Source organism: Helcobacillus massiliensis, from assembly GCF_033106145.1.
Classification (GTDB): Bacteria; Actinomycetota; Actinomycetes; order Actinomycetales; family Dermabacteraceae; genus Helcobacillus; species Helcobacillus massiliensis.
On the sequence record NZ_CP136959.1, the window covers coordinates 1,089,129 to 1,145,519 of the forward strand.

General features: G+C 68.7%; 52 protein-coding genes and 1 tRNA gene (2 of these 53 running past the window's edge). 19 read left to right on the plus strand and 34 right to left on the minus strand.

Going from position 1 to position 56,391, the window contains the following annotated elements; translation table 11 throughout:
* The 13 genes from pnuC to R3I40_RS05095 form a co-directional block, all read right to left on the minus strand.
* Window positions 1-558, minus strand: the 5' portion of a protein-coding gene (pnuC, locus tag R3I40_RS05035; RefSeq protein WP_285261608.1) for a nicotinamide riboside transporter PnuC. The gene continues 111 nt to the left of window position 1, outside the view; 558 of the gene's 669 nt are visible here — the first part of the coding sequence; the start codon lies at window positions 556-558; its stop codon lies beyond the left edge, outside the window.
* A 10-nt stretch (window positions 559-568) separates the two neighbouring features.
* Window positions 569-1,267 (minus strand): ribulose-phosphate 3-epimerase, encoded by a 699-nt coding sequence (gene rpe, locus R3I40_RS05040; RefSeq protein WP_239375847.1) that lies wholly within the window; start codon window positions 1,265-1,267, stop codon window positions 569-571.
* Window positions 1,268-1,271: 4 nt separating this feature from the next.
* The gene (locus R3I40_RS05045; RefSeq protein ID WP_317700123.1) at window positions 1,272-2,852 is read right to left on the minus strand and encodes an RsmB/NOP family class I SAM-dependent RNA methyltransferase; all 1,581 of its coding nucleotides are present in this window, start codon (window positions 2,850-2,852) and stop codon (window positions 1,272-1,274) included.
* Window positions 2,849-3,805, minus strand: a complete 957-nt coding sequence (gene fmt, locus R3I40_RS05050) for a methionyl-tRNA formyltransferase (RefSeq protein WP_259922938.1) — start codon at window positions 3,803-3,805, stop codon at window positions 2,849-2,851. Before fmt ends, R3I40_RS05045 begins: the two co-directional genes overlap by 4 nt.
* A 70-nt stretch (window positions 3,806-3,875) precedes the next feature.
* Complete coding sequence (locus R3I40_RS05055) at window positions 3,876-5,813, minus strand: primosomal protein N' family DNA-binding protein (protein WP_239375841.1); 1,938 nt, start codon at window positions 5,811-5,813, stop codon at window positions 3,876-3,878.
* Window positions 5,814-5,938: 125 nt separating this feature from the next.
* The gene (locus R3I40_RS05060) at window positions 5,939-6,328 is read right to left on the minus strand and encodes an FKBP-type peptidyl-prolyl cis-trans isomerase (RefSeq protein ID WP_183374490.1); all 390 of its coding nucleotides are present in this window, start codon (window positions 6,326-6,328) and stop codon (window positions 5,939-5,941) included.
* A 32-nt stretch (window positions 6,329-6,360) separates the two neighbouring features.
* On the minus strand, window positions 6,361-7,314 hold the full coding sequence (locus R3I40_RS05065) for an FKBP-type peptidyl-prolyl cis-trans isomerase (RefSeq protein WP_183374492.1): 954 nt from the start codon (window positions 7,312-7,314) through the stop codon (window positions 6,361-6,363).
* A complete protein-coding gene (gene pafA / locus R3I40_RS05070) occupies window positions 7,311-8,705 on the minus strand; it encodes a Pup--protein ligase (RefSeq protein ID WP_285261610.1) in 1,395 nt (464 codons plus the stop codon). The genes R3I40_RS05065 and pafA overlap by 4 nt, the downstream gene beginning before the upstream one ends.
* On the minus strand, window positions 8,702-8,896 hold the full coding sequence (locus R3I40_RS05075; RefSeq protein WP_183374496.1) for a ubiquitin-like protein Pup: 195 nt from the start codon (window positions 8,894-8,896) through the stop codon (window positions 8,702-8,704). Before R3I40_RS05075 ends, pafA begins: the two co-directional genes overlap by 4 nt.
* Window positions 8,893-10,632, minus strand: coding sequence for a depupylase/deamidase Dop (gene dop, locus R3I40_RS05080; protein WP_317700124.1), 1,740 nt, complete (start codon window positions 10,630-10,632; stop codon window positions 8,893-8,895). The genes R3I40_RS05075 and dop overlap by 4 nt, the downstream gene beginning before the upstream one ends.
* A complete protein-coding gene (gene arc / locus R3I40_RS05085) occupies window positions 10,625-12,172 on the minus strand; it encodes a proteasome ATPase (RefSeq protein ID WP_183374500.1) in 1,548 nt (515 codons plus the stop codon). The genes dop and arc overlap by 8 nt, the downstream gene beginning before the upstream one ends.
* The gene (locus R3I40_RS05090) at window positions 12,169-13,191 is read right to left on the minus strand and encodes a tRNA (adenine-N1)-methyltransferase (protein ID WP_285261612.1); all 1,023 of its coding nucleotides are present in this window, start codon (window positions 13,189-13,191) and stop codon (window positions 12,169-12,171) included. The genes arc and R3I40_RS05090 overlap by 4 nt, the downstream gene beginning before the upstream one ends.
* Before the next feature lie 10 nt (window positions 13,192-13,201).
* The gene (locus R3I40_RS05095) at window positions 13,202-14,329 is read right to left on the minus strand and encodes a site-2 protease family protein (protein ID WP_285261613.1); all 1,128 of its coding nucleotides are present in this window, start codon (window positions 14,327-14,329) and stop codon (window positions 13,202-13,204) included.
* A gap of 83 nt (window positions 14,330-14,412) precedes the next feature.
* Between R3I40_RS05095 and R3I40_RS05100 the strand changes: the two genes are divergently transcribed.
* Entirely contained in the window at window positions 14,413-15,339 is a 927-nt protein-coding gene (locus R3I40_RS05100) for a PAC2 family protein (RefSeq protein ID WP_239375829.1), read from the plus strand.
* On the opposite strand, the gene mshC is transcribed toward R3I40_RS05100, so the two are convergent.
* From mshC to R3I40_RS05115, 3 genes are all read right to left on the minus strand, one after another.
* The gene (gene mshC / locus R3I40_RS05105; protein ID WP_239375827.1) at window positions 15,336-16,580 is read right to left on the minus strand and encodes a cysteine--1-D-myo-inosityl 2-amino-2-deoxy-alpha-D-glucopyranoside ligase; all 1,245 of its coding nucleotides are present in this window, start codon (window positions 16,578-16,580) and stop codon (window positions 15,336-15,338) included. The genes R3I40_RS05100 and mshC overlap by 4 nt on opposite strands.
* 67 nt (window positions 16,581-16,647) lie before the next feature.
* Entirely contained in the window at window positions 16,648-17,526 is an 879-nt protein-coding gene (locus tag R3I40_RS05110; RefSeq protein WP_183374508.1) for an undecaprenyl-diphosphate phosphatase, read from the minus strand.
* Window positions 17,527-17,633: 107 nt separating this feature from the next.
* On the minus strand, window positions 17,634-18,017 hold the full coding sequence (locus R3I40_RS05115) for a DNA primase (protein ID WP_239375823.1): 384 nt from the start codon (window positions 18,015-18,017) through the stop codon (window positions 17,634-17,636).
* A gap of 86 nt (window positions 18,018-18,103) precedes the next feature.
* On the opposite strand from R3I40_RS05115, the gene R3I40_RS05120 reads away from it, so the two are divergent.
* Together R3I40_RS05120 and R3I40_RS05125 are read left to right on the plus strand one after the other, a co-directional pair.
* Window positions 18,104-18,445, plus strand: a complete 342-nt coding sequence (locus tag R3I40_RS05120; protein ID WP_239375821.1) for a DUF5703 family protein — start codon at window positions 18,104-18,106, stop codon at window positions 18,443-18,445.
* A gap of 26 nt (window positions 18,446-18,471) precedes the next feature.
* On the plus strand, window positions 18,472-18,963 hold the full coding sequence (locus tag R3I40_RS05125; protein WP_183374512.1) for a prepilin peptidase: 492 nt from the start codon (window positions 18,472-18,474) through the stop codon (window positions 18,961-18,963).
* A gap of 58 nt (window positions 18,964-19,021) precedes the next feature.
* Here R3I40_RS05125 and R3I40_RS05130 read toward each other — a convergent pair whose 3' ends face one another.
* Window positions 19,022-19,486 carry a tRNA (cytidine(34)-2'-O)-methyltransferase gene (locus R3I40_RS05130; RefSeq protein WP_183374514.1) on the minus strand — a complete coding sequence of 155 codons (465 nt, stop codon included), beginning with the start codon at window positions 19,484-19,486 and terminating at the stop codon, window positions 19,022-19,024.
* Between the two features lie 191 nt (window positions 19,487-19,677).
* On the opposite strand from R3I40_RS05130, the gene R3I40_RS05135 reads away from it, so the two are divergent.
* Window positions 19,678-19,763, plus strand: a tRNA-Leu gene (locus R3I40_RS05135).
* 199 nt (window positions 19,764-19,962) lie between these two features.
* On the opposite strand, the gene R3I40_RS05140 is transcribed toward R3I40_RS05135, so the two are convergent.
* Both R3I40_RS05140 and R3I40_RS05145 read right to left on the minus strand, forming a co-directional pair.
* Window positions 19,963-21,141, minus strand: coding sequence for a sensor histidine kinase (locus R3I40_RS05140; protein ID WP_285261614.1), 1,179 nt, complete (start codon window positions 21,139-21,141; stop codon window positions 19,963-19,965).
* Window positions 21,134-21,805, minus strand: coding sequence for a response regulator transcription factor (locus R3I40_RS05145; protein WP_183374518.1), 672 nt, complete (start codon window positions 21,803-21,805; stop codon window positions 21,134-21,136). The genes R3I40_RS05140 and R3I40_RS05145 overlap by 8 nt, the downstream gene beginning before the upstream one ends.
* A gap of 297 nt (window positions 21,806-22,102) precedes the next feature.
* Between R3I40_RS05145 and R3I40_RS05150 the strand changes: the two genes are divergently transcribed.
* From R3I40_RS05150 to R3I40_RS05165, 4 genes are read left to right on the plus strand one after another with little or no spacing between them, the layout of a single operon-like run.
* On the plus strand, window positions 22,103-22,546 hold the full coding sequence (locus tag R3I40_RS05150; RefSeq protein ID WP_239375813.1) for a hypothetical protein: 444 nt from the start codon (window positions 22,103-22,105) through the stop codon (window positions 22,544-22,546).
* A 3-nt stretch (window positions 22,547-22,549) separates the two neighbouring features.
* Window positions 22,550-23,605 (plus strand): peptidoglycan-binding protein, encoded by a 1,056-nt coding sequence (locus R3I40_RS05155; protein ID WP_239375811.1) that lies wholly within the window; start codon window positions 22,550-22,552, stop codon window positions 23,603-23,605.
* Window positions 23,602-24,288 carry an ABC transporter ATP-binding protein gene (locus R3I40_RS05160; RefSeq protein WP_183374524.1) on the plus strand — a complete coding sequence of 229 codons (687 nt, stop codon included), beginning with the start codon at window positions 23,602-23,604 and terminating at the stop codon, window positions 24,286-24,288. The genes R3I40_RS05155 and R3I40_RS05160 overlap by 4 nt, the downstream gene beginning before the upstream one ends.
* A 15-nt stretch (window positions 24,289-24,303) precedes the next feature.
* Entirely contained in the window at window positions 24,304-25,503 is a 1,200-nt protein-coding gene (locus R3I40_RS05165) for an ABC transporter permease (protein ID WP_239375810.1), read from the plus strand.
* 325 nt (window positions 25,504-25,828) lie between these two features.
* Here the strand turns inward: R3I40_RS05165 and R3I40_RS05170 are convergent, their stop codons facing one another.
* A complete protein-coding gene (locus tag R3I40_RS05170) occupies window positions 25,829-26,467 on the minus strand; it encodes a SatD family protein (protein WP_183374528.1) in 639 nt (212 codons plus the stop codon).
* Between the two features lie 38 nt (window positions 26,468-26,505).
* On the opposite strand from R3I40_RS05170, the gene R3I40_RS05175 reads away from it, so the two are divergent.
* Window positions 26,506-26,910 (plus strand): hypothetical protein, encoded by a 405-nt coding sequence (locus tag R3I40_RS05175; protein WP_239375809.1) that lies wholly within the window; start codon window positions 26,506-26,508, stop codon window positions 26,908-26,910.
* Here the strand turns inward: R3I40_RS05175 and R3I40_RS05180 are convergent.
* The 9 genes from R3I40_RS05180 to R3I40_RS05220 form a co-directional block, all read right to left on the minus strand.
* Window positions 26,876-27,733 (minus strand): shikimate dehydrogenase family protein, encoded by an 858-nt coding sequence (locus R3I40_RS05180; protein WP_239375808.1) that lies wholly within the window; start codon window positions 27,731-27,733, stop codon window positions 26,876-26,878. The genes R3I40_RS05175 and R3I40_RS05180 overlap by 35 nt on opposite strands.
* The gene (mltG, locus tag R3I40_RS05185; protein WP_285261615.1) at window positions 27,715-28,881 is read right to left on the minus strand and encodes an endolytic transglycosylase MltG; all 1,167 of its coding nucleotides are present in this window, start codon (window positions 28,879-28,881) and stop codon (window positions 27,715-27,717) included. Before mltG ends, R3I40_RS05180 begins: the two co-directional genes overlap by 19 nt.
* Before the next feature lie 22 nt (window positions 28,882-28,903).
* Window positions 28,904-29,368, minus strand: a complete 465-nt coding sequence (ruvX, locus tag R3I40_RS05190) for a Holliday junction resolvase RuvX (RefSeq protein ID WP_183374536.1) — start codon at window positions 29,366-29,368, stop codon at window positions 28,904-28,906.
* 1 nt (window position 29,369) lies between these two features.
* Entirely contained in the window at window positions 29,370-32,066 is a 2,697-nt protein-coding gene (gene alaS / locus R3I40_RS05195) for an alanine--tRNA ligase (protein WP_239375807.1), read from the minus strand.
* A 157-nt stretch (window positions 32,067-32,223) separates the two neighbouring features.
* On the minus strand, window positions 32,224-32,847 hold the full coding sequence (gene rpsD, locus R3I40_RS05200) for a 30S ribosomal protein S4 (RefSeq protein WP_183374545.1): 624 nt from the start codon (window positions 32,845-32,847) through the stop codon (window positions 32,224-32,226).
* A gap of 126 nt (window positions 32,848-32,973) precedes the next feature.
* Complete coding sequence (locus R3I40_RS05205) at window positions 32,974-34,356, minus strand: replication-associated recombination protein A (RefSeq protein WP_183374547.1); 1,383 nt, start codon at window positions 34,354-34,356, stop codon at window positions 32,974-32,976.
* Window positions 34,349-35,443, minus strand: coding sequence for a quinone-dependent dihydroorotate dehydrogenase (locus R3I40_RS05210; protein WP_183374549.1), 1,095 nt, complete (start codon window positions 35,441-35,443; stop codon window positions 34,349-34,351). The genes R3I40_RS05205 and R3I40_RS05210 overlap by 8 nt, the downstream gene beginning before the upstream one ends.
* 9 nt (window positions 35,444-35,452) lie before the next feature.
* The gene (locus R3I40_RS05215) at window positions 35,453-35,908 is read right to left on the minus strand and encodes a hypothetical protein (protein WP_183374551.1); all 456 of its coding nucleotides are present in this window, start codon (window positions 35,906-35,908) and stop codon (window positions 35,453-35,455) included.
* On the minus strand, window positions 35,905-36,267 hold the full coding sequence (locus R3I40_RS05220; RefSeq protein WP_183374553.1) for a hypothetical protein: 363 nt from the start codon (window positions 36,265-36,267) through the stop codon (window positions 35,905-35,907). Before R3I40_RS05220 ends, R3I40_RS05215 begins: the two co-directional genes overlap by 4 nt.
* A 101-nt stretch (window positions 36,268-36,368) precedes the next feature.
* Between R3I40_RS05220 and R3I40_RS05225 the strand changes: the two genes are divergently transcribed.
* The 3 genes from R3I40_RS05225 to sucB all read left to right on the plus strand — a co-directional run bounded on the left by R3I40_RS05225 (window position 36,369) and on the right by sucB (window position 41,378).
* Window positions 36,369-37,835, plus strand: a complete 1,467-nt coding sequence (locus tag R3I40_RS05225) for a leucyl aminopeptidase (RefSeq protein ID WP_285261616.1) — start codon at window positions 36,369-36,371, stop codon at window positions 37,833-37,835.
* A 328-nt stretch (window positions 37,836-38,163) separates the two neighbouring features.
* A complete protein-coding gene (lpdA, locus tag R3I40_RS05230; protein ID WP_285261617.1) occupies window positions 38,164-39,570 on the plus strand; it encodes a dihydrolipoyl dehydrogenase in 1,407 nt (468 codons plus the stop codon).
* Window positions 39,571-39,599: 29 nt separating this feature from the next.
* Window positions 39,600-41,378, plus strand: a complete 1,779-nt coding sequence (sucB, locus tag R3I40_RS05235) for a 2-oxoglutarate dehydrogenase, E2 component, dihydrolipoamide succinyltransferase (protein ID WP_285261618.1) — start codon at window positions 39,600-39,602, stop codon at window positions 41,376-41,378.
* An 86-nt stretch (window positions 41,379-41,464) separates the two neighbouring features.
* On the opposite strand, the gene R3I40_RS05240 is transcribed toward sucB, so the two are convergent.
* Entirely contained in the window at window positions 41,465-42,772 is a 1,308-nt protein-coding gene (locus R3I40_RS05240) for a hypothetical protein (RefSeq protein ID WP_285261619.1), read from the minus strand.
* 102 nt (window positions 42,773-42,874) lie between these two features.
* Here R3I40_RS05240 and lipB point away from each other — a divergent pair, with 102 nt between their 5' ends.
* The 3 genes from lipB to R3I40_RS05255 all read left to right on the plus strand — a co-directional run bounded on the left by lipB (window position 42,875) and on the right by R3I40_RS05255 (window position 45,503).
* Complete coding sequence (gene lipB / locus R3I40_RS05245) at window positions 42,875-43,564, plus strand: lipoyl(octanoyl) transferase LipB (protein ID WP_285261620.1); 690 nt, start codon at window positions 42,875-42,877, stop codon at window positions 43,562-43,564.
* An 80-nt stretch (window positions 43,565-43,644) separates the two neighbouring features.
* A complete protein-coding gene (lipA, locus tag R3I40_RS05250) occupies window positions 43,645-44,727 on the plus strand; it encodes a lipoyl synthase (RefSeq protein WP_285261621.1) in 1,083 nt (360 codons plus the stop codon).
* Between the two features lie 32 nt (window positions 44,728-44,759).
* Window positions 44,760-45,503, plus strand: coding sequence for a DUF4191 domain-containing protein (locus R3I40_RS05255; RefSeq protein ID WP_285261622.1), 744 nt, complete (start codon window positions 44,760-44,762; stop codon window positions 45,501-45,503).
* A 139-nt stretch (window positions 45,504-45,642) separates the two neighbouring features.
* Here the strand turns inward: R3I40_RS05255 and R3I40_RS05260 are convergent, their stop codons facing one another.
* Complete coding sequence (locus R3I40_RS05260) at window positions 45,643-46,083, minus strand: RDD family protein (protein ID WP_183374569.1); 441 nt, start codon at window positions 46,081-46,083, stop codon at window positions 45,643-45,645.
* 124 nt (window positions 46,084-46,207) lie between these two features.
* Between R3I40_RS05260 and glnA the strand changes: the two genes are divergently transcribed.
* The 4 genes from glnA to R3I40_RS05280 all read left to right on the plus strand — a co-directional run bounded on the left by glnA (window position 46,208) and on the right by R3I40_RS05280 (window position 51,111).
* The gene (glnA, locus tag R3I40_RS05265; RefSeq protein ID WP_317700125.1) at window positions 46,208-47,632 is read left to right on the plus strand and encodes a type I glutamate--ammonia ligase; all 1,425 of its coding nucleotides are present in this window, start codon (window positions 46,208-46,210) and stop codon (window positions 47,630-47,632) included.
* 62 nt (window positions 47,633-47,694) lie between these two features.
* A complete protein-coding gene (locus tag R3I40_RS05270) occupies window positions 47,695-49,137 on the plus strand; it encodes an amidase (RefSeq protein ID WP_285261623.1) in 1,443 nt (480 codons plus the stop codon).
* Complete coding sequence (locus tag R3I40_RS05275; protein WP_317700126.1) at window positions 49,134-50,420, plus strand: sensor histidine kinase; 1,287 nt, start codon at window positions 49,134-49,136, stop codon at window positions 50,418-50,420. The genes R3I40_RS05270 and R3I40_RS05275 overlap by 4 nt, the downstream gene beginning before the upstream one ends.
* A 67-nt stretch (window positions 50,421-50,487) precedes the next feature.
* Window positions 50,488-51,111, plus strand: coding sequence for a LuxR C-terminal-related transcriptional regulator (locus tag R3I40_RS05280; RefSeq protein WP_183374577.1), 624 nt, complete (start codon window positions 50,488-50,490; stop codon window positions 51,109-51,111).
* A 78-nt stretch (window positions 51,112-51,189) separates the two neighbouring features.
* Here the strand turns inward: R3I40_RS05280 and R3I40_RS05285 are convergent, their stop codons facing one another.
* The 3 genes in view from R3I40_RS05285 to R3I40_RS05295 are tightly spaced (at most 12 nt apart) and all read right to left on the minus strand, a layout consistent with a single transcriptional unit that may run on beyond the window.
* Entirely contained in the window at window positions 51,190-52,086 is an 897-nt protein-coding gene (locus tag R3I40_RS05285; RefSeq protein WP_183374579.1) for a hypothetical protein, read from the minus strand.
* A 12-nt stretch (window positions 52,087-52,098) separates the two neighbouring features.
* Window positions 52,099-55,107 (minus strand): bifunctional [glutamine synthetase] adenylyltransferase/[glutamine synthetase]-adenylyl-L-tyrosine phosphorylase, encoded by a 3,009-nt coding sequence (locus R3I40_RS05290; RefSeq protein WP_317700128.1) that lies wholly within the window; start codon window positions 55,105-55,107, stop codon window positions 52,099-52,101.
* A 6-nt stretch (window positions 55,108-55,113) separates the two neighbouring features.
* On the minus strand, window positions 55,114-56,391 hold the 3' portion of the coding sequence (locus R3I40_RS05295; RefSeq protein ID WP_183374583.1) for a glutamine synthetase family protein. It continues 60 nt past the right edge of the window; only the last 1,278 of its 1,338 coding nucleotides appear in the window; its start codon lies beyond the right edge, outside the window; the stop codon is at window positions 55,114-55,116.

Below are 56,391 nucleotides of genomic sequence, written 5' to 3' on the forward strand. Positions count from 1 at the left end.
GTAGCCGGCGGACCACAGCAGGGGCACGCCGACTACGTCGACCGCCACCCAGATCAGCCAGAACTCGACCCATCCCTTCGCCATCCCGTAGGTGGCGAGCAGGGAGCCCATGAAGATGTAGGCGTCCGCCCACACGGGCTCGTAGGAGCCGAGCGCACGGAAGACGGGGGTGAGCACGGCGACGCCGGCGGCCCAGGTGAGGACCAGGGCGAGGCGGGTGCGCCAGGAGGCCCAATCGGGGGCGACCGCTTCACCGTGCGCGATCTTGGTGGCGCGCCACTGGCTCCACCCGTAGATCGCGGCGATGAGGAACATCGCCTGCCGGCACGCCTGCCCGAGCAGATTGACGGGGTTCGGGGAGCCGAACACGGCGCCGAGGAACACGGTCAGCAGCAGCAAGTTGCCGGCGATGCCGACGGGCCACGCCCACACCCGTCGGCGCATGCCGGCGAACGCGGACAGCAGCCCGAAGGCGTTGCCGATGACTTCGCGGAACAGGATGAACTGTCCGCCGGGGAAGGTGATCTGGGCGTCGAAGAGCCAGCGCAGAAGATCCATGCGCCGGCCGTCAGCAGCCGGCGCCGCGGTGCGCGGCGGTGTGGTCGCGGGCCAGGGAGCGCAGCGTGGCGATCTCATCGGCGGCGTCGGCCGCGCTGTAGATCGCGGAGCCGGCGACGAACACGTTGGCGCCGGCGTCAGCGGCCTGTTCGATGGTGGACCTCGAGACCCCGCCGTCCACCTGGATCGAGACGTTGAGGTGGCTCTCGCTGATCGCCTGCCGGGCCCGACGGATCTTCGGCAGCATCGAGTCGATGAACGACTGGCCGCCGAAGCCGGGCTCCACCGTCATGATCAGCAGCATGTCGAACTCGCCGATGAAGTCGAGGATCGATTCGACCGGGGTGGCGGGGCGCAGCGCCACGCCGACCGCAGCGTTCTTGCGGCGCAGTTCGCGGGCGAGGCGGATCGGCGCGGATGCCGCCTCCAGGTGGAACGTCACCGACTGGGCGCCCGCTTCGGCGAACTCGGGGGCGGTGCGGTCCGCGTCCTCGATCATCAGGTGGGCGTCCACGGGGATGGGGCTGCGGCGCACGATCTGCTCCACCATGGACGGGCCGAACGTCAGGTTCGGCACGAAGTGGTTGTCCATGACGTCGACATGGGCGGCGTCGGCGGTGGCGATGCGGTCGAGCTCCTCCCCGATCGCCATGAAGTCACTGTTGAGGATGGACGGGTGGATCAACGAGGTGTCGGTGCTGTACTGCATGGCGTCAGGCCTTCTTCTTGATCAGGGCGAGGAACATGGCATCGGTGCCGTGGATGTGGGGCCACAGCTGCACGAACGGGCCGTCGCCGAGGTGCGCATCGCCTGCGTCGGCGCGCAGGCCCGCCTGGACGGCGTCGCGGGCATCGACGACTTCCGCGTCGTCGCGGCGGCGCAGCACGTCCTTGACGATGAGGACCGTTTCGGCGGCGTGCGGTGAGCAGGTGACGTAGGCGATGACTCCGCCGGGGGCGGCGGCGTCCAGGGCGCTGGCCAGCAGGCTGCGCTGCAGGCGGCCCAGCTGGGCGAGGTCACCGGGCTGTCGGCGCCACCGGGATTCGGGGCGGCGCCGCAGAGCGCCGAGGCCGGAGCAGGGGACGTCGGCGAGGATGCGGGAGAACTCGCCGGGGCGGTCCGTGCCGATGGTGGTGCCGTCGGCGGTGATGCAGTCCACCTCGGCGCCCGCGTCCACCAGGGTGGCCACGGACTTCTCCACCAGGCCGGTGCGGTGCTCCTGCACTTCCACGGCGAGGACCTCGGCGCCCTGCTCCACGGAGAGGCCGGCGAGCAGGGCGGTCTTGCCGCCGGGCCCGGCGCACAAGTCGAGCCAGCGGCCGGTGTCGCCCTCCACGAGGGAGTCAGCACCGAGGGCGAGGGCGAGCGCCACCATCTGCGAGCCTTCGTCCTGGACGGCGGCGCGCCCCTCGTTGACGGCGGGAATGCGGCCCGGGTCGCCGCCGGGCCACCCCATGCCGAAGACGGACCAGCGGCCCTTCTCGGCCCCCGCGTCGGCGAGTTCGTCCTCGTCGGTGAGGCCCGGTCGCATCACGAGGTCGATCTGCGGGGCGGTGTTGTGGGCGGTGAGCAGGTCGTCGATCTCGGCGGCGCTGCGGCCGTGGATGCGCAGTGCGTCGGTGAGGGCGCGCACGATCCACTCGGGGTGGGAGTGGACGACGGCGAGGTGCGCCGCTTCGTTCTCCTCCCGGGTGGGTGCGACCTCCTGGATCCACTCCTGCGCGCTCTTCTCACTGATGCGGCGCAGCACGGCGTTGACGAAGCCGGCGGCGCCGGCACCGGTGACATCCCGGGCGAGGCCGACGGTCTCCGACGCGGCGGCGTGCGGCGCCACGTTCATGTCGAGCATCTGGTACGCGCCGAGGCGCAGCACGTTCAGCACCGCGGTCTCGATCTGGTCCAGTGGGCGGTCCACGCACGCGGCGATGACGGCATCGAGCCGGCCCTGGGCGCGCAGCGCGCCGTAGAACAGTTCGGTGGTGAAGGCGGCATCCCGGGCATCTACCCGGTGGCGCCGCAGAATGCTCGGCAGGACCAGGTTCGCGTACGCATCATCGAGGGCCACGGCCTGCATCGCTTCGAACGCGGCGCGGCGCGACGGCGTGGACTCCCGACGCCGCTCCCCCGGCCGCTGCCGGGAGAAGCCCCGACGGGGCCCGCTACGGCCGCGGCTGCCGCTGCGTTCGCGGCCCTTGGCGTTGCGGTGCCGCTGGCGACCGCCGCGCGTCTCGCGGCGGTCGCCGTGCTGGTCGCGGCGACTGCCGCCGCCGCGGTCCTGACGGTCTCGGTTCATGCCTGCTCTCCGCTCGCTTCGGGGGTGGTGGTCAGTCGGGATGCGTCATCGAGGCGGGCGCCCCGCGCCCAGTCGGCGGCGTTCATCGCCTGCTTCCCGGGCGGACCGATCCGCGTCAGGTGGATCGGCCCGGTGCCGGTGCCGACGAACACGGCGCGCTTCGTCGCGCCGATCCCGCCCGGCTCCAAGCGCATCCCGTCGGGGGCGATGTCGGTGCCCACGCCGAGCAGTTTGTGCCGCTGCCCGCCGAGGTAGGCGAAAGCGCCCGGTTTCGGGGCGACGGCGCGGATCCGCGCCGACACTGCGGCGGCGTCGGCGGTGAAGTCGATGGTCTGGTCCTCGGCGGTGAGCTTCGCCGCGTGGCTGACGCCGTCGGCCGCCTGGGGCGTGAGCGTGAGGTGACCCGCGGCGATCTCGTCCATGACGCGGACAAGTGCGGCACCGCCGTCGACGGCGAGGCGGTCCAGCAGGTCGCCGGCGGTCTCATCGGGCGCGATGGAGCACTCGGCGGTGAGGGCCACATCGCCGGTGTCGAGACCCTCATCGAGGAGGAAGATGCTCAGACCCGTCGTGGTGAGGCCGTCCTGGACGGCGCGCTGCACGGGGGCGGCGCCGCGGTAGGCGGGCAGGAGGGAGAAGTGCAGGTTGAACCAGCCGTGGCGGGGAATCTCCAGCACCTCGCGACGCAGCAGCTGCCCGTAGGCGACGACCACTGCGGCATCGATCTCAAGGGCGCGGAGGTCATCAGCGGCGTCCGCGATCCGCTCCGGCTTCAGCACGGGGATCCCGGCCTCCTTGGCGGCCTGCGCAACCGCCGACGGGCGCAGTCGTCGGCCCCGGCCCGTCGGTGCGTCGGGCTGGGTGAGGACCGCGACCACCTCGTGCGGTGAGTCGATCAGGGCCTGCAGGGAGGGAACGGCGACATCCGGGGTTCCGGCGAAGAGAACACGCATGGTGCCTCGATTCTATGCGGTGGACGGGGACGAGCGGGCAGTGCGGATGTGGGCGCAGCGGTGGCGGGTGTCAGAAGATGTGCGGCGGGTCCACCTGGACCCGCAGCTGACCGGGCAGCTTCTTCGCACTGCGGACCATCAGCGCCGCCCGGACCGCTTCCACGAGCTGCTGGGCGCCGGGCGCGGCGATCCGCAGCACCGCGCGCGTCACGGGCTTCTCCCCGTCCCACACATCGTCCAGGGGGCCGAGGACACCCGCCATCCCCGGCAGCTCCAGCACGTCGAGGAATCCGGCGACAGCGGCCTTGTCACCGCGCGCCTCCACCACCTTCGACAGCGGCGGGAACAGCAGTTCGGCGCGCTGCTCGAGCACGGTGTCGATGAACGCGCGGCCTCGCGGCACCACGAGCGACCGGATCGCTGGGGCATGAGCGGTGCCGACCACGAGGACCTGGCCGCCGTCGGAGAAGGGCCTGGTGGCGGCGATCGCATGGGACCAGCGGCGCACCGCCTCCACATCAGCGTCGAACGCGGCGCGGGCGAGGGTGCCGTCGGCGTCCAGGACTGCGCAGGCGGCGTACCCACCCGCTGGGAGCGGCTCCGCGCCCGGGGTGGCGACCACCACGCAGGGCCCGTCCACGTCCTCGTCCGGCACGATGCCGCCGGCGCCGCCGGAGACGTGGAACTCGACATCGCCGAAGGCGCGCTTGAGGTCATCGGCGGTGCGGGCACTGCCGGAGACCACCGGCCGCACCTGCGTGCGGTCGCATTCGGCGCAGCGGAACGCCCCGTGGGTGAGTCCGCAGACGGGGCACACGAGCGCCAGTCCCCTCCCCCGCACCACAAGGGCGGCGTGGCAGGCGGTACAGGTGGCGCGAGTCCCGCAGAACGTGCACACCAGCGCCGGAACGTACCCGGAGCGCGGCACCTGCACGAGCACCGGGCCGCGGGTCAGCCCCTCCCGGATGAGGCGGTAGGCGCGCTGCGGCAGGCGGGAATACCCGGAGGCTCCTTCCCGCTCCCGCAGGTGCTCATCCATCAGTTCGATCCGCGGGTGCGTGAGGGCGTGCGGCGCAGGCGCCGGCTCGAGCTCCACCAGGACGCCGTCCCGGGCCCACTGGGTGAGCTGCACGGACCGCGACGGGGTCAGGAACAGCACGGGGACCCGCTCGATGTGGGAGCGGGCGAGCACCACTGTCCGGGCGTGGGGGTACGGTGCGCGCGGCTCCTCGAACAGGTCGTCGGCTTCGTCCCACATGAGGATCAGGCCGAGGTTCGCGACGGGAGCGAACGCGGCACTGCGGGTGCCGACGACGACGCGGTGCTCACCGCTGAGGATGCGCAGGAACGTCCGGTAGCGCTTCTCCGGTCCTTCGCTGCTGGTGAGCTGCGCACACGAGATCCCGTCGGCCTGCAGGGCGGCGCTGACGCGAGCCGCGTCGCGGGCGTCGGGGGCGAGGATGAGGGCGCCCTGGTCGTCGTCGAGGGAACGGACGGCTTCGACGGCGGCGTCCAGCCAGCTCTCGGCGGGGTCGAGGGTGATGGCGGCGCGGGGCGATCCGCCCTCACGGGCGTGGGAATAGAACGCAGCGAGTCCGCGGTAGCGGGCGGTGAGGAAGCCGACGGGTTCAGCGGCGTCGTCCGCGTCCGCTGATTCGGCGCGGCGCGCGAGGAATTCTTCGCGGTCGGCATGGGCGCGCTTCTCCGCGCGGGCGTGTCGCGCCGGGACGGCCAGGCGCAGCACATCGGTCAGGCTGCCGGCGGTGCGTTCGGCGACCATCGCGCACACCCGGAAGGTGTCCTCACTGATGACGCGGTCGGTGGAGACGAGCTTCCTGATCGGAGCGAGCGGCCGGTCCGTGTCGGGAGCGGCGACGCGCTCTCGGACGAGTGCTTCGCTGTCGCGGCCGGCGAAGGCGACACGGACGCGCTGCCCGGGTGCGAGCTCGTCCATGTCGGCGGGGATCGCGTACTCGAAGGCGCGGTCCAGATGCGGCAGGGCCCCCATCACGTGGACGCGGGCGACCGGGTCGGTGTCGACGAGGTCGAAGCCGGCGGTGGTGCGCAGGCGCGCAGGAGCGGCCTCTCCCTCCGGCTGGGGGAAGAGGCCGCCCTGGGTGCTGCTGGGGTCGGTCAGTTGGACCGCACCCCGACGAGGTCGCAGACGAAGATGAGGGTCTCGCCGCCCTTGATGACGCCGGGGATGCCGCGCGGGCCGTAGGCGAGGTCCGCGGGGATCTCCAGGCGGCGCCGGCCGCCGACCTTCATGCCCTGGACGCCCTGGTCCCAGCCGGGGATGACCTGGCCGACGCCGAGCGGGAACGTCAGCGGTTCACCGCGGTCCCAGGAGGCATCGAACTGCTTGCCGTCGCTGAGGCCGACGCCGACGTAGTGGACGTCCACGACATCGCCCTTCTTCGCGACGTCGCCGTCGCCCTCCCACTCGTCGATGATCACGAGCTCGGTGGGCTCTTCGGTGCCGTCCACGGACACCTGCGGCTTGGTGGGGTTCTGCTGGTTCATGAGGGATTCCTTTCGGGTCGGGTGAACGAGTCTCATGCCTTGGCGACGTACAGGACGTCCGCCGCGAAGATGAGGGTCTTGCCGCCGAGTTCGTGCTGGGCGGGGTCATCGCCGTAGCCGTCCTTCGGCGGGATCACGAGCAGGTACTGGCTGCCGGCGGCGGCGCCCTCCAGGCCGTTGTCCCAGCCGGGGATGACGCGGCCGGCGCCGAGGGGGAACACGAACGGCTCGCCCCGGTCCCAGGAGGAGTCGAACTTCTCGCCGGTCTCCCAGTCCCATCCGGTGTAGTGCATGACGAGGGTGTCCCCCTTGGCGGCCTTCTCCCCCGTGCCGACGATCGTCGGTTCGGCGACGAGCTCGGTCGGGGCCTTCCCGGAGGGCTTGCCCTTCAGTTCGGGGGCGCCGTTGTCTCCGAGGGTGAACTCGGGCATACCGGAGGGGACGGGCTTCTGTGTGCCCTCGGCGCGCTTCAGGGCGATGCCCTCGAGGTCGCCGACCTGCAGGATCGGCTGCTGGCCCTGCCCGGACTGGTCGGCGGTGAAGCCGGCCTGGGCGAAGCGGGTGCCGACGGCCATGCCGGAGAAGAACTCCGCGGCGCTCTTGCCGATGGTCTTCTCAACGACGGGCAGTGCGGTCGCGCTCTTCTCCTTGAACTCCGAGAACAGTGTGTCGCCGGAGGCCGGGTCGATGAACACCGACCGGGTGATGATCGTGTCGCCCTGCTTGACGGCTGCACCGTCGCCCTTGACGACCACCGTGTTCTCCTGCTCCTTGTACTCGAGCGGGGCGTCGAAGGTGACCTTCGGCTCCTTGCCGACGTTGTCGCTGATCGTGAGCTTGTCGAGGACAGCTCCGCCCTTCTCGGCGGGGGCGGAGGGGTTGGCCGACGGCTTCTGGGTCGTCGACTTGTCGCCACCGCAGGCGGCGAGGGTTCCTCCCGCCGCGGCGGCGGTGAGGGCGGTGACGAGGGTGCGTCGGCTGATCACGGGTTTCCTCCTGGGGAAGCGGGGTCCGCGGCCTCTGAGCGGCTGCGGATGTCGTCGATGAGGGCGTCGATCTCGGCGCTCTCGGTCTGGAAGGGGTCGAGCATGGAGATGGGGCGCTGACCGGGCGCGTTGAGGCGCACACTGGTCCAGTCCACGGCGACGTCGGTGCCGGCGTCGCGGGCGGCGTGCAGCACTCGGCCGCGCAGGTGCGCACGGGTCGTGGTGGGTGCCTGTGTCCGCGCCTGCTCGATGCGCTCATCGGACAGGATCTGCGGGGCGAGGCCGCGGCGCTGCAGCGCCCAGAACACGCCCTTCGTGCGGTCGATGTCGTGGTAGGCGAATTCGAGGCGCTGGATCTGCGGATCGTCGAGGGCGAGGCCGCGCCGCTCAGCAACAGCGTGGAACAGGTCGTGCTTGATCGCCCAGTCCAGTTCGCGGGACACCAGGGAGAAGTCCTGCGTCTCCACGGCGCGCAGCGCGCGGTCCCAGAGATCGAGCATGCGCTCGTCGAGGTCGTCGAACGCAGAGGTGACGGCCTCGAGGAAGCGCCGCTGGATCTGCAGAGCGGTGATGGTGCCGCCGTCGGCCAGTTCGAGGGGCGCGGTGCCGGTGAGGTCGCGGGCGACCACGCGGATCGCTGCGATCGGGTCCTTCAGGGCGATGGTGCCGACGGGGCGGCCCGCCTCGATGAGGCGCAGAACAGCATTCGTCATCTCGATGCGCATCCACGTGGACAGTTCGCTCATGGTGGAGTCGCCGACGATGACGTGCAGGCGCCGGAACTTCGTGGGGTCGCCGTGCGGTTCGTCGCGCGTGTTGATGATGGGGCGGGCGCGGGTGGTGGCGCTGGAGACGGTCTCCCACATGTGGTCGCTGCGCAGAGAGAAACCGAAGCGGGCGCCGTCCTCGTCGTGGATGACGCCGCCGGCGCCGGTGACGATCTGGCGGGTGATGAGGAAGGGCACGAGCATCTGCGGCAGGCGGGTGAACTCGCCGCGCCGTTCGATCATGAAGTTCTCGTGGCTGCCGAAGGAGTTGCCTTCGGAGTCGGAGTTGTTCTTCAGCAGGTGGATGCGGGCATCCACGCCCTTCTCCTGGTAGGCGGCGTTCGCCTGCGCCACGAGCTGTTCGAATTCGCGTTCGCCGGCGCGGTCCTGGGCGACCAGATCCCAGGTGTCGTCGCATTCGGCGGTGGCGTACTCGGGGTGGGAGCCGACGTCCAGATAGAGCCGCGCCCCGTTGGTCAGGAACACGTTGGATGAGCGGCCCCAGGCCACGACGGGCCGGAACAGGTCGCGAGCGGCCTGCTCCACTTCGTGGGCGCGGCGGCCGTCACTGGTGACGACGGTGAGGCCGAACTCCGTTTCGATACCGGCGACGCGTCGCTTCACTGGCCGCCCTTCTGCACGAAGGACTTCACGAAGCTCTCCGCGTTCTCCTCGAGAACGAGGTCGATCTCGTCGAGGAGGTCGTCGCTGGTCGAGATGGACTGCTGCACCTGGCCGCCGCCGGTGGTGTCGGGGCCGAGGTCGTCGGCATCGTCCTCATTGCGGCCGGGGCCGTGGATCTGTGACTGGCTCATTGCTCCTCCTTCGCACCCGCGGGGCGGGTGGGCGGTTCGTTGTGGCTGGTTGGGGTCTCGGCGGTGGCCGGCTGGGTCTCGATGGCGCGGGCGGCGGCGATGATCGCCTCCACGGGGGCCGACGGGTCCACCCCATTGTCGGCGCACCATGCCTGAGAGCCGAAGCGGGGGTCGCTGAACCGCAGGCGCAGCGCGGCCCCGTCGTCCTTGATCGTGACGGCGTCCCACCCGGCGGAGTCGAGCTCCGAGCGGTGGTGGGTGACGAGAGCACCGCGCAAGTACGCGCGGGTGGAGGTGGGGGCCTCCACCATGGCTCGGCGCACTTCATCGTCGCTGACGAGGGTGCGGGCGCGACCGGCGCCCCGCAGCTTCAGGTACAGCGACTTCGCGGGTCGCAGGTCCGTGAACTGGATGTCGAGGGCGGTGAGCCGCGGATCGTCCCACTCGAGGCCGTGGCGTGCCCGGAACGACTCCAGCAGGGTGTGCTTGCCGAGCCATTCGATGCGGTCCGCTGCGGCGGCACGGTCATCCGATTCGAGGATGTCGAGCAGCTCGCGCCACTGGCCGATGACGTCGGCGGTCTCCGCATCGCCCACGTCTGCGTGGGCGGCGACGGCGTCGAGGTAGGCGCGCTGGATGCCGAGAGCGGTGATGGCGGAGCCGTCGGCGCACTCGAGGTCCTCACGAAGCGTGAGGTTGTGGGAGACGCGGTGCAGCGCAGCGACCGGGTCGGCGAGGCGGATGTCCGGCAGGATCGCCTCACCGGTCGCCTGCTCCGCTTCGGCGGCGGCCAGGACGAGGGAGGTCATGCCGGTCTTGAGGTAGTTCGGGGTCTCGAACAGGTTCGCGTCCCCGATGATGACGTGGAGGCGGCGGAATCGGGAGGCGTCCGAGTGCGGCTCGTCGCGGGAGTTGACGATGGGCCGGTTCAGGGTGGTCTCCAGCGCCACCTCGGATTCGAAGAAGTCGGCGCGGCTGGACAGCTGGAAGCCCGGCTCCTGTCCGCGGGTGCCGAGGCCGACCCGCCCGGAGCCGACGAGGACCTGCCGGGTGGTGAAGAACGGCAGGAGGACCTCGACGAGGCGGTCGAACGGCACGGCGCGGTCCACGAGGTAGTTCTCGTGAGTCCCGTAGGACTGGCCCTTGCCGTCGGTGTTGTTCTTGTACAGCGCGATCGAGGGGACCGTGTCGGCGCCGTCGATGCGGGCCAAGGCGGCACGGGCGATCTCTTCGCCGGCGCGGTCCCACACGAGGCATTCGCGGGCGGTCATGGTCTCCGGCGCGGAGTACTCCGGGTGGGCGTGGTCCACATAGAGGCGGGCGCCGTTCCTGAGGACGGCGTTGCCGATGGCGCGGCGCTGCGCGAAGTGCAGGACGGCGGAGTCATCGAGGTCGCGCGGAATCGATTCGTGGGCGGCCAGCGGCAGGTCCATGTCGACGCTGGGGACGTGCGCGTCCTGCCCCTGGTCGGTGAGCTGGGTGGGGTGGGCGGCGGCGCGGGTGAGTTCGAACCCGCGGGCGTCCCGCAGCGGGGTCTCATCGCCGTAGTCCCAGCGCACCCGTTCCCGATCGGAGTCCTCGAGCAGGGCGTACGCGCCGACGGTGAAGTGCGACAGCTGGATCGAGGCGTTCGCGCCGGCGCGGGCGCGCTGGGCTTCCTCAGCGTAGGTGACGCCGAACTCGATCTCCTGCCCCATCACGCGGCGGGTGCGCAGGCGGATGGGTGCCTCAGGCATGGGCGGCCTCCGATGCTCGGCGCGGATGCATCTGGACGATGCGCTGACCTCGCCGGCCGGCGACGCGCGCCCAGTCGTCCGGGTCGGCATTGGAGGGCAGGTCCTCGTTCTCGCGAAGCTCCGCGAAGACCGCATCCTCCAGGTGGTCCATGGTGATGCCGCGCTCGGCGCTGGCGAGGAAGTCCTTGACGGCCGCCTTCTTCGCGCGGTCCACGATGTTGCGCAGCATGGCGCCGGACATGAAGTCTCCGAAGAACAGCGTCTCCTCGGAGCCGTCGGCGTATTCGACGTCGACGAACGCGAGGTCCTCCGTGCGGCGGTAGATCAGGGCGGCGGTCTGCTCCACGAGGCGGGTGCGGTCCTCCTGCACGGGGACGTCCTCGTTGAGGTAGAGAGCGAGGATCTCGCGGGCGGCGGCTTCGTCGGGCCGCTGGATGCGGATCTTGACGTCGAGGCGACCGGGCCGCACGATCGCGGGGTCGATCATGTCCTCGCGGTTGGAGGCGCCGATGACGATGACGTTCTCCAGGGACTCCACGCCGTCGATCTCGCTGAGCAGCTGCGGCACGATCGTGGACTCCACATCGGAGGAGACGCCGGTGCCGCGGGTGCGGAACAGGGAGTCCATCTCATCGAAGAACACCACCACCGGGTGGCCGTCGCTGGCCTTCTCACGGGCGCGTTCGAACACGAGGCGGATGGACCGCTCGGTCTCGCCGACGTACTTGTTGAGGATCTCCGGGCCCTTGACGTTGATGAACCAGGTGCGGCCGAGGGCGGAGTCGGCGTCCTCCCCGCGCATCTGCGCAGCCTTCAGCGCCAGTTCGTGCGCCACGGCCTTCGCGATCATGGTCTTGCCGCAGCCGGGAGGGCCGTACAGCAGCACACCCTTGGGCGGCCGCAGGCCGTACTCGCGGTACAGGTCCTGGTGGAGGAACGGCAGCTCCACGGCGTCGCGGATCGCTTCGATCTGGCCCTGGAGTCCTCCGATGTCGCCGTAGGAGGTGTCCGGGACGTGCTCGAGGACGAGGTCGGTGATCTCCTTGCGCTCCAGGCGCTCCAGAACGATCCCGGCCTTGAGGTCGACCATCAGGTGGTCGCCCGGGCTCAGAGCGGTGCCGGCGAGGGCGGAGGAGGCGTGCATAACGCGCTGCTCATCGGCGTGGACCTGCACGAGGATGCGGCCGTCGGGCAGCTGTTCAACAGCGCTGGCCACGTTGCCGAGGTCGCTGGTGGGCATGGCCTCCACGGCGACGAGCGCTTCGTTCATCCGCAGCTCCTGGCCGCGGGTCAGAGTCGCCGGATCCACCTCCGGGGAGGTTGCGATTCGCAGTTTGCGACCGTTGTGGAGGACGTCCACGGTGGTGCCGTCGGCGACCTGGAGGAACGTGGCATACGGGTTCGGCGGGTCCGCCATGCGCTCGAGGTCGGAGCGCAGGTCGAGGATCTGCTCGCGCGCCTTCGTGAGGGAGGCGACGAGCCGCTCGTTCTGCTTCGCGAGGCCGTTGAGCTCGGTGCTGAGCTCCTGGTACGTCTTCATCGTGTCCTTCCCTGGCGGATGTCCCGCAGGGCACGGCGGGACTTCTTCTCGGCAATGCCGCGCTCCCCGAGGTCATGCGCGGACCATTCGGAGTCGGAACCGCCGAAGCCGTCGTTGTCGGGGTGGTTGAGTTCGGCTTCGTCCCGGGAGCCGGGGGCCGGGCGCTGCTTGCGCCGCAGGGCGAGGCTTCCGCGGGCGGTGCGGCGGGCGGTCAGCAGGAAGCCGGTGTGGGAGTTCATGCGGTGCACGGGTCTCACGGCGAGGCCGTCCAGGTGCCAGGGACGCATCATCGTCTCCCACGCGTCCGGTTCGGTGAACTCGCCGTGGTCGCGCAGCGCCTCCACGGTGCGGGACATCTGGGTGACGGTCGCGATGTACGCGAGGAACACGCCGCCGTCCTCGAGAACGTCCGCGGCCTGATCCACGCACTCCCACGGGGCGAGCATGTCCAGCACCACGCGGTCGGCCCGCTCCCCCTGCTCGGCGAGGGCGGCGGCGCCGTCCTGGAAGTCGCCGACGCTCAGGTCCCACCACGCCGGTTCCTCACCGAAGAACGCCCGGACGTTCTCCCGTGCCACCTCGGCGAAGTCGGAGCGGCGCTCGATGGAGCGCAGAGAACCCGTCGGCCCGATGGCGCGCAGCAGCGCGATGCTCAGCCCCGCCGAGCCGACGCCGGCTTCGATGACACGCGCGCCGGGGAAGACGTCCCCGTACATGAGGATCTGTGCACTGTCCTTCGGGTAGATGATGGCGGCGCCGCGGGGCATCGCCATCATGTAGTCGTTGTACAGCGGTCGGAAGGCCTGCAGCTGCTGGCCGGCGCTGTTGGTGATGACGGTGCCGTCGGGCCTGCCGATCAGGTCATCATGGCGGATGAATCCGCGGTGGGAGTGGAACAGCGTGTCCGCTTTGAGGGTGATGGTGTTCATCCGTCCCTTGGAGTCGGACACCTGCACCTTGTCGCCCTCGACGAACGGACCGGTTCGGTCCAGACGCGGGGTCATCGCTTCTTCCTGCATGCTCACCAGTCTAGTGATCCAGGCCCAGCGCAGTGTTCACGCTCGTGGCGCGGATGGCGCCGATGATGCGCCCGTCACTGCGCTGCACCAGGAACACGGCCGCATCGGCCGCCACCATCGCCTCCAGCAGATCCGGACCGCTGAGGTCCGCCCTGATGGCCGGCGCCGTCCCCAGCGACAGGGCGACTACGGACGCGGGGACGCTGCCGCGCTGCTGCGGCGGAACCGAGGCGACGGCGTCGGGGTCGAGCAGGACCACGGTCCCGTCGGCCCCGACGAGGAGGCCCTTCCTCTGCGGGCCGGCGGCGGCGAGTGCGGTCTCGAGGCTCGCGGCGGGCTCCCAGGGGCCGACGGGCTCCATCAGCGCCTCGGTGCTGAGGCCCTGGCTGCGGCGGAGGAGGCGCGATTCGCGCAGCGCCTCACCGGCGCCGCGGAACAGGAACGAGGCGATCAGCAGCGCCCAGATCATGACCAGCAGATCCGGCATCTGTCCGGCGACCAGGCCCCGCAGCAGCGGGATCACCACGATCGCGACGGCGACCACGCGGCCCACCCACGCGGTGACGGTGGTCGCCGTCCACGCGGGTGTCCCGAGCGCGGTGAGCAGTGACTCCACGGCGCGGCCGCCGTCCATCGGAAGGCCGGGCAGGAGGTTGAACAGGGCGAGTGCCCAGTTGAGGATCGAGGCGTAGGCGATGAGGGCGAGCGCCGCGACTGCAAAAGGACTGACCACAACCTGGCCGCTGTGCAGGCCCTCTCGGAGAAGCGAAGCCGCGCCGGAGAAGAGGAGGGCGAGCACGATGTTGGCGGCCGGGCCGGAGAGGGAGATCAGCATGGAGGCGACCGGCCGGATCGTCCCCCAACGGTAGGTGGTGTGCCCGCCCCAGAGCGTCAGGGCGATCTCCTGGACGTCCCCGCCGAAGGCGCGGGCGGTCAGGGCGTGGGCGAGCTCGTGGATGAGCACGCACAGCACCATCACGAGGGCGAGGAGCACCGCAGTGGCGATGGCGAGGGAGCTGTCCTGGACGCTGCGGGCGAGCGCCGGGTAGACGATCGCCGCCATCACGATGACGGTGAGGATCGTGGCGGGCGCCACGCGCAGGCGGAACCCGGCGATGCGGGGACCGGTGGGCGTCATCGATTGCTCTCCTCAGTGCAGGCCTTGATCACGGCCTGCCTATACTGGCACGTCGAACTGGCGCTGACGTGAGAGGGAGAACCATGGGTGAGATGAACCGCTCCGCAGCCGCAGGAGAACCCGCAGACTCAGGTCAGGACCTGCGCCGCCGCAGTGCGGCACTGGCCGCGTTCACCGGCTGGAACGACGCCGGCGGCGCCGCCTCCGAAGCGCTCTGCCACATCGAAGAGGAGTGGGGCGCCCGTATGGTCGCATCCCTCCCGGCCGACGACTACGTCGACTTCCAGATGAATCGCCCCACCCTCTCCCCCGTTCTCGACATCAGTGATGACGCGGCGCCGGTGGCGCCGGCCGGTATGTCGACCATGGACTCCCGCAGTGAGATCGTCTGGCCGGACACCCTCATCAATCATCTCGGCCATGACGAGGACCGGCCCCTGTTCACCGTGCAGGGCCCCGAACCGTCCCTGAAGTGGCGCGCCTTCTGCACTGAGCTGCTCGATGAGCTGCAGCAGCAGGGCGTTGAGGTGCTGGTGGTGCTGGGGGCGCTGCTGGCGGATGCACCCCACACGCGGCCACTGCCGATCTCCGCGACCTGGCGCGCCTGCGATCTGCAGCCCCTGACCGCCACGGAGACCTCCGCCTATGAGGGCCCGATCGGCATCCCGACCGTGCTCGTCGACATGGCCGTGCAGCGCGGCATCCCCACTCTGTCCCTGTGGGTGCAGGTGCCGAACTACGTCGGTCAGGCGCCGGCGCCGAAGGCCGTACTGGGCCTGGTGAAGGCGGTGGAGCGGGAGCTGCAGCTGCGGATCCCCCTCGGCGACCTCGAGGACGATGCGAAGGCGTGGGAGCTGGGACTCAACGAGCTGGCACAGAGCGAAGAGGACATCGGCGAGTACGTCCAGCAGCTGGAGCAGGCGCGGGACGCCGCGGACCTGCCGGAAGCATCCGGCGAGGCGATCGCTGACGAGTTCGAGCAGTTCCTCCGCCGGCGCGGCGACGACTAGAGGCGGACCCCGAGCAGGGCGTCGACGGCGTCGGCGATCCTGATGCTCCCGGCACCAGGGGTGGCGGCTGCGGATCCGCCCATGCCGTCGGCCCACCGGTCGAGGACCTCGAGGGCCCGCGGCGTATCGAGGTCATCGCGCAGTGCGCGGCGCAGGTCCTCGACGACGGCGGCATCCGTCGGCCGCTGCTGGGAGGCCTCCCGGTAGGCGCGCAGACGTTGCTCGGCCTCGCGGAGCTGGTCGTCGCTCCATTCCCAATCCGTGCGGTAGTGGTGGGCGAGCAGAGCGAGCCGGATCGCGGCGGGGGCTACGCCGTCAGCGGTGAGTCGACTGATGAAGACGAGATTCCCGAGGGACTTCGACATCTTCTCGCCCTGGTAGGCGACCATGCCGACATGCGCCCACAGGGTCGCGAACGTGTCCAGACCCAGACCGAGGGCGTGGACGTGCCCCATTTCGTGGTGGGGGAAGACGAGGTCGTTGCCGCCGATCTCCAGGTCGATCGGCATGCCGAGGCCCCGTTCCGCGATGCACAGGCACTCCACGTGCCAACCGGGCCGACCGGGGCCGAGGGCGCGGCCATCGAAGCTGGGCTCGCCCGGCCGGTGCGCCTGCCACACCAGCGGATCCAGGGGGTCCTTCTTCCCCTCCCGCTGCGGGTCGCCGCCGCGTTCGGCGAAGATCGCCAGCGCCTCTTCGCGGTCCATCTGCTCCACGAGCCCGGTGCCGCCTGTCAGGGCGTACTCCTGGTACCAGTCGCTGGAGCCGTCCTCATTGGCGACGGGGTAGAGCATGCCGCGCTCCAGCAGCTGGTTGGCGGCATCGGCGATCGCATCGACCGCTTCGGAGACGGACTCGAAGTGGTGCGGAGGGATGATCCGCAGCGCTTCCATGTCACCGACGAACTTCGCGACCTCCCGGTCCGCCAGCTCCCGCCAGTCGATGTCGTCGCGCTGGGCGCGTTCGAACAGGGGGTCATCGACATCGGTGACGTTCTCCGCGAAGCGCACATCCAGGCCGGCGTCCAGGAGGATCCGGCGCATCAGGTCCGCACTGTGGTACGTCATGGCGTGGCCCATGTGGGTGGAGTCGTACGGGGTGATGCCGCAGACGTACAGGGTCGCAACGCCTTCCACGCGCGGAGCGAACTGCTCCCTGCGGCCCGTGAGCGTGCTGTGGAAGGTGGGCAGGACGCCGCTGGGTTCGATGGTCGGCACAGTGGGCGCGGGCCAGGTCTTCACAGGGGGTCCTTTCGGGAAACGGGAACGGGCATCGGCCGGACGGCCGGTCCGGAGCAGAGGCGGTGGGTCAGGACGCTGCCGGCGGCAGCGGGGAGACCACACCGAAGATCAGCAGGAGGAGCAGGGCCGCGCCGGCGAACAGGCGGTACCAGACGAACACGGAGTAGGACCGGTTCTCGATCATCTTCATGAACCAGACGATGACGGCGAAGCCGACGCCGAACGCGACGAGGGTCGCGATGATCATGGCGAGCAGGCTCGGCTCACCGGCGGCGGCTGCGGCGGCGCGCCCGTCGGCGGTCAGCAGCGGCGGGATCTCCTTCGCCGCCTTGTACAGACCGGAGGCGAACACAGCCGGCAGCGCCAGCAGGAACGAGTAGCGGGCGGCGGAGCGGCGCGTGTAGCCGAGCAGCAGGCCCATGGTGATGGTGCCGCCGGAGCGGGACACACCGGGGATGAGGGCGAGAGCCTGGGCGAAGCCGTAGAGGATGCCGTCGCGCAGGGTGAGGTTCTCCAGTTCCTTCTTCTGCGGGGCGCGGGCGTCGGCGAACGCGAGGATCACGGCGAACACGATGAGCATCGTGGCGGTGATGTAGAGATTGCGCAGGCTGTGGTCGATCTGCGTTTCGAACAGCAGGCCGAGCACACCGATGGGGATGGAACCGAGGATGACGAACCAGCCCATGCGCACGTCCGGGTCGGACTGCGGGACCTTCTTCACCAGCGCTTTGAACCACTGGGAGAGGATGCGCGTGATGTCCTTCCAGAAGTAGATGAGGACCGCGAGTTCGGTGCCGAGCTGGATGATGGCGGTGAAAGCCGCGCCGGGTTCGCGGCCCGGCATCAGCAGCTCGCCTGTGACGCGCAGGTGAGCGGAGGAGGAGACGGGAAGGAACTCCGTCAGGCCCTGGACGATGCCCAGGATGATCGCGGTCAGGATGGTCATGCGGCCTCGCTCATCGGGGTGCTGGTTGTGCTCGCACAACGGTACGCGGCGCCAGCTGATTCAGCTGACGCCGCGCCGAAGGGTGATGCAGAAGTCACCGTTCGCGGTCAGTGACGCGAGTCGTCCTCGTCGTCATCGTCCGCGTCATCTGCGTCATCATCGAACTCGTCGTCATCGAGGTCGTCGAAGTCCTCGAAGTCCTCATCGAGGTCGTCATCCTCGTCATCCTCGTAGTCATCATCGTCGTCGTCTTCGAAGTCGTCGTCGAAGTCATCGAAGTCGTCCTCGTCATCGAACACGACGAGCGGGGTGGCGGTGCCGACGGCGTCGAACAGAGCACCGTCATAGATGTCGAACGCCTCGGCGAGGCGATCGTTGGCGCGGTCGAGCGCCGGATCATCCTGGCCGCTGGAGTCGACGGCGGCCGTGTAGTGGCGCTCGAGGGCATCGATCAGGGCGGTGAGTGCGGCGCGAGGATCTGTGGTGCTCATGCCTCGAATCTACCCCGTTCGCCCCGGATGCGACACCCCGTTATCCTGGTCGCCACCATTGGCCCCGTCCCCCTTCAGGAGCGGTGATGACCCGCATTGTGAACCGCCAGACCGAGTCGATGCTGCCGCCCACGTGGAGCCGCCGCAGAATCCCGGGAATCGAGGGCGCTTCGGTGAGCACGATCCCGTCGGCCGGGGGTCGCCGGCGCGGCGAGATGGAGTTCCAGGTGGTGACGATTCCTCGCGGCTCCACTCTGGGCGAGGTGCGGCAGGCGCTGCAGGATGAGGCGGAGTACGGACGCTGGGAGCTGGCGCGCACGCAGCTGCTGATCGGCGGCGGTAAGCGCGTGTTCCTGCGCCGACGGATCATCCGCGTGCCCTCTGCACAGGACCAGTTGTCCCCGTTCGGCCCGAACAGCGCCCTGTGACGCTCGCGGTGTGATGCAGTAGGGGCATGCCCCTGCTGCTGACCGTCGCTCTGCTCGCCGCGCACCTGCCGTTCGCTGCTGCACTGACGGTGTTCGATGTGCGCGAGCACCGCCTGCCCAATCGCCTGGTGCTGTGGCAGAGCACCTGCGTGGCAGCGGTGTCCTTGGTGGCTGCGGCGCTTTTGCCTGCAGTTCGGGCGGCTCTGCCGGCGTCGATCCTGGTTGCATTCGTGCTCGGTGGGGGCGCTGTGTGCCTGGCGCTGCTGGTGCCGTCGGCGCTCGGAATGGGAGACGCGAAGGTCGTGTTCGCGACCGCGCTGGTCACCTGCCTGCTCGGCGGTGCAGTGATCGTGAGCGCGCTGCTGTGGTTCTGTGCGGCGTCGGCGGTCGGCGCCGTGGTGGCGCTGGTGCGCTCGCGCGGGGACTTCTCATCCCGGTTCGCGTTCGGCCCGGTGATCCTCAGCGTTCCCTACGGCGGTCTGCTCGTCGCGGCGCTGCTCGCCGGCACGCTGCCCTGATCCCGGTGCTCCCCCGGCCGCTCTCGGGGGCCGACGGGGCCCGCACCCCCAGAACAGGTCAGACGCCGCCGGAGAATCCGCGCTGACGCCATGCCTCGTACACCGCAATGGAGGCGGAGTTCGCGAGGTTGAGGGACCGGCGCGCGGGAAGCATCGGAATGCGGACCTGCTGGGTGATCCGCGGGTGGTTCAGGACGCTGTCGGGAAGGCCGGTGTCTTCACGTCCGAAGAGCAGAACGTCTTCCTCGCGGTACTCGATGTCGGCGAAGGATCCGTCGGCCTTGCCGGTGAACGCGAAGACGCGGCTGTCGGGGACGGCGGCGAGGGCGGCGTCGATGTCGGGGTGCACGGTGGTGTCGGCGAGGTCGTGGTAGTCGAGGCCAGCGCGGCGCAGGTTGGCGTCTTCGAAGTTGAAGCCGAGCGGCTCCACGAGGTGGAGGTGGCAGCCGGTGACGGCGGCGAGGCGGATGGCATTGCCGGTGTTGCCGGGGATCAGCGGCTCAACGAACATGATGTGGGGCATGGGGACCAATCTATCGGCACGCACGCGCCCCGGAGCTCACCAGCTGCCGGCAGCGCACAGTCCTCGATCCGGGATGCAGCGCACCCCTGCGTGATTCCGTTCACTCGGGGGCGGCTTGGGGGCCTCTCGGTTCGCGCGGCGGGTTTGAGCCGTGCTAGATTCTTATTCGTTGCCGATAAGGCAGTCACCTAGTCCGGGTGGCGGAATTGGTAGACGCGCTAGCTTGAGGTGCTAGTGCCCGCTTAAGGGCGTGGGGGTTCAAGTCCCCCCTCGGACACCGACGGAGCACCCCTCCTGACCTGCGAAAACGCATGGTTCGGAGGGGTGCTCCTTTTGCTGTCCCCGAAGGCTGCGGCTGGTCCGACATCCACACCACCGTGGTCAACGTCGGGGTGTCCTTCGACACCGCTTGCCTGGAACCTGCGGTGCGCGTTCTTGAGCACGCTGTACTCACCGATTCGGTTCGAGTCCTGTCTCTACGCCGGAGCATCCGGACTCGGCAGCGTCACGGTGATGCACAGGCCACCGCCCTCGTTCGCAGCAATGTCGAGCGTGCCGTTCGAACGGTCGACAATTGCCGACACGATCGACAACCCGAGTCCGCTGTTGGTGCCGCCGGTGCGACCCTTGGTGGTCTTGAACGGTTCGGTGAGTTGGCTCAACTGCGCCCCATCAATCAGTTCACCGGTATTGCGCACGGTGAGTCCGGCCATCGAGTCATCACCGGCCACCATCCGGGTACTCACCGTCAGGCTGCCGCCATCGGTATTGTGTTGAATCGCGTTTTGGATGAGGTTCTGTGCCAGCTGGTGAAACAGCCGCTCATCCCCAAACGCAGTGGCCGGGCCGAACTCGCTCGTGACCGCAAGGTCACGTTCGGCCAGCAGCGGCTGCGACTCACGCAGCACCGTCGACACGATCTCGGTCATGTCGCAGCTGGTCGGCTTCACCTTTCCCCCCTCGAGTTCGGCAAGATCAAGCAGCGACTCGGCGGTGCGGATGCTGCGCTCATTCACCTGCAGCAGCTTGCGCAGCACATCCCGATCAACCTCTCCTGGCTTCGAGAGCGCCACATCGAGGATGGTTCGGGTGGTGGCAAGCGGCGTGCGAAGCTCGTGCGAAGCGTTAGCGGCAAACCGTCGCCGTGCCGCGGTCGAGTGCTCAATGCTCTCAAGCATTTGGTCGAACGTCTGTGCCAACTCGGTAATCTCGTCGTGAGGGCCGGTGAGTCCAATGCGGTGGTCGAGCCGACCATCCGCAGCCAGCTTCGCAGCCTGGTTGACCGCCGCGAGTGGCTTCAGCATCCGCCCCGCCAGCAACCAGGCAGCAACCGAACTCAGCACCACCAGCACGGCCAACGCAATCGCCGAAACCTGCAGCAGCAGAGTGATGAAATCGGCCTGGCTCTGCACCGCAATCTTGATGTTGTCCGGCGGAACTGCGGGGTCATCGACGGCAATCACCAGCGGCTCTTGGCTCGGCTGAGCATCAACCGACTCAAACCCGTAATCAGGCACAAAACCAATGAACAGCGTCACCAGGGTGAGCAGCAGCCCACCGCACAGGAACATCAGCAGCGCGTACGAAAACGCGAGCCGAGTGCGCGCCGTGAAACGATGCTTCCGGCGAAGAAGCGTGGGCAGGTGCTTAACCATTGAGCGTCCGGTCGATCGTGTAACCAACACCGTGTTCGGTACGAATCACCCACGGCTCACCAAGCTTGCGCCGCAGCGAACTGATCGTCACCTTCACCGACTGTGTGAACGGATTAGCGTTCTCGTCCCAGGCCTCCTCGAGCAGCGTCTCGGCGCTCACCACCCGCCCGGGCTCGCGCATCAATGACTCAAGCACCGCAAACTCCTTGCGGCTGAGCCGGATATACCGGCCGTCACGGGTGACTTCGTGGCGGAACGGGTCGAGCGTGACCCCGGCCGCTTCATATCGGGTGGGTCGCGTCGTGAACTGACGCCGACCCAGCGCCCGCACGCGAGCCACCAGCTCCGCAAACTCAAACGGTTTCGCCAAATAGTCATCGGCACCCAGCTGGAAACCATCCACCTTCTCTTGGATGCGCCGCGCCGCGGTCACCATCAGAATCGTTGGACGATCCTCGCGCAGGTTGAGTTGCCGACACACCTCGTCGCCACTCACGCCGGGGATATCGCGATCAAGCAGCACGACCTCGTAGTCGTTCATCTCAATGGCTGCCAGCGCATCCCGACCATCAGCCACCGTGTCGGCGGGAATCGAGTGGAGCGCGAGCCCGTCCTGAATCGCTTCGGCGAGATACGGCTCGTCTTCAACGATGAGTACGCGCATGACTCCTCCTGAGAACCGCGGCGCCGCCCAGAAAGCGGCGAAAAGCAACGATGCGGCCGCTCGGACTATGACCAGTGGTCGCCAACCTCAGTCTGGCACGCGACAGGTAAGAGAAACGTAAGCATTTTCTTTTACGCTGCCGCAACCCGCACCCGCGTGAACTGGGACATGTCCTGATCGGCGCCGCCGCAAAGGTGACGCCGGATACATCTCTAAGAAAGTGAATTGTAACCCTCCATGTTCCGTACACGCACCTCACGTACTGCCACAGCAGCACTCCTCGTTGGAGCTGGCGCAATGCTGGCGCTGACCGGATGCTCGGCGAACGATCAGCCCGAACTGCAGCAGAACCACGCTGCCAGCGCCGAACAGTGGCAGCACGACTTCGAGCGCTGCCTCAAAGAAGAGAGCGTCGAGAACGCCGGCATCCCCGTCAACCCCGACGGCTCGCCCATCGAGGGTGACGAAGGTGAAGCTGACCTCGAAGCCGCACTGCAGACCTGTTCCGACAAGGTGGGCCCGGCTCCCGAGGCTGCTAACCCGCTAACCGACGAACAGCTCAACGAACAGCTGCTCACCTACGCGAAGTGCATGCGTGAAGCCGGCTACGACGTGCCCGACCCCAAGCCGAACGGTGAGGGCATCACCGTGCAGCAGAACGGTGGCCCAGAAGCCGACCCTGCAGACGTGCAGCGCTGCACCGAAGAAGCTGGCCTCGAGATCCAGGGAGAGCAGCAGTAGTTGATGCGCAAGAAGCGAATCGCAGTCATTTCGGCCGCAGGGGTGCTCGCCATCGCTGCTGGCGCCACCGGATTCTCGCTCATGGACGGTACGAGCGCCGAAGAGACCACCAAGGCGGTGTCATCATCGGTTGAAACCGCGACCGTGACCAAGACCGACCTGGTTGAGCGCGTCGAAGCGAAGGGCACACTCAACCACGGCAAGCCGGCAACCTATGGCACGCAGCTCACCGGAACGCTCACCTCGGTGGCCGCTCCCGGAACCACACTCACCATCGGCACCGAGATGATGCGCGTCAACGAACGTCCCGTGTTCGCGATGCGGGGTGAAGTGCCGGCCTGGCGCAATTTTGAGGAGGGGATGTCGAACGGTCAAGATGTGATGCAGCTCGAACAGAACCTCAAGGCGCTCGGCTATTTCGAAGACGAGCCCGACAAGCACTTCGGCCGGGGAACCGCATCCGCGATCGCCCGGTGGAAGAAGGACCACGGCTTTGAATGGAGCACCACGCTCGAACTCGGACGCGTCGTATTCATTCCGAGCGATGTGCAGGTGAGCTCGCAGAAGGCAAGGGCAGGGGATGCGGCGAGCACCTCGGTGCTTGACGTCACCGGCACTTCGAAGGTCGTCACCGCCGAGGTGCCGCCGAGTATGCGCAGCCTGTTGCCGGTGGGTGCGAAGGCAGACATCGAACTGCCCGACGGGAAGACCACCGAGGGCGTTGTTGAAGCAGTCGACCCGTCCGTAGAGAAGGAGGACGAATCGGGACAGAAATCGGTCAAGGTGCCGGTGCGTCTGTCGCTCACCGATCCTGCCGCCGCTGAGGCGTATGCCGACGTGACCGTGAGCGTGGTCACCACTCGCACCACCGCCAAGGGTGTGCTGGCGGTGCCAGTGCGTGCCCTGCTCGCCGAGCCCGGCGGCAAGTACGCCGTGGAAGTCATCAAGAACGGCGAAGCCACCCGCGTGCCTGTTGAAATCGGTGCATTCGCCGATGACCTGGTGGAGATCAAGGGCGGCGACGTGCACGAGGGCGACGAAGTGGCGGTGGGCGAATGACCCCCGACCTGCCACTGCTGACACTCAACAGCGTGTCGCGACAATACGGTTCGCCACCAACAACTGCTCTCGATGACGTCAGCTTCACCGTGAATTCGGGCGAAATGGTGGCCATTACCGGACCGAGTGGCTCGGGAAAGTCGACGCTGCTCAACCTCGTAGGCACGCTCGACCGGGCAAGTGACGGCGAGATCACCATCGCCGGCCACCGCGTCTCGGCAGCGAGCGACGCGAAGCTCTCGGCGCTGCGAGCACACCTCATCGGGTTCGTGTTCCAGCAGTACCACCTTGAGGATGCGCAGACCGCTGCCGACAACGTCGCCACGGGACTGCTCTACACCGGTATGCCGCTCAGGGAGCGGCGGGCACGCGCCCGCGAAGCGCTCGATCGCGTGGGCCTGGGAGATCGAGCCCATCACACGCCACGCCAGCTCTCGGGCGGGCAGCGGCAGCGCGTGGCGATCGCGCGAGCCGTTGTCGGCGACCCGCCGCTGCTGCTCGCCGACGAACCCACCGGTGCGCTCGACACTCGCTCGGGGGCGCAGGTGGTCGACATCCTGAAGGATCTCAACCGCACCGGCACCACGGTGCTGGTGATCACGCACGACCGTGAACTCGCAGCGGGATTCCCGCGACAGATCAGCATCCGTGACGGTGTGCTCGAATCTGACACCCAGCAATAGCGGAGGAGGGAAAGCATGACACTCGATCCAGAAGAATCACGCTCGCACCTTCGCCAAGAAGACCTGCTGCGTTTGGGCTGGCAGGGCCTGCGTGCGCACCCCGTGCGGGCCACGCTCTCGGCACTGGGAATTGCCATTGGCATCGCCGCGATGATTGCCGTGATCGGCATCTCGCTGTCGAGCCAGGCAAAGATTCAGGAGCGGCTCGCATCGCTCGGCACCAACCTGCTCACGGTGTCGGCCGGTAAATCATTCAGCGGCGACTCGGCCGAGCTGCCGGTCGACTCCGCCGAACGACTGCAACGCATCGAAGGAGTCGAACAGGTGGGCTGGGTGGGTGACCTGCCTGAGGTGGCGGCCTACCGCAGCAGCTATATCGATCCAGGTTCGACCAACGGCCTCAACGTGGCCGCAACCGACACCGGGCTGCTGTCGGCAACTTCCAGTGAGCTGCACAGCGGCACCTGGTTCAACGACGCCAACAAGCAGTACCCCACAACCGTGCTGGGGACAACCGCGGCCAAACGACTGGGCGTCGTCTCGCCCGGCTCAATGGTGAATATTGGTGGCCAGAATCACACGGTGCTGGGCATCCTTAAGCCGTCAGCGCTCGCACCCGAACTCGACACTTCGGTGCTGGTAGGCGCGCCGCACGCCGCCGAGCGACTTGGTTTCACCGGTTCGCCCACCACGCTCTATGAGCGTTCGACTGACGCCTCAGTGGAGTCGGTGCGCGAACTCATCCCGGCCACAATCAACCCGAAATCGCCCAATGAGGTGAGCGTGAGCCGGCCGTCCGACTCGCTGGCCGCACAACACGCCATCGACACCGCCTTGACGGGCATGCTCGTCGGTGTGGGCTCGATCGCACTGCTCGTGGGTGGTATCGGCGTGGCGAACACCATGGTCATCACGGTGCTCGAGCGTCAGCGTGAAATCGGTCTGCGCCGTGCCCTGGGAGCCACGCGTGCGCATGTGCGCAAGCAGTTCTTGATGGAAGCCGTGATGCTCGCCACATACGGTGGTGCAGCCGGGCTCGTGCTGGGTGTGGGCTGTACCGTCGCCGTTTCACTGATCAACGGTTGGACGCCCACGGTGCCTCCGCTGATTGCCGCACTCGGTGTTGCGGTCACCATCCTGGTTGGCGCCATCGCAGGCATGCTGCCCGCCATGAAGGCGGCCAAGGTGTCGCCCACCGAGGCACTCGCGGCCTAGCGACAGGTGCTTCGCGCTCCAGCAGGCTCGCGGTGGTGAGCATCGCCGCGATCACAATCGCGAATGACTGGAACGCCATATCGCTGCCGGTTGCAGGCAGACCTCCCTGCGCGACGGCATCCTCACCATAGGCGTGAGTGCTCACATCGCCCCTTTCGGGGGGATGCTTTCCGGGCTCACGAGCGGCCTGATCGTTGCCTGAGGAAGGAGTTCAAGCCCCCCTCGGACACCGAAGGAAACCCCTTCTGATCAGCAGAGATGCGGATCGGGAGGGGTTTTCGCATGCGCCCTGGCAGCATGCCCAGCACCATGGCGGCTCATGCGTTCAGGGAAGGACCCACGTGCCCTGCAGCGCCTTGGCAAGAGCACGCAGACGGTTCGTCACGATGCGCTGACTGATCGCGGATGCGGACACTCCGTCCGCTTCAGCGAGAGCCGCTACGTCCTTCCCCTCCAGGAGGCCGAGGAGCGTCCTCTGCGCGCCCCCGCGCAGATCGCTGATGGAGATGTCCAGCCACTGCAGCAGCGACTCCAGCTCTGCGGCTTCTTCTCGGCCCGCGCGCGCTTCCCGGACACCGGTGCGCACGCCGTCGAATCCAGCGGCGTCCGACAGCGTCCGCACCGCTTCGATCGCCTCGCGGGCACCCCACCAGGCACTGCCGTCCTGGATGCCGGTCTCCTCATCGATGATGCGGACCTCTCCCCCACCAAGACCGAAGCGGACATCGGCTGATCCGAGCATGTGGAGGCGCAGCAGGTGCGCGGCGCGCAGTGCGGCGCCGAGCGTCGAATAGACTCCCTGGAACTCGTCCCCCACCGTGGGACGCAGCGGATCCAGCGCGTCGACCGCCTCGTTGACGGCGTGAGCCGCTGTGGTAGCTTGCTTCTGGCTCTCAGCTCGGGCTCCGTCGCGGGAGCGGACGATGTCCACGAGCACCGCCACACATGAAGCTTGAGCCTTCATTTTTGCCATAGTACGAGATTACCTTCATGGACGGTGAGATGTCAGCCCTCATCCACGCGCTGCTGATCGCCGCGTTCGGCGCGGCCACCCTCCTCGGCAACCTCATCGTCCGCCGGCTGCTCTCCCGCATCACCACCAGCACTCCCCCGTCGGCCCCACGGGATCTCCTGAGCCGCGAACGGGACCTGCCCGGCGGCCGCTGGATCGGCACCCTGGAGCGCCTCGGCATCTACGCCTGCATCGTCGCCGGCTTCCCCGTGGGCATCGGATTCGTCCTCGCCATCAAGGGCCTCGGCCGCTACCCCGAACTGCGAGCCCAGGACGAACCCGCGATCGGCGAACTGTTCATCATCGGCACCCTCGCCAGTGCCCTCTGGGCATGTGCGTGCGCCGGCGCCGCACTCGGGCTCAGCGCACTGCTGCGAACACTGCTGCTTCCATAGCCTCCGCCGGCGCCTGCTCCACCCCGAGCATCAGCTCCACCTGCCGCATCGCCTGCCTCGCCAGCATCGCCCGGCCGTCCATGGTGACGTCCGCCGGGACCAGACCGTCGAGGACCGTCGGCAGCGGGTGGTAGAGGACGTCGAGGAACGCCCCGGCGCGCTGAGGGGCCGACGGGGCAGCCTCCAGCACCGACGCCAATGCCCGCGCTCCCGGCTCCGCCAGCGCGCTGATCACTGCGTCCGCGCCGAGGAGACGCGGCGCATCCGCAAGCGTCCCGGTGCGCACGGTCAATCCGCGCGCGTCAGCGAACTCCACGAGCGGCACCAGCTTCTGCGCACTCCGCGCCAGCAGCGTGACGTCCTCCGCGCCGAGCTCGTGCATCGCCGCGAGGGCAGAAAGGGCGGTCGCGCCGGAGCCGAGGATCGCCGCGCTGGCCGGATCCCCAACACCGGCGTCGCGGAACGACTGGGCGATGCCGTGCACATCGGTGTTGAATGCGGCCCACCGCCGCTCAGCACCCGGCGACGTGGGCAACGAGATCAGCGTGTTGGCGATGCCCAGATCCTGGGAGGCGCGATCATGGGCGAGTGCTGCAAGGAACGCCGACCGCTTGTGCGGCATGGTCACCGAAATGCCGGTGAACGCCTGCAGGCCGGTGCTCAGCGCATGCTCGAACCCGTCGGCGGGCACCCTCACCTTCTCGTACCGCGCATCCTGCACACCGAGAGCCGCATAGGCGGCGGTGTGCAGAGCCGGGGAGAGCGAGTGATCGATCGGATCACCGATCACGCAGAAGCGCCGCGTCACTTGTTCTTGGCCCACTCCCGCCATTCCTTCACGTACTTCTCGTGCTCGGCATTGGTGGTGGCGAACTTCGTCTCACCCGTATCGGTGTTGACGGTCACCCAGTACAGCCAGTCGCCCTTCGGAGGATTCAGCACAGCGTCGATGGACCTGTCGCCAGGGTTGGAGATCGGTCCGATCGGCAGCCCCTTGTGCTTGTACGTGTTGTACGGGGAGTCGATCGCGCGCTCCTTCGGCGTGGTCGAGTAGCCCTTGCGCACATCGCCCACCGCGTAAGCGACCGTGGAGTCCACCTGCAGCGCCATCGGAGTGCCGCCGGCTTCGCCGACTCCCTTGAGGCGGTTGTCGATGGTGCGGGCCACCTTGCCGAAGTCCTCGTCGCTGCGCGCTTCGCGCTCCACGATGGAGGCGCGGGTGAGGACGTCGTGCTGCTTCTTGGCCGGGATGCCCTTCTCCTCCATCTTCGACTGCATGCGCCCGGCCATCTCCGTGAGGATCTCCTTCGCATCAGCGTCGTCGGAGAAGGTGTAAGTGCCGGGCCACAGGTAGCCTTCGGCGCTCTTCGCCTTGTTCTCAGGGATGCCGAGGGCGGTGTAGTCCTTCGCCGCCTTCTCGAACTCCGCCACGGGGATGCCGGTCTGCTTCGAGAGGGTCTTGAACACCACCTTGTTCGGCGAGCCTTCCGGAATGGTGACGCGCACCCCGGCGGCGCTCTGCGGATCCAGCAGCGCATCCAGCGCCGCCGAGGAGGACATCTGCTTCTTCAGCTTGTACTGGCCCGGGTGGATCGAAGCGGCCTTCGGTTCGTTGGCGAACAGGGTGACGAACGGGCCCGTGGACTTGATGACGTCCTTCTCAACCATCTTCTTGGCGATGTCGGTGCCGGTGTCGCCATCCTCCACCGTGATGACGGCTTCGCCGCTGCCGGAACCGGTGTAGTCGTCCGCTTCCTGTTCGATGCGGTGACCGGTCACCCACTTGTAGCCCTCGTAGGCGCCGAGGCCGAGGCCGGCGAGCACCAGCACCACCAGCAGCAGGGGGAGACAGCGCTGGATGCCGGATGGCTTGTCGTTGCCCCGACGAGCAGCGCGGCGGCCGCGGGGCCCGCCGTCGTTGCCGGGTTCGTCTGGGGATTCGAACAGGTCCTCGAAGCTGTCGTGGGCCACTGGGCGCCTCCTTGGGACAGGGTCAGTTCAGGGGGATGCCGGCCGCGCGACCGGTGGAGCGCTCCTGATCCAGAGCGGTCTGCAGAATCATCACTGCGGCCACCTGGTCCACTACGGAGCGGTGCTGCTTCGTCTTCCGGCCCGAGGAGCGCAGCGCCTGGTGCGCACTGACGGTGGTCAGTCGCTCGTCGATGAACCGGATGTCGACGCTCTCGGCTGTGTCGCCGAGGGCTGAGTGGAGCTCGTCGGCGAACCGGCGGGCCTTGTCAGCGGCAGCCCCCTCGCTGCCGTTGAGGGATCGCGGCAGGCCGATCATGACCCGTCGCGCCTCATCCCGGATGCAGAGCTCGGCGATCTTCGCCGCCGCCGTGGGACGCTGGAACGTCTCGACGGGGGTGGCGATGAGGCCGTCGAGGTCGCTGCGGGCGCAGCCGACCCGGACGTCGCCGACGTCGATTCCGATGCGGATGAATCGCTCGGAGGTCATGTCAGGCCCGGCTGCGCAGTGCCGACGCAATGGACTCCAGCGCGTGCGGAGCCTTGGCGGGCTCACCGCCGCCGCCCTGCGCCATGTCGGGTTTGCCGCCGCCGCGGCCGCCCATCGCCTGAGCGGCGTCCTTCAGGAGGGCGCCGGCGGAGATGCCGAGATCGCGGGCCGACGGGTTCGTCGCGACCACGAGCGCGACCTTGCCGTCGGATTCACCGGTGACGGCGATGACGGCGGGCGCCCCGTCGCCCAGACGGGCGCGCAGGTCGGTGACGAGCGTGCGGACATCGCCGCCGTTGACGCCGGTGCCGGCGTCATGGGTCAGCACGCGCACGCCGTTGATGTCCTGGGCGCTCTCCACCAGTCGCGCCGCTTCGGCCTGCAGCTGCTGGCCGCGGAGGGTCTGGAGGTTCTTCTCCATCTCCTTGATGCGCTGGGTGAGGGAGCGGACGCGCTCCGGGATGTCGGCCCGGTTCACCTTCAGGATCTCCGCGAGCTGCGAGACCATCGCGTGCTCCTTGGAGTGGTGCTGGTACGCGTTGAGGCCGACGAGGGCGTCAACGCGACGGACACCGGAGCCGATGGAGGCTTCGGACACCAGCTGAACGGTGCCGATGGAACCGGTGCCGGCCACGTGGGTGCCGCCGCACAGCTCGCGGGACCAGTCGCCGCCGATGGAGACGACGCGGACCACGTCCCCATACTTCTCACCGAACAGAGCCTGCGCGCCGAGGGCCTTCGCCTCATCGAGCGACATCTGCTGATCGGTGACGTCCATGTTCTGCTGCAGCTTCTCGTTGACCACGCCTTCGATCTGGGCGAGGGAGGACTGCGGAACCTGGCTGTTCCAGCGGAAGTCGAAGCGCATGCGGCCCGGGGAGTTCTCAGAGCCGGCCTGAGTGGCGGTGTCGCCGAGCTCTTCGCGCAGCGCCTCGTGCACCATGTGCGTTGCAGTGTGGGCCCGGGCGATGGCGCCGCGCCGGTCGGTGTCGATGGCGGCGACGCCGCTCTCCCCCGCGCGGACGCTGCCTTCCACGAGGCGGCCGCGGTGCACGGACAGTCCCTTCACGGGAGCCTGGACGTCGTCGATCTCCACGATGCCGCCGCCGGCGAGACTGATGGTGCCCTGGTCGGCGAGCTGGCCGCCGGCTTCGGCGTAGAACGGGGTGACGTCCAGAACGATCTCGACGTCCGCGGGGGCGTCGGCGGAGTCCACGAGATGACCGTCCTGGAGGACCGAGCCGACGGTGACGTCACTGGTGGCGTCGGTGTAGCCGACGAAGCGGGTGGTGCCCTTCTCACCGAGGATCTCGCGGAACACGGAGGTGTCGGTGTGGCCGCCCTTCTTCGCCTGGGCGTCGGCGCGGGCGCGTTCGCGCTGCTCCTGCATCGCGGTGCGGAAACCGGCCTCGTCCACCTTGAGACCGGCCTCTGCGGCCATCTCCATGGTGAGGTCGAACGGGAATCCGTACGTGTCGTGCAGGGTGAAGGCCTCGTCGCCGGGCAGCACGGTGGATCCGGACTTCTTCAGGTCGCCGGCGACCTGGTCGAAGATCTGGGTGCCGTGCACAAGGGTACGGCGGAAGGTGTCCTCTTCGGTGAAGAGGATCTCGCTGATGCGGGCGTCCTCGGTGATGAGTTCGGGGTAGCCGGCCGCCATGGCGTCGCGCGCCACGGGCAGCAGTTCGCGCAGGGCCGGCTTGTCGTAGCCGAGCAGTCGCATGGAGCGGACGGCGCGGCGGATGAGGCGGCGCATCACGTAGCCGCGCCCTTCGTTGCCGGGGCGGACGCCGTCGGAGGCGAGCATCATGGCGGAGCGGACATGGTCGGCGACCACGCGCATGCGCACGTCCGCCTCCTCATCCTCGCCGTAGGTGCGGCCGGACAGCTCCTCCGCCTTCTCGATCAGGGGGAACACCTGGTCGATCTCGTACATGTTGTTCTTGCCCTGCAGGATGTACGCGAGCCGCTCCACGCCGAGGCCGGTGTCGATGGCCTTCTGGTCGAGCTCGCGGATCAGGGGGTAGTCCTTGCCCTGTCCCTCACCGCGGAGGAACTGGTCGAACACGAGGTTCCAGATCTCGATGTAGCGGTCCTCGGAGCGCTCGTCGCCGGGCCATTCACTGACACGGCCGGTGGGGGCGTCGGGCCCGAATTCGGGGCCGCGGTCGTAGTGGAATTCGGCGCAGGGGCCGGCGGGGCCGGGCTGGCCGGTGTCCCAGAAGATCTCCTCCCGGGGCAGCAGCACGATGCGCTCCTCGGGGAAGCCGATGCCGTCCACGAGGGAGGTGCGGGCCTCGTCGTCCTCTTCCCAGATGGTGACCCAGATCCGGTCGGGTTCGAGACCGTAGCCGCCGTCGTCCTGGGAGGTGGTCAGCAGCTCCCAGGCCATGCGGATGGCGCCGTCCTTGAAGTAGTCGCCGAAGGAGAAGTTGCCCGCCATCTGGAAGAAGGTGCCGTGGCGGGTGGTCTTGCCGACGTTCTCGATGTCGTTGGTGCGGATGCACTTCTGGACGCTGGCAGCGGTGGAGTACGGCGGGGTCTCAGAACCGAGGATGTACGGGATGAAGGGCACCATGCCCGCGATCGTGAAGAGGATCGACGGGTCGGAGGACACGAGCGACGCGCTCGGCACGATCGTGTGGCCCTTCTTCTCGAAGAAGTCGAGCCAGCGGCGGTGCACCTCAGACGTCTGCATCTGTCGGTCCTTTCATGGGGCGTCAGCCCGGTGTGTCGGGGCGGCGGGAAGGATGGGGGCGGAATGCGAGAAGCGGCCCCGGCCCAGTGTACGTGCAGTGCCCGGGCGGGGCCGCTTCAGGTTGCCTATGCACCGTGACGGTGCCAGCACAGATTGATCAGCGAGCGTAGTACTCGACGACGAGAGCGACGTCGCAGGTCACGGGAACGTCAGCACGCTTGGGGCGCGAGACGAGCTTCGCCTTCAGCTCCTCGAGCTCCACCGACAGGTACGACGGCACCGAAGCGGCGACATCGCTGTTCCCGCCTTCGGCGGCAGCCTGGTAGGTCTCGTAGGTCTGAGCCTTGGGGGCGATCTGGATCGTCTGGCCCGGCTTCACGCGGAAGGACGGGCGGTCGACGAGCTGACCGTCCACGAGGACGTGGCGGTGGGTGACGGCCTGACGGGCCTGGAGGATGGTGCGGGCGAAGCCTGCACGCAGCACGAGAGCGTCCAGACGCATCTCGAGCAGCTCCACCATCGACTCACCGGTCAGACCGGGGAGCTTCTTGGCCTCGACATATGCGCGGTGCAGCTGCTTCTCACGAAGCTGGTACTGCGCGCGCAGACGCTGCTTCTCGGTCAGACGCACTGCGTAGTCCGAGTTGGAACGACGAGCACGACCGTGCTGGCCCGGCGGGTACGGGCGCTTCTCGAAGTACTTCACGGCCTTCGGGGTCAGAGCGAGCCCGAGAGCACGGGAAAGTCGCGCGGTACGACGCGCCTTGGTGACACTGGTCACAGAGTTACCTCAATTTCGATGCGATGAATCCATTAGGCAGCCGCGGATTCAAGAGTCGATCCTACGCGGCCCACCCCCTGCCGTTCAACGGTTTCGGCGCGCCTCACGCCGGTTTCGCCTGTGCGTTCAGTCACCGTGGGGGCGGTGGCCGCGGGTGATCTGCCGCAGCACATGGAGGGAACGGCCGACGGAGGCCTCCCTCCCCCGGTCCGTGGGCTCGTAGTAGTCCACGCCCACGAGGTCATCGGGCGCGTACTGCTGTGCGGCGACGCCCCGCGGCTCACTGTGGGCGTAGACGTAGTCCTCACCGTGGCCAAGGTCTTCGGCCCCTTTGTAGTGGGAATCGCGCAGGTGCGCAGGGACGCCGCGCCCCTTGCCGGCGCGGACATCGGCGATCGCCTTGTTGATCGCAGCGTAGGAGGCGTTGGACTTCGGCGCGGTCGCAATGTGGACCACGGCCTGCGCGAGCGGGATGCGGCCCTCGGGCATGCCGATCATCTGCACCGCCTGCATGGCGGCGACAGCCACCTGCAGGGCACTGGGGTCCGCCATCCCCACCTCTTCACTGGCGGCGATGACCACGCGGCGGGCGATGAACCGGGGGTCCTCACCGGATTCGATCATGCGCGCCAGGTAGTGCAGGGAGGCGTCCACGTCGCTGCCGCGCATCGACTTGATGAACGCGGAGGCGACGTCGTAGTGCTGATCCCCGGTCTTGTCGTAGGACAGCATCGCCTGGTTGATCGCCTGGGACAACACGTCGGGGGTGATGGTGCGGTCCGTGGAGCGCAGTGCGCTGGAGGCGGCGGCTTCGAGGGAGGTGAGGGCCTTGCGCGCGTCGCCGCCGGCGAGCCGCAGCAGCTGAGCGCGGGCCTCATCGCTGAGCTCGACCTCGCCGCCGAGGCCGCGCTCATCGCTCAGGGCGCGGTCGATCAGCTGGTCCACGTGTGCGGGTGTCAGCGAGCTGAGGGTGAGCACGATGGAGCGGCTGAGCAGCGGGGAGATGATCGAGAAGTACGGGTTCTCGGTGGTGGCGGCGATCAGGGTGACCCAGCGGTTCTCCACCGACGGCAGCAGCGCGTCCTGCTGGGATTTGGAGAAGCGGTGCACCTCGTCCACGAAGAGGACGGTTTCGCGCCCGGTGGTGCGCAGCCGACTGCGGGCGGCGTCGACGACGGTGCGGATGTCCTTGACCCCCGCGAGGACGGCTGAGACCTCCACGAATTCACGGTCGCCGGACTGGGCGACGGCGTAGGCGATGGTCGTCTTCCCCGTGCCGGGCGGCCCCCAGAGGATGAGGGAGGAGGGCGCGGTGCGCGAGTCGTCGTCGCTGAGCAGCCGGTGCAGAGGTGAGCCCTCGCTGAGCGCTTCCTCCTGCCCCACGATCTCATCGATGCTGCGGGGACGCATGCGCGCGGCGAGCGGCGCCCGATGGTCGGTGTTGCGGTCCCCGAGGGTCTTCGGGGCGGGCGCGTCACCGGCCAGGGAGAACAGGTCGTCGTCACTCACGGCGGCGCGCCACCTCAGCGGCGATGCGGCCCGGCCACGACGGGCCCTCGTAGATCATGGAGGTGAAGCCCTGCACGAGGTCGGCGCCGCGCTCGAGCCGTTCGATGACGTCCTCGGCGGTGCGGACGCCGCCGGCGGAGATCAGCGCCAGGCTGCGCTGGGCCCCGTCGGCCCCCACCCCCGTGCGGTTCGCGACCAGCAGGTCCAGCACCTCCAGGGAGCGGGTGCGGAGGATCGGGCCGGAGAGTCCGCCCGCACCGATCTGCTCGATGCGCGAGCGCGGTTCGGCGAGGGCATCGGGGCGCTCGATGGTGGTGTTCGTGGCGATGATGCCGTCGAGGCCGAGCTCCAGGGCGAGGCGGGCCACCGCGACGACGTCGTCGTCGTGGAGATCCGGGGCGATCTTGACGAACAGCGGAACCCGTCGGCCGTTGACAGCGGTGTTCTCCGTGTGCTCCCGGACGGAGGAGAGGATCGGCCGCAGTTCGTCCACGGCCTGCAGAGCGCGCAGGTTCGGAGTGTTCGGGGAGGAGACGTTGATCGTCAGATAGCTGGCGTAGGGGGACAGCAGGCGCGCGCTCATGGCGTAGTCAGCGGCGGCGTCCTCCAGTGCGGTGGTCTTGTTCTTGCCGATGTTGACGCCGATGACGGCGCGGCGGCCCGCGTCGGTGGAACGGATGCGGCGCAGACGGTCGGCGACGGCGACGGCGCCCTCATTGTTGAACCCCATCCGGTTGATGACGGCGCGGTCCTTCACGAGGCGGAACAGGCGCGGCGTGTCGTTGCCGTCCTGGGGGCGCGCGGTGACGGTGCCGATCTCCACATGGGTGAACCCGAGATCGAGCAGTGCGAGCGGGACCTGAGCGTTCTTGTCGAACCCGGCGGCGAGGCCGAACGCGCCGGGGAAGTCGATGCCGGCGACCGTGCGGCTCTTCTCGGCTCCGCGGGCGCTGAACAGGCGGCGCAGGACCGCGGGGCCGCCTGGGAGGCGGTGCGCGAGGCCGAGGGCGCTGATCGTCAGATGGTGGACCCGCTCGGGGTCGAAGCGGCTGAGGACCTGGGAGAAGACAAGGGGGTAGATGCTCACCCCTCAAGTCTACGCGGCGTGCTTGACTCCTCGCCGGCGCTGGTGCAGCAGGTAGATCCCGGCGATGATCGGCAGCACGAGCGGCACATAGCCGTAGCCGGATCCGAAGTGGGACCAGACCGAGGGGCGCGGGAACAGGGCGGGCACCGCAATGCTGAGCAGTCCGACGCCGATGACGCCCGCCAGTTCGATCCCGACCACCGTGAGGGCGGCGGTGATGGGCACGCGGGGGCGCGAGACGAGGACGGCGAGGACGATGTAGGTGACGGCGGCGAGCAGGGAGAGCACGAACGCGACAGGCGCCTGGTCGAATTCGGTGAGGATCTGCACGAGGGACCGGGCGGTCGCGGAGATCGCGAAGATGAAGTAGGCGAGCATGATGACCACGCGGAAGCCGCGGCCCTGCTCGGCACCTGTGCGATCCGTGTGCTCGGCATCGCGGCGGATCCCGGTGCGGCCGCTCATGCGAACCCTCCGGCCCAGATCTGCGGAAGGCGGGCGGCGAGCACCGTCATCGTCAGCGACGCGATCGCGATCGTGAGCGCCCCCCAGCGTGAGCGCTCCAGGAACCCGAGGTAGAGCCCGGCGATGGGGAGGGTGAGGCCGGTGAGGGCGTAGCCCCAGAAGGTGATGGCATCGGTGGGGCCGCCGACGGATGCCGCCTTCAGCAGGGCCCCCACCACGAGGGCGATCCACACCAGCAGCACGAGCAGCTGGGCGCCGAGGAGGATGAGGTCCGCGGCGAGGTCCTTGACCACGTAGAGAAGGCCGAGCGCTCCGACTCCGACGCCGATGATGTACGTCGCGATGATCAGTGCGCTCATCGTGTCCCTTCTGCTGCAAATCGGTACGGCCATGCGGCGGCGGTGGATTCTGCTCGCATGTTCTGCGGGCGGCGGCGTGCCGGCTGGCCTACGATGAGGATATGACAGATATGAAAATCACTGCCACTAAGGTTGAGTCCGTCACTGCCGAGGTTCTGGTCCTCCCCCTTCTCGCCGGCGAGAAGGATGCGGATGCGACCCCCGTCGGCCTCCCGAAGCTGAGCTCCGCGGTCAGCGCTGTCCGCGCTTCCGGCGCCAAGGGCGCCACCACCCGCCTGCCCGCCGTCAATGGTCTGAAGGCCCAGTCCGTGCTCCTCGTGGGCCTGGGCTCCTCCGATCTCGCCGATGTCACCGATGAGCACATCCGCGAGGCCTTCGGTTCCGCCGCCCGCGCCCTCACCGGCGTGAAGTCCGCCGCGATCGCATTCCCCGGCGGCTCCGACGATCAGGTCGTCGCCGCTGCTGAGGGCTTCGCCCTCGGCTCCTACAACTACATCGAGCACAAGACCGCTGAGTCCGCGAAGAAGTCGACCCCGGTCGAGTCGTTCGAGGTCGTCACCGTCTCGAAGCCGTCCAAGGAGCTGTCCGCGCGTCTGGACCGCGCGATGATCGTCGCCGAGCACGTGCACGCGGTGCGCGATCTGGTGAACACCCCGCCGAATCTGCTGTTCCCGGAGGCGTTCGCGGACATCGCCGCGAAGGCCGCGAAGAAGGTCGGCGTCGGCGTGGAGGTCCTGGATGAGAAGAAGCTCCTCGCCGGCGGCTACGGCGGCATCATGGGCGTGGGTCAGGGCTCCACCCGCAAGCCCCGTCTCGTGAAGCTGACCTACGTGCCGAAGAAGGCCACCCGTCACGTCTCGATCGTCGGCAAGGGCATCACGTTCGACACCGGCGGCATCTCTCTGAAGCCGGGCGCCAGCATGGACGAGATGACCTCGGACATGGCGGGTGCAGCCACCACGCTGCACACCGTTCTGACCGCGGCGAAGCTGGAGCTGCCGATCGCCGTGACCGGCTTCCTCGCCCTCGCCGAGAACATGCCGGGCGGCGGCGCTCAGCGCCCCGGCGACGTGGTCACCATGCGCAACGGCATGACCGTCGAGGTGCTGAACACGGACGCTGAGGGCCGCATGGTCATGGCCGACGCGCTCGTGGACGCCGCTGCTGAGAAGCCGGATCTGCTGATCGACGTCGCCACCCTGACCGGTGCGGCCGTGGTCGCCCTCGGCTCCCGCACCGCTGCCGTCATGGGCACCGAGGATGCGCGTGACGAACTGTGGGCCGCGTCCAAGCGCGCCGGCGAAGCGTTCTGGCCGCTGCCGTTCCCGGAGGAGCTGCGCGAGACCCTGAACGGCCGCGTCGCCGACCTCTCCAACATCGGTGAGCGCCCGGGCGGCACGCTGAGCGCCGGAGTGTTCCTGCAGGAGTTCACCGACGGTCTGCCGTGGGCGCACCTGGACATCGCCCCGACCGGCTTCACCCAGAAGCCGTACGGCTACACCACCCGCGGCGGCACCGGCCAGAGCCTGCGCACCATGCTCGCCGTGCTGGAGGACACCAGCCGCTGAGCAGCGCTGCACTCCACCAGGCGCAGCCGTGAGCTGACCTGACTGACCGGGAAGGCCGACGGGACCCTCGCACGAACGGGCCCGTCGGCCTTCTTCGTGCCCGCGGGCCTATGCTCTGCATGCCCACGGGCCCGTGCCGTCCATGATCCCGGCCACCCGCCGGGCCCTCAGTTCCCGCCGGGCGGCGAGCTGGAGGAATGTTGCGCCGCAGTGCAATAGCATGGGAGGCATCATCGCTGAGCGCGAGCGCGCTCGGCGTGAGCATCGCCGCCCGGCCATTTCCGGTCGGCGCCGAGCACGACCATCGAGTGAGCTAGGGAGCTTGAACGTGGCTGATAACTCCACTGACCAGAAGTTCGACATTGTGATTGTGGGAGGCGGCAGCGGCGGCTACTCCGCAGCTCTGCGCGCCGCTCAGCTAGGCAAGTCCGTTGCCCTCGTCGAGAAGGACAGGCTGGGCGGCACCTGCCTGCACCGCGGCTGTGTCCCCACCAAGACGCTTCTGCACGTGGCCGAGATGGCCGAGGCGCCCGCCGATGCCCGAGCCCTGGGCATCGACCTCACCCTCAACAACATCGACGTTGACAAGATGCTGTCCTTCAAGGACCGCACCATCAGCCGCCTGTACAAGGGTCTGCAGGGCCTGGTCGGCTCCGGCGACATCGAGTACGTCGAAGGCTTCGGCCGCCTCACCGGCAAGAACACCGTCGAGGTGACCGGCGAGAACGGCACCACCACCCTGACCGGCGAGAACATCGTCCTCGCCTCCGGCTCCTTCTCGAAGACCCTCCCGGGCCTCGAGCTCGGCGGCCGCATCATCGACTCCGAGATGGCGCTCCAGCTGCCCGAGGTTCCGAAGAACCCGATCATCCTCGGCGGCGGCGTCATCGGCGTCGAGTTCGCCTCCGTGTGGAAGTCCCTCGGCGCTGAGAGCGTCACGATCGTGGAGGGCCTGCCGAACCTGGTCGCCAACGAGGACGAGGCCCTCTCCAAGGGTCTGGAGCGCGCCTTCAAGCGCCGCAAGATCAAGTACTCCCTCGGCATCTTCTTCGAGAAGGCCGAGCAGACCGAGGACGGCGTCAAGGTCACCCTCGCCGACGGCACCGAGTTCGAGGGCGACTACCTCCTCGTTGCAGTGGGCCGCGGCCCGAACACCAAGGACATGGGCTACGAGGAGCAGGGCATCGAGATGGATCGCGGCTTCGTGCTCGCGAACAAGGAGACCCTGGAGACCAACGTCAAGGGCATCTACGCCGTCGGCGACATCGTCCCGGGCCTGCAGCTCGCCCACCGCGGCTTCCAGCAGGGCATCTTCGTGGCCGAGCAGATCGCCGGCCTGAACCCGGAGCCGATCAACGAGGCGCACATCCCGCGCGTCACCTACTGCGAGCCGAACGTCGGTTCCGTCGGCCTCACCGAGAAGCAGGCGAAGGAGAAGTTCGGCGAGGACAAGGTCGAGAGCTACGAGTACAACCTCGGCGGCAACGGCAAGTCCCAGATCCTCGGCACGCAGGGCTTCGTGAAGCTCGTGCGCGAGAAGGACGGCCCGATCGTCGGCGTCCACATGCTCGGCGCCCGCATGTCCGAGCAGATCGGTGAGGCTCAGCTCATCGTGTCCTGGGAGGCCATGCCGGAGGATGTCGCCTCCCTCATCCACGCCCACCCGACCCAGAACGAGTCGCTCGGCGAGGCTGCGCTGGCACTGGCCGGCAAGCCGCTGCACTCCCACGCCTGATCCACCAGTCGACAGCAGAGGAACTGACAATGTCAGAAAAAGTACAGATGCCGGCTCTCGGTGAATCCGTCACTGAGGGCACCGTCACCCGCTGGCTGAAGGACGTCGGCGACACCGTCGAGGTCGACGAGCCGCTCCTCGAAGTCTCCACCGACAAGGTCGACACCGAGATCCCGTCACCGGTCGCCGGCGTGCTCGAAGAGATCCTCGTTGCTGAGGACGAGGACGCCGAGGTCGGCGCCGATCTCGCTGTCATCGGCAGCGGCGACGGTGCATCCTCCGACGCGGAGAAGTCCGAGGACGACTCCGCCGCGGATGAGGCCTCGCAGGAGCCCGCAGCCGACGACGCTGACGACAGCGCCGATGATGCGGACGACGACGCCGCGTCCGAGGACGATGCACCCGCAGAGTCCTCCGGCGGCTCCGGTGAGGGCGAAGAGGTCACCATGCCGGCCCTCGGCGAGTCCGTCACCGAAGGCACCGTCACCCGCTGGCTGAAGGACGTCGGCGATGAGGTCGAGGTCGACGAACCGCTCCTCGAGGTCTCCACCGACAAGGTCGACACCGAGATCCCCTCCCCCGTGGCGGGTGTTCTCCAGGAGATCCGCGTGAAGGAGGATGAAGAGGCCGAGATCGGCGCCGTCATCGCCGTCATCGGGTCCGGTGCCGCATCCGGTGGTTCCTCTGAGAAGCCCGCACCGGCGAAGCAGGAGGAGAAGTCCGCTGACGCCTCCGACAAGGGCGACGCCCAGAAGGCGGCCTCCGAGCCGGCTGCTGAGGAGAAGCCCGCGAAGGACGAGAAGCAGGAGCAGAAGGCTGAGGCCTCCGCCACTGCTGACTCGTCGCTCACCGGCTCCTCCAACGCGACGGCGTACGTCACCCCGATCGTTCGCAAGCTCGCCAAAGATTCCGGTGTTGACCTCTCCCAGGTCACCGGCACCGGCGTGGGTGGCCGCATCCGCAAGCAGGATGTGAAGGACGCCGCCGAGAAGCAGAAGCAGGCCGCTGAGGCGCCCTCGGCTCCGTCCGCAGGTCAGCAGCACGCTGCCCCCGCTGCTGCGAAGCCGTCCGCCCCGGTCGAGGTGTCGCCGCTGCGCGGCACCGAGCAGAAGATGACGCGTCTGCGCAAGATCGTCGCTGAGCGCATGGTGGAGTCCCTGCACACGCAGGCGCAGCTCACCACCGCGGTCGAGGTTGACATGACCCGCATCGCCGCTCTGCGCAGCCAGGCGAAGGACCAGTTCGCTGCCCGCGAGGGTGCGAAGCTGACCTTCCTGCCGTTCATCATGCAGGCCGCTGTCGAAGCGCTGAAGACCTACCCGGTCATCAACGCCGAGATCCAGGACGGCATGATCAAGTACCACGGCAGCGAGAACATCGGCATGGCTGCGGACACCGAGCGCGGTCTCGTGGTCCCCGTCATCAAGAACGCCGGTGACCTCAACCTCGCCGGTCTCGCACGCCAGATCGGTGAGCTCGGCGGCAAGGCGAAGAACAACAAGCTCGGCCCGGACGACCTCCAGGGCGCGACCTTCACCATCACCAACACGGGATCCGGCGGCGCCCTCTGGGACACCCCGATCGTCCCGAACCCGCAGGTCGGCATCCTCGGCTGCGGCACGATCGTGAAGCGTCCCGCCGTGGTCAAGGACCAGGACGGCAACGACACCATCGCGATCCGTTCGATGATGTACCTGTTCCTCTCCTACGACCACCGCCTCGTGGACGGTGCGGACGCTGCACGCTTCCTCACCCACATGAAGGCGCGACTGGAAGAAGGCGCGTTCGGCAGCGAGCTCGGACTCTGATCCACGCCCGCTGACCCAGCAGTGCAACGGGGCGGTCCCTCACCCACCGGGTGAGCGGCCGCCCCGTTCCCTGTCCCTTGCTGGGTTCAGCGTCTGCCGGTTGCGGAGCGAGCCGCGACAGTATCCCCGGCGGCCGCGCTGCTCTCCTGCTCATCGGCGCGGACGCTGACGATCCGCCACCCGTCGGGCTCCCGTGCCAGCTCCATCACGACGGTCCGCTCCGCCCCCGCCGGCACCTGCCGCTGACGGCCCTTCTCATCGGTCAGCGTCATCGGGCTGTCACTGATCCGCGCCCGGATCCGGCACCGCTGATCGTCGCGCTCCAGAACCTGCACCTCGTGCACCGTGGTGACCCCGCCATCCACACGGAACACTGCGAACCGCTGCCGCAGGCGGGCATCGTCCACCGCGGCCGGTGATCCCTCGACCACGGCCGCGTTCTCCCCCGCTGCACCGATCACGTAGTCACGGCGGGCATCGGCCAGCGCACTGACGGCCTGCACCGGGTCACCGCTCATCTGCTGGGCCCCGCTGGGCGCCGTGTCAGCCCCGGGCCCGCTCCGCAAATCCGGCGACGTCGCTCCCGCCACGTTGTCCGCCTGCAGCGGCACCGCCACGCCGGACCCTGCCTTTTCGGCACCGTCCGAGGCATCGTGGCGCCCCGCTCCCGCGGACAGATCAGCGCCCGTCTGCTGGAGCACACCGGCGATGGGAACGCCGCCGCCCGTCAGCACACCGCCCGCGACGACAGCGGCGAGCACCACGGTCGCGGCAGCCGATGAGAGGGCGATCCTCACTGCGGGACGGGCACGGCGCGGAGTCTGCACCAAGGTCGCCTTCGCCTGGCGGCGCATGATCGAGGCCGGCACCTCCCCGCCGCCCATCACCGACTCGATCCATCGCACATCCGCCCGGTGCGCCGCGAACGTCGCCTCCCGCAGGGATGAGAAGTCAGTGACGAGCGCGGACCCGTCGGCCCGCAGCAGCAGGCCCGCACCCGGACGGTGCCCCAGGGCCAGCTCCCGCGCGTTCAGCGCTTCGCACAGCTGCTCGAGGTCCCGCCGGACCGCTGCCTCCGCCTCCGCGGCCCGGGGCGCACCCGCGGCGCGGCTCTGGGTCCGCCGTCCCCGGGAGCGGCGCAGCACCTCCCCCGTCTCCACCGCATAGTGGAGCACTCCGCCGCTCAGCAGCTCAGGCGCGGCACGGACCCCGTCGGCCTTCAGCGAGCGGATCAGTGCCCGCTCCCGACGCACCCGCAGCGCGGCCCGCAGAGTGCGGGCGCGCACCACGGTCACCTCCTGGCCGGCGGCTGTGCGAGCGGCCCAGACCTCGCGTCCGTCATCGATCTCGGTCAGTGTGTGCGGGTCCAGGCCCGCGGCAGATAGACGTCCCATGAGCCCATCGCACACCCCAGACGGCCCCTGTGGCGCGAGGACCACTACATTGTGGATAACCGGGAGGCGGCGGCCCACCCGCGGTGGCGTAGGGTGGAGGGCGTGCTTGAGATCATTCGCGTCGGCTTCTCCGAGGATTCAGGGCTGGACTCCACCCACGAGCAGTGGGGGCTGCCGCCCGGTCCCGTCGAATACCGAGCCGCGTGGGATCTGCAGCGCCGCATCCACGCCGAAGTCGTCGCCGGTGAGCGCCCCAACACGCTGCTGCTGCTGGAGCACCAGCCGGTGTACACCGCCGGCAAACGCACCATCGACGAGGAGCGCCCCCAGGACGGAGCGCCCGTGGTGGATGTGGACCGCGGCGGCAAGATCACGTGGCATGGACCCGAGCAGCTCGTCGGCTACCCCATCGTGAAGCTGCCCCCGCCGATCGATGTGGTCGGATTCGTCCGCGGCATCGAAGAGGCGATCATGGCGGTGTGCGACCAGGTCGGTGTGAACACCGTGCCCATCGAGGGCCGCTCCGGTGTGTGGGTGCCCGACCCGCTCGGCATGGACCGCAAGGTGTGCGCCATCGGGCTGCGCGTGTCCAAGCGCGCCACCATGCACGGGTTCGCCCTGAACTGCGCGAACGACCTCTCCTGGTCCCACAACGTCATCCCCTGCGGGATCGACGACGCCGGGGTGACGAGCCTCAGCGTGGAGACCGGGCGCACCATCCGACCAGCTGACGTGATCCACGCGGTCGAGGAGCAGATGCGTCAGCTCGAAGCGAACAAGGGCCTGGACTGAGTTCCCTGCATCACCCCGTTCCGAGCAAACGCGGGGCCCCTCGATAGACTGGGCCGAACCCAATTCAAGGAGGCTGAGGCGTGACGGTCGCATCTGAAGGACGGAAGCTGCGTCGAGTGGAAGCTCGCAATGCGGAAACTCCGATCGAGCGCAAACCGAGCTGGATCAAGACCACCGCGAAGATGGGCCCCGAGTACGCTGCGATGAAGCAGCGGGTGCACGGCCAGGGTCTGCACACGGTCTGCGAAGAAGCGGGCTGCCCGAACATCTTCGAATGCTGGGAGGACCGCGAGGCGACCTTCCTCATCGGCGGTGACACCTGCACGCGCCGCTGCGACTTCTGCGACATCGCCACCGGCAAGCCGATGCCCGTGGACCCCGCGGAGCCGTTCAAGGTCGCGATGCAGGTCAAGGACATGGGCCTGCGCTACTCCACCATCACCGGTGTGGCGCGCGACGACCTCTCCGACGGCGCCGCCGGGCTGTTCGCCGAGACCTGCAAGCAGATCCACAAGCTCAACCCCGGCACGGGCGTTGAGCTGCTGATCGACGACATCAAGGGTGACGCCGGGGCACTGGAGAAGGTCTTCGAGGCCAAGCCCGAAGTGTTCGCCCACAACCTCGAGACCGTGCCGCGGATCTTCAAGCAGATCCGCCCCGCGTTCCGCTACCAGCGCAGCCTCGATGTGCTGCGGCAGGGCAAGGACGCCGGCATGATCACCAAGTCCAACCTGATCCTCGGCATGGGCGAGACCACCGAGGAGATCATCGAGTCGATGCAGGCGCTGCACGATGCCGGCACCGACATCCTCACCATCACCCAGTACCTGCGCCCCTCGAAGCTGCACCACCCGATCGACCGGTGGGTGAAGCCGATGGAGTTCGTGGACCTGTCGAAGAAGGCGTACGAGATCGGCTTCCTCGCCGTTATGGCCGGCCCGATGGTCCGCTCCTCGTACCGTGCGGGTCGTCTCTGGGCGGAGGCCATGAACAAGCTCGGCCGTCCGATCCCGGAGGAGCTGAAGCACCTGGACACCTCGACCCCTGCGACCCAGGAGGCCGAAGCCGTGGTGGAGCGCATGAAGGAGCGCGAGGAGCGGCACGCCGCCCTCGAGGCTCGCCGTGCTGCTCGCCGCGCAGCTGACGCCGCCTCCGGCCGCTGACCCCTCCCGAAGCGACCTGAGCGAAGAAGGACATGGCGAAGAAGAAGACCCGCGGCGGTTCGGCCGCCGCATCCCCATCCCCCGATACCGCGCCCGGCAAGAAGCCCGGCCGCATGAAGCAGATCTTCGAGGCGTACAAGCAGACGCAGCGGGAGGACCCGAGCACACTGCCGTGGATGCTCGGCGCCCTCATCGGCTGCATCGTGCTGTTCTCCCTCCTGCTGTGGCTGATCCTCGATGCACCGATCTACGGCGCGTTCATCGGCCTGGCGTTCGGTCTGATCGCGGCCCTGTTCATCCTGGGTCGTCGCGCTGAACGCGCCGCCTACGCGAAGATCGAGGGCCAGCAGGGCGCCGAGCTCGCCGCTATGCAGTCCATTCGCCGCGGTTGGAACGTGGAACGGGACCCGGCGGCGTTGGAGCCGCGCAGCCAGACCATGCTGTTCCGCGCCTCCGGTCGTCCCGGCATCGCCCTGGTGGTGTCCGGATCGAACGGTTCGGCCCGCAAGCTGATGGGCAAGGAGGTCTCCCGCATGGAGCGGCTCTTCCCGAATGTTCCGGTGCACGGCATCCACGTGGGGCGCGGTGAGGACGAGATCCCGCTGCCGAAGCTGGCGACGTACATGCAGCGCATGAAGCCGACCCTGACGAAGCATGAGGCCGGTGAGGTCTCGCGCCGCCTGCAGGCGATGCCGAACCCGATCCGCCAGGCTGTGCCGAAGGGTGTGGATCCGATGCGTGCGCGCCCGAACCGTCGCGCGATGCGCGGCCGCTGATCGCATTGGTCGCGCCGCTGCGGCGGTGATGACGGTGACGGGCCCGTGGGGAGATGCTCCCTGCGGGCCCGTTCTCCGTTCTCAGAGTGCCGCGGGGTGAGGGGGGGGACGACGGAGTCTGCAGGCGGGGCGGACGGGATCAGGAGGTGGCGCGGATCACCAGTACGCCGGCGGCCATATCGTGACCGAGCTGACGGTCCCTGCCCTGAATGACCAGGGGGATCAGCAGCGCCATCAGCAGGGTGCGGATGAGGGCCCGCAGCACCATTGGCGAGCGGCCGCTGACGGGCATGAGGCGCAGGCCGCAGAAGAACTGGCCGATCGTGGCGCCGAACAGGGGCAGCATCAGCAGATTGATCGCGAGGAACACGGCGGTGGACCCCCAGTTGGTGGGGCCGAACGCGAGATAGGCGCCACCGGCGGAGACCAGGGCGTCGATGATCCAGGAGGTGAAGCGGATGCCGAGACGCGCTGGGGAGCCGGGACCATCGGCGGGCACGCCGTACCGGGAACCGGGGCGGTAGTCGGGGTCAGTCGGTGCGCCCTCCAGCCAGGTCCCCAGGTCTTTTCTCTCGATCACATCCGAAAGATACGCGGTGGTCAGATCCGATTCAACTCTCGGGTCGCCGTTTAGGATGAGAGGGACATGCACCCCGCACAGGTGCTGGCAGACCGCGCGACCACGTGCGAATTGGAGGAACAGAGTGTTCAGCAGCCCGGAAGAAGCCGTCCGTTACATCGAAGAGGAGGACGTCAAGTTCGTCGACGTCCGCTTCATCGACCTCCCCGGTGTGATGCAGCATTTCAATCTGCCCGCGAAGTCGTTCGACCTCGAAGCCATTGAGACCGGGCAGCTGTTCGACGGCTCATCCATCCGCGGCTTCCAGGCGATCCACGAGTCCGATATGAAGCTGATCCCGGACCTCGAGACCGCCTACATCGACCCGTTCCGCGATCAGAAGACTCTGATCATCAACTTCTCCATCGTTGACCCGTTCACCGATGAGCCGTACTCCCGTGACCCCCGGACGGTTGCGGCGAAGGCCGAGGAGTACCTGAAGTCCACCGGCATCGCCGACACCGCGTTCTTCGCCGCCGAAGCCGAGTTCTACATCTTCGACGACATCCGGTACAAGACCGGCATCAACAGCTCCTTCTACGAGATCGACTCGGATGAAGCCGCCTGGAACTCCGACCGCATCGAAGAGGGCGGCAACCAGGGCTACAAGACCCGCGTCAACGGCGGCTACTTCCCAGTCCCGCCCGTGGATCAGCTCGCTGACCTCCGCGACGAGATCTGCCGTGTCCTGGACGAAACCGGCCTGGAAGTGGAGCGCGCCCACCACGAGGTCGGCACCGCCGGCCAGCAGGAGATCAACTACCGCTTCTCCACGCTGCAGCAGGCCGCTGACGACGTCATGAAGTTCAAGTACGTGGTCCGCAACGTGGCCTGGGAAGCCGGCCGCACCGTCACCTTCATGCCGAAGCCGCTGTACGGTGACGCCGGGTCCGGTATGCACTGCCACCAGTCCCTGTGGAAGGACGGCGAACCGCTGTTCTACGACGAGCGCGGCTACGGTGGCCTGTCCGATATTGCGCGCTGGTACATCGGCGGTCTCATCGAGCACGCGCAGGCCCTGACCGCGTTCACCAACCCGACCGTGAACTCGTTCAAGCGCCTCGTGCCCGGCTTCGAAGCACCGGTCAACATGGTGTACTCCGCCCGCAACCGATCCGCTGCTATCCGCATCCCAGTCACCGGTTCGTCCCCGAAGGCGAAGCGCCTGGAGTTCCGCGCCCCGGACCCGTCGGCCAACCCGTACCTGGCGTTCGCAGCGCAGCTGATGGCCGGCATCGACGGCATCCGCAACCGCATTGAGCCGCCGGAGCCGATCGACAAGGACCTGTACGAGCTGCCGCCGGAGGAGCACGAGGCGATCGCGAAGCTGCCCGAGTCCCTCAGCGGCGCCCTGGACGCCCTGGAGAAGGACCACAACTTCCTCACCGAGGGTGATGTGTTCCCCGCAGACCTCATCGAAACGTGGATCGCGTACAAGCGGGAGAACGAGATCGAGCCGTTCCGCCTGATCCCCCACCCGCTGGAGTTCGAGCTCTACTACGACCTCTGATCCCATCGCCGCACTGATCAGCTGACCAGCGGCCGATGGATGCTGCGCGGTAGCGTTGTGCCATGTCCCACCTGCATGAGCTCAGCGTTGCCGCGCTCCTTTCTGCCCTGAAGAACCGGGAGGTCAGCGCCGTCGACGCCGTTCGCCACTTCCTTCGGCGCTGCGAGGGCGACCAGACGAACGCGATCGTCTCGCTCGAACCCGAAAGGGCCCTGGAGCGAGCTGCCCAGGTGGATGCCGGCAATCTCACCGGGCCACTCGCCGGGCTCCCCACCGCGGACAAGGACCTGCATCAGCGCCGAGGGTGGGTCGCCACGTTCGGCACCCGCCGCTTCCGCGGCCTGCGCGCGGAACGGACCGACGCGCTCACCACGCAGCTCGACTCCACCGGTGCCCTCTCGCTCGGCGCCACCGCCAGCCCTGAGTTCGGCTTCACGAACTACACCCGCTCGCTTCTGCACGGCGCCACGACCATTCCCGGCCGGCCGGACCTCAACGCGGGCGGCTCCTCCGGAGGCGCGGCCGCCGCGGTCGCCTCCCGCATCCTGCCCGTCGCGCCCGGCTCAGACGCCGGTGGGTCCGTGCGCATTCCCGCCGCGGCCTGCGGCATCATCGGCCTGAAGCCGTCGCGCGGCCGCATCGCCGCGATGGGTGGACAGGACGCCCTGGGCGGTCTCCCGACAGCGGGAGTCCTCGCCCGATCCGCTGAGGACGCGGGGATCCTCCTGGATGCCCTCATCACCCGCGGGGCCGACGGCGCACCCACCTCCGGTGCCGCCACCGCTCCCCCACCGCCGCAGCGTCGATCCTTCGCCGACATCCGCGACCTCGCGCCGGGCCTGCGGGTCGGGGTGATCGCGGGCCCCACCCTGTGGGACGAGGTGGTCGACTGTCCCACCAGTGCCGAAGCGGCGCAGGCGCAGGACGCCGCCATCGCGGCTCTCACCGGTCTCGGTGCTGAGGTGGAGGAGGTGCGTCTGCCGTCGTTGCCGGGGTACGCGCAGGCGTTCATGACGCTGTGGATGGCGAACGCGGCGCAGCTGCGCTCCCTGCCCTCCCCCATGGAGGAGCCGCCGCCGTTCGAAGCGCTGACCCGCTGGCTGATCGAGCAGGGCCGCAGCCTCGACCCCGGTGACGTCGCGGCATCCGTCGGCCGCTTCGCTGAGGTGGAGCGCGCCCTGATCCGCACGTTCGCGCCCTATGATCTCGTCCTCTCCCCCACCACCGCGCTGCCGCCCCGCCCGAACGACTGGCCCGGTGACCTCGAGACCGGGGACGGGCTCGCGAACTTCCACGCCCAGTGCCAGTACAGTCCCCACACCTCCATGATCAACGTGGCGGGGCTGCCTGCTGTGTCCGTGCCGACCGTGCGGGTCGGCGACGGCGTCTCGATGAGCGTCCAGCTGATCGGGCGGCCCGGCCGGGAGGACCTGTGCCTGGATGCGGCGCAGGCACTGTCCGCGGCAACGGGGAACATCGCGCTGAGCGCCGGGGACGGCTCATGAGCGCAGCGATGACGGTGCCACGATCAGAATCGCGGCTCGCGGCAGGGGTGCGCTGGTTCGTGCATCTGCTGCTGTACGCACTGTCGGGAATCGTGGGACTGCTGCTGCTCGCACGATCCGAACCCGGGGCAGGCCCCGCGGTCGCCGTGCTCGTCCTGCTGGTGAGCGTCTACTCCCTCGGTGCGCGGTTCTCAGTGGAGCGCCCTCAGGATCCGGCGCCCAGCGCCTCCCCGCAGTCCCTGACCGGCGTGCACCCGCGCCGCTCTCTTCTCGCCCTGCTGCTGACGCTCGCACTGTGGTTGGTGCTGTGCGTGCTCACCCCCCAGGGCGTCTGGATCGCATTCGCCCTCTTCTTCGCCGTCCTCATGCTCCCCTCCCGCATCTTGGGCATCACACTGCTGTTCCTGGTTGCGCTGGTCGCGGGGTTCGCGCCCGCGCTCCACACGACGGAAACGGCTGTTCTGGGCCCCGGCCAGGTGCTCGGCCCGTTCATCGGCGCCCTCGTGGCCCTCGGCATCATGAGCACACTGCGGACCCTGCAGAAGGAGATAGCGATCCGTGAACTCATCACCCGTGAACTGCGCACCACCCGCGCGCAGCTCGCCCGCACCGAACGCGACGCCGGCATCGCCCAGGAACGCGAACGCATCGCCCGCGACCTCCACAACACAGTCGCCCAGTCCACCATCTCCATCAGCATGCTCCTGGAGTCCGCGCAGCGCGCCGCCGCCGACTCCGACACCGCGCGCCTGGGCGAACTGCTCGAATCAGCGCTGGACATGACACGGCAGACCACCCGGCAGACCCGCCAGTTCGTCGACGCCGGTGCTCCCTCCGCTGCGCCGGTCGACGAGGACCCGGCCGCCGTGCTCTGCCAGGAGCTGCAGCAGCTGGTGGACCAGCATCAGCTGACGACCAGCGCCCGGATCGTTTTGCGCTGCGACCTCTCCGCCAGCGACAGCGCCCCGGGAATCAGCGCCGAGCCGGACGCCCGCCCGGCCATACGGCAGAGCGCCGCGCAGACCCTTGTCCGCGTTGCCTCCTCCCTGCTGGCGAACGCTGTCCAGCACGCCCGGGCCGACACGATCGTGGTGACAGTCGGGCAGCATGAGGGCGAGCTCATGCTGGACGTCGTGGATGACGGCGCCGGCATCCCCACCGGCCGGGATGAGGGCTTCGGTCTGCGCACCGTCCGCGCCCGCGTGAAGTCCGCCGGCGGCACCGCCACCGTGGAGACGGCGCCCGCGCACGGAACCGCCGTATCCGTGACCGTCCCCGCGTGACCGCCCCACGATCCGCCCCAGGGCGGCGTGGAACACTGAGAGCCGCACTGAACCGAGGAGGCCCCCGATGACTCGCATCATGCTCGCCGACGACCACGCCATCGTGCGCCAGGGGCTGCGCACCGTGCTGGAGGCCGACGGGGGCGACCTCGACGTGATCGGTGCCGAAGCCGCCACCGCGGAGGACGCGCTTCGACTCGCGTCCCTGCACCGGCCGGACGTTGTGCTGCTGGACCTCCAGTTCGTGTCCGGCGCCGCCCGCGGCACCGACGTCATCGCTGACATCGTGGCCCTGGACAGCGCCCCCGTGGTGATCGTGCTGACCACCTACGACAACGACCAGGACGTCCTCGCGTCCATCGACGCCGGCGCCACCAGCTACCTGCTGAAGGACACGCCGGGGCCTGAGATCGCCGCGGCGATCCGCCGCGCCGTCAGTGGGGAGTCGGTGCTGGACCGCAGGATCCGTCGGCGCCTCGACAGTGAGGCCGCGCTGTCGCAGCGGGAGCGGGAAGTGCTCGACCTCGTGGCCCGCGGCGCCACCAACGCCGCGATCTCCCGCGAACTGTTCCTCTCGCAGGCGACGGTCAAAACGCACCTCGTGCACATCTTCGACAAGCTGCAGGTGCGTTCGCGCACCGAAGCGGTGGCCCGGGCGCGTGAGCTCGGTGTGCTGCGCTCCGACGCGTGACAGCCGGCGCCCGCGAGGGCTCCTCGTCGGTCGTGCCGGACGGGCCCGCAGCGCGGGGCATGCGAGCCTCTCGAGACGTCAGAGCTTCGCGTTCAGCAGACTGAAGAGCAGCTCCTTCGGGTTCTGTGCGGCGTCAAGGGCGCAGTCGTCCGGCAGGAAGTCCCAGGAGCGGCGCAGCGACTGGAACACTTCCCATTCCGCGTCACCGGTGCGCAGCGGCACCACCTGGTAGCCGCCCGCCTCCGGCAGGTGGATCACGAACGCACCGGTGAGCTCCGGCATGTCCCGAATGGTGCCGTCGTTGTCCAGCAGGTTCTCCGCGCGCACCACCGCCACCCCCTGGAGGGCGTAGTCGCCGCGCACCCGTTTGGATGTCTTGATGTCCGCTGAGAGCACCGAACCACCGATCTTCACGATCGCGTCGGTCGTGCCGGCGTAGCCGACGGTGCGGTTCAGCACGGTCTGTTCGATCTCCACGAACTCCGGTTGGAACTCCTCGAGGAAGCGGTCGAACCCGTCGAGGCGGACATCGGCGCGGTCCAGCAGCGCGCCCAGATTGCGCTCCAGAACCAGCACCCCGTTCCCGCGCAGCTGCGTGGCGAGGTCCGACATGTCGGTGCGGCTCGGCCGCTCACCGGAGCGCTCCCACATCTCGCAGAGCGCATGCACATAGGTGCCGAAGTCGGCGGCGGTCTGCGTGTACTCCTCCGCGGCCGCCGCGATCTTCTTCTGCGTGCCCCATCTGTCGCGGGAGACGCGGCGGATCTCCTCCATGGCGCGGCCCGGGTTGCGGTCGAGGTAGGCGAACATGTCGAGGGCGCGCTGGCCGGCCATACGCGCGTACCAGGACTGCAGACTGTCCTTGGAGCGCATCCCGGCAACGGTCGTGATCGAGGGGTAGACGAGCTTCCCGCCGGGCTCCACTCGGTACATGCGGCCACGGGGCGTGCTGCCGCTCAGCTCAGGTGTAGTCATTGCCCATCAATGCTACTCGCCGAACAGCTCCCTCTCGGTGACCGACCTGGCGCGGCGGGTGAGTTTCAGGTAACGATCCATCATCTCGCGCGCGGACTCCTCCGACCCGGTGATGAGGCCCGCCAGTGCCGCGAGCTCGTGCGCGTCGCCCGGCAGCACGTCGGTTTCGCGGCCCTTCCAGAGGAACAGGGCGCGCCGCAGCTGCCACGCCATCCGCCAGGCCTGGCTGAGGGTGTCGGCGTCGGTGCGCGGCAGGGTCCCGTCGGCCGCCAGCACCTCCAGGGCGGTCAGGGTGGAGGTGGTGCGCAGCTGCTCGTTCTCGTGCGCGTACTCGGTCTGCAGCTTCTGCACCACCCACTCCACATCGGTCATCGCACCCGGCCCCAGCTTCAGGTGATGGGTGGCGCGGGCGGCCCGCGGGAGGCGTTCGGATTCGATGCGCGCCTTCATCCGCGCCAGCTCCCGCGCGGCCGACGGGGTCAGCCCCTCCGACGGGTACCGCACCTCGTCCAGGACCTGCACCACCTGCGCCTTCGTCTCCTCCGGTCCCACGAGCGGTGCGGCCCGCAGCAGCGCCTGCTTCTCCCACCGCTCCGCGTGCTGACGGTAGTAGTCGCTGAAGGACGCGAGTGTGCGCACCAGGGCGCCGGAGCGGCCTTCGGGGCGGAGGTCGGCGTTGACCTTCATGTCGATGCCGCTGGAGGGGGCGTTGAGTATCTTCTGCAGATGCGTCACCACGGTGGTGCCGGCGGCCACGAGGTCCGAGTCGGTCAGGTCGTCCGGGCCTTCCACCACGAACTGGACGTCGGCGTCGGAGGAGTAGCCCATCTCGCCGGCACCGAACGACCCCATCGCGATGACGGTGAGGATGACCCGGGGCGCATCCGTCGCGCCCTCCTGCTTCGCCTGCAGGCGGGCGATGTGCAGCGCCGCCTGCAGGACCGCAGCCGCGAGATCGGTGAGCGCTTCCGCGACCCGGGACGGGTCGATGACGCGGGTGACATGGGCGAGGGCGATGCGGGTGATCTCGCGGGAGCGGACGTGCCGCAGAACGTCGATCAGCTCGGCGGCATCATCGGTGCGCTTCATCGTGGCGTCCAGTTCCGCCACGATCGACTCCCCGGAGCGGGGTTCGAGGCCGGCGTCACGACCGAGCCACCTCGCCGCCCCCGGCACCGACTCCAACTGGTTGCCCACGTACTTCGAACTGGCCAGCACACGGGTGAGGCGCTTCGCGGCGACACCGGAATCGCGCAGCATGCCCAGGAACCAGTGGGTGGAGCCGAGCTCATCGGACAGCCGGCGGAATGCCAGCAGCCCCAGGTCCGGGTCGATGCCGTCAGCCAGCCATTCCAGCAGGGACGGCAGCAGCTGTCGCTGGATCGCGGCCCTGCGGGACAGCCCCTTGGTGAGCGCCTCGATGTGCTGACCGGCGCGCTTGGCGTCGCGGTAGCCGATCGCGGCGAGCCGCGCCTGCGCCGACGCCGGCGTGAGCGCGACCTGGCCATCGGACAGGCTGGCGGCGGTCAGCAGCAGCGGTCGGTAGTAGATCTCCTCGTGCAGCTGCTTCACCCGGCGGCGGATCGCATCGAGGTTCTTCTCGAACACCTGCGGGTTCATGTCCATGGCGCGGGAGAGGCGCCGCACGTCCGCCGGTGAGGTCGGCACCACCTGGGAGCGGCGCAGGCGGTGCAGCTGGATGCGGTGCTCCAGTGCCCGCATCAGACGGTACGCTCGGTCCAGCTCGGCCGCCTGGTCGCGCGCCACGTACCCACCGTCGGTCAGCTGCGCGAGAGCCGACAGGGTGTCGGGGGCGTGGATGGAGTCATCGGTGCGGCCGTGCACCATCTGCAGCAGCTGCACGGTGAACTCCACGTCCCGCAGACCGCCGGGGCCGAGCTTGAGGTTGCGGTTCACTTCGGACTTCGGGATCAGCTCCACTACGCGGCGCCGCATTGCGCGCGTGTCCTCCACGAAGCCGTCACGGGTGGAGGCCTGCCACACCATGGGCTCCACCAGTTCCACGAACCGCTGCCCAAGCGCCGCATCCCCAGCGGCGGGGCGCGCCTTCAGCAGCGCCTGGAACTCCCACGAGGACGCCCACCGCGTGTAGTAGGCGGCGAACGAATCGATGGTGCGGACCAGCTCACCGTCCTTGCCCTCGGGCCGCAGGTTCGCATCCACCTGCCACAGGGCGCCCTCCTTTGTGCGGTCCGCGCACACGCGCGCGAGCTCTCGGGCGAGGGCCCCGCCGATGGCGGTGACGTCATCGGCGCTGACCTCATCGTCCGCCGCGTCGGCGGCGTAGATGACGTCCACATCGGAGATGTAGTTGAGCTCCTGGGCCCCGGTCTTGCCCATGGCGATGACGGCCAGGCGCACCTTGTTGTGGTCGGTGACCTGGGCGCGCGCCTGGGCGAGTGCGGCGTCGAGGGAGGCGCCGGCCAGGGCACTGAGTCGCCGGGACACGTCGGGCTGGGCGTCAGCGGCGTCGGGGGCGGTGATGTCCGCCAGGGCGATGCGGCAGAGGATGTCGTGGTACTCGATGCGGATGCGGTCGCGTCCGTCCTGCCCGGTGCAGGAGGAGACCGGCATGTCAGCATCCGGGTCCGCGCCGATCGCCTTCAGAAGGCGGGCGCGGTAGGAGTCCATCGGCAGAACGTCCTCCTCCACCAGGGCGAGCCGTTCGGGGTGGCGGGTGAGAAAGTCGCCGAGCGCTGCGGACACCCCGAGCAGCTGCACGAGGCGCTCCCCTGCCTCCGACCCCACCACTCGCTCGAACAGTGCGCGCTGCTCGCCGCGGTTCGCCGCTTCGCCGACCCGCAGCAGCGCGATCGTCGCCTCATCGGGGTCCGCGGTCGTGCCGATGGTGCGCACCAGGGACGGCGGCACCGCCGCCAGGTCCTCATCGGCGAGGAAACGAGCGGACCGCTCCGTGTGGACGAAGCCGAGACGGGCGAGCTCGGCGTGGTTGAACGGGCCGTTCTCCTGAATCGCTTGGATCGCTGAGGTGGGGAGCATCGCGGATCAGACGGCGTTGAAGGTCGAGGCGAGCTCAGAGTCCGTCACCTGGTTGCGGTACTTCGCCCACTCGTCGTGCTTGTTGCGGATGATGAACTCGAACACCTCCTCACCGAGGATCTCCGCCATCAGTTCGGAGTCCTCGAACGAGTCCAGCGCCCGGTACAGGTCCGAGGGCAGCGGCTCGATGCCCATGGCTCGGCGCTCCCGATCGGTCAGGTCCCACACGGTGTCCTCCGCGCCCTCCGGCAGGTCGTACTCGCCCTCGATGCCTGCGATGCCGGCGCCGAGCAGAACAGCGAACGCGAGGTACGGGTTCGCTGCGGAGTCGAGGCCCCGGAACTCCACGCGGGAGCTCGTGCCCTTGGTGGGCTTGTGGTACGGCACTCGCACCAGCGCAGACCGGTTGTTGTGGCCCCAGCAGATGAAGCTCGGCGCTTCCTGCTTGCCCCACAGACGCTTGTAGGAGTTCACGAATTGGTTGGTGATCACCGAATATTCGGGGGCGTGGCGCAGCAGGCCGGCGATGAAGTGCCGCGCCGTCTTCGACAGCCCGTACTCGGCTCCCGGTTCATGGAACACGTTCTTCCCGTTCTGGAACAGGGACAGGTGCGTGTGCATGCCGCTGCCGGGCTGGTCCACGATCGGCTTCGGCATGAACGTGGCGACCTGGCCCATGGAGTGCGCGACCTTCTTGGTCATGGCGCGCATGGTCAGGATGTTGTCGGCGGTGGCGAGGGCGTCGGCGTAGCGCAGGTCCACTTCGTTCTGGCCGGGCCCGCCTTCGTGGTGGGAGTACTCCACGTGGATGTTCATCGACTCCAGTTGGCTGATGAGCTCCCGCCGGTAGTTGTTCGCGGTGGGGCGCTGCACGTAGTCGAAGTAGCCGCCGTCATCGATGGGCTGCAGGGGCTCCCCGCGCCGCCAGGGCTTCTCGAACAGGTAGAACTCGATCTCCGGGTGGGTGAAGAACTCCAGCCCCATCCTCTCGGCCCGTTCGAGGGCGCGCTTGAGGACGCCGCGGGGGTCGGAGGCGGCGGGCTCGCCGTCGGGAGTGAGGACATCGCTCATCATCACGCCGGTTGTGCCGGTGGAGTCGTACTCGGGGAGGATGCGGAACGTGCTCGGGTCGGGGGCGAGCAGCATGTCGGACTCGTAGGTGCGGGTGAGGCCCTCGATGGTGGAGCCGTCGATGCCCAGGCCCTCATCGAACGCGGTCTCCAGGTCCGTGGGCGAGATGACCACCGATTTCAGGGTTCCCACCACATCGGTGAACCACAGACG

Excerpts from the sequence above, each read along its gene's own strand:
- R3I40_RS05275 (WP_317700126.1), top strand. The coding sequence starts at position 49,134 with ATGAGCGCAGCGATGACGGTGCCACGATCAGAATCGCGGCTCGCGGCA.
- R3I40_RS05240 (WP_285261619.1), bottom strand. The coding sequence starts at position 42,772 with ATGGGACGTCTATCTGCCGCGGGCCTGGACCCGCACACACTGACCGAG.
- R3I40_RS05255 (WP_285261622.1), top strand. The coding sequence starts at position 44,760 with ATGGCGAAGAAGAAGACCCGCGGCGGTTCGGCCGCCGCATCCCCATCC.
- R3I40_RS05060 (WP_183374490.1), bottom strand. The coding sequence starts at position 6,328 with ATGAACCAGCAGAACCCCACCAAGCCGCAGGTGTCCGTGGACGGCACC.
- dop (WP_317700124.1), bottom strand. The coding sequence starts at position 10,632 with ATGCCTGAGGCACCCATCCGCCTGCGCACCCGCCGCGTGATGGGGCAG.
- arc (WP_183374500.1), bottom strand. The coding sequence starts at position 12,172 with ATGAAGACGTACCAGGAGCTCAGCACCGAGCTCAACGGCCTCGCGAAG.
- R3I40_RS05170 (WP_183374528.1), bottom strand. The coding sequence starts at position 26,467 with ATGAAGGCTCAAGCTTCATGTGTGGCGGTGCTCGTGGACATCGTCCGC.
- R3I40_RS05110 (WP_183374508.1), bottom strand. The coding sequence starts at position 17,526 with ATGACCATCCTGACCGCGATCATCCTGGGCATCGTCCAGGGCCTGACG.
- R3I40_RS05145 (WP_183374518.1), bottom strand. The coding sequence starts at position 21,805 with ATGCGCGTACTCATCGTTGAAGACGAGCCGTATCTCGCCGAAGCGATT.
- R3I40_RS05055 (WP_239375841.1), bottom strand. The coding sequence starts at position 5,813 with ATGGGGGCCCTGCCGCATCTGGACCGCGCCTTCGAGTACGCGATCCCC.
- R3I40_RS05090 (WP_285261612.1), bottom strand. The coding sequence starts at position 13,191 with ATGCAGGAAGAAGCGATGACCCCGCGTCTGGACCGAACCGGTCCGTTC.
- R3I40_RS05095 (WP_285261613.1), bottom strand. The coding sequence starts at position 14,329 with ATGACGCCCACCGGTCCCCGCATCGCCGGGTTCCGCCTGCGCGTGGCG.
- alaS (WP_239375807.1), bottom strand. The coding sequence starts at position 32,066 with ATGCAGACGTCTGAGGTGCACCGCCGCTGGCTCGACTTCTTCGAGAAG.
- fmt (WP_259922938.1), bottom strand. The coding sequence starts at position 3,805 with ATGCGTGTTCTCTTCGCCGGAACCCCGGATGTCGCCGTTCCCTCCCTG.
- R3I40_RS05120 (WP_239375821.1), top strand. The coding sequence starts at position 18,104 with ATGACCCGCATTGTGAACCGCCAGACCGAGTCGATGCTGCCGCCCACG.
- sucB (WP_285261618.1), top strand. The coding sequence starts at position 39,600 with ATGTCAGAAAAAGTACAGATGCCGGCTCTCGGTGAATCCGTCACTGAG.
- R3I40_RS05270 (WP_285261623.1), top strand. The coding sequence starts at position 47,695 with ATGTCCCACCTGCATGAGCTCAGCGTTGCCGCGCTCCTTTCTGCCCTG.
- R3I40_RS05150 (WP_239375813.1), top strand. The coding sequence starts at position 22,103 with ATGCTGGCGCTGACCGGATGCTCGGCGAACGATCAGCCCGAACTGCAG.
- R3I40_RS05115 (WP_239375823.1), bottom strand. The coding sequence starts at position 18,017 with ATGAGCACCACAGATCCTCGCGCCGCACTCACCGCCCTGATCGATGCC.
- R3I40_RS05175 (WP_239375809.1), top strand. The coding sequence starts at position 26,506 with ATGTCAGCCCTCATCCACGCGCTGCTGATCGCCGCGTTCGGCGCGGCC.
- R3I40_RS05215 (WP_183374551.1), bottom strand. The coding sequence starts at position 35,908 with ATGAGCGGCCGCACCGGGATCCGCCGCGATGCCGAGCACACGGATCGC.
- ruvX (WP_183374536.1), bottom strand. The coding sequence starts at position 29,368 with ATGACCTCCGAGCGATTCATCCGCATCGGAATCGACGTCGGCGACGTC.
- R3I40_RS05280 (WP_183374577.1), top strand. The coding sequence starts at position 50,488 with ATGACTCGCATCATGCTCGCCGACGACCACGCCATCGTGCGCCAGGGG.
- R3I40_RS05045 (WP_317700123.1), bottom strand. The coding sequence starts at position 2,852 with ATGAACCGAGACCGTCAGGACCGCGGCGGCGGCAGTCGCCGCGACCAG.
- R3I40_RS05160 (WP_183374524.1), top strand. The coding sequence starts at position 23,602 with ATGACCCCCGACCTGCCACTGCTGACACTCAACAGCGTGTCGCGACAA.
- R3I40_RS05155 (WP_239375811.1), top strand. The coding sequence starts at position 22,550 with ATGCGCAAGAAGCGAATCGCAGTCATTTCGGCCGCAGGGGTGCTCGCC.
- R3I40_RS05130 (WP_183374514.1), bottom strand. The coding sequence starts at position 19,486 with ATGCCCCACATCATGTTCGTTGAGCCGCTGATCCCCGGCAACACCGGC.
- R3I40_RS05100 (WP_239375829.1), top strand. The coding sequence starts at position 14,413 with ATGGGTGAGATGAACCGCTCCGCAGCCGCAGGAGAACCCGCAGACTCA.
- rpe (WP_239375847.1), bottom strand. The coding sequence starts at position 1,267 with ATGCAGTACAGCACCGACACCTCGTTGATCCACCCGTCCATCCTCAAC.
- R3I40_RS05125 (WP_183374512.1), top strand. The coding sequence starts at position 18,472 with ATGCCCCTGCTGCTGACCGTCGCTCTGCTCGCCGCGCACCTGCCGTTC.
- R3I40_RS05290 (WP_317700128.1), bottom strand. The coding sequence starts at position 55,107 with ATGCTCCCCACCTCAGCGATCCAAGCGATTCAGGAGAACGGCCCGTTC.
- R3I40_RS05140 (WP_285261614.1), bottom strand. The coding sequence starts at position 21,141 with ATGGTTAAGCACCTGCCCACGCTTCTTCGCCGGAAGCATCGTTTCACG.
- R3I40_RS05220 (WP_183374553.1), bottom strand. The coding sequence starts at position 36,267 with ATGAGCGCACTGATCATCGCGACGTACATCATCGGCGTCGGAGTCGGA.
- R3I40_RS05165 (WP_239375810.1), top strand. The coding sequence starts at position 24,304 with ATGACACTCGATCCAGAAGAATCACGCTCGCACCTTCGCCAAGAAGAC.
- R3I40_RS05225 (WP_285261616.1), top strand. The coding sequence starts at position 36,369 with ATGACAGATATGAAAATCACTGCCACTAAGGTTGAGTCCGTCACTGCC.
- R3I40_RS05075 (WP_183374496.1), bottom strand. The coding sequence starts at position 8,896 with ATGAGCCAGTCACAGATCCACGGCCCCGGCCGCAATGAGGACGATGCC.
- R3I40_RS05285 (WP_183374579.1), bottom strand. The coding sequence starts at position 52,086 with ATGACTACACCTGAGCTGAGCGGCAGCACGCCCCGTGGCCGCATGTAC.